Annotated in this window: 50 protein-coding genes and 1 pseudogene (2 of these 51 running past the window's edge); 21 read left to right on the top strand and 30 right to left on the bottom strand. The window is 65.9% G+C overall.

All coding sequences use genetic code 11. From position 1 onward, the window contains the following. Nucleotides 1-1,535: the 3' portion of a nitrilase-related carbon-nitrogen hydrolase gene (locus U742_RS0116525; RefSeq protein WP_029354994.1), read on the top strand. The gene continues 193 nt to the left of window position 1, outside the view; only the last 1,535 of its 1,728 coding nucleotides appear in the window; its start codon lies beyond the left edge, outside the window; it ends in the stop codon at nucleotides 1,533-1,535. Here U742_RS0116525 and U742_RS23610 read toward each other — a convergent pair. The 10 genes from U742_RS23610 to U742_RS0116480 all read right to left on the bottom strand — a co-directional run bounded on the left by U742_RS23610 (nucleotide 1,489) and on the right by U742_RS0116480 (nucleotide 11,183). Then, complete coding sequence (locus U742_RS23610; RefSeq protein WP_248310395.1) at nucleotides 1,489-1,764, bottom strand: hypothetical protein; 276 nt, start codon at nucleotides 1,762-1,764, stop codon at nucleotides 1,489-1,491. The two genes, U742_RS0116525 and U742_RS23610, sit on opposite strands and share 47 nt — an antisense overlap. 310 nt (nucleotides 1,765-2,074) lie before the next feature. Beyond that, nucleotides 2,075-3,742 (bottom strand): amidohydrolase, encoded by a 1,668-nt coding sequence (locus U742_RS0116520; protein WP_029354992.1) that lies wholly within the window; start codon nucleotides 3,740-3,742, stop codon nucleotides 2,075-2,077. A 106-nt stretch (nucleotides 3,743-3,848) separates the two neighbouring features. After that, complete coding sequence (locus tag U742_RS0116515) at nucleotides 3,849-4,676, bottom strand: ABC transporter permease (RefSeq protein ID WP_029354990.1); 828 nt, start codon at nucleotides 4,674-4,676, stop codon at nucleotides 3,849-3,851. Next, nucleotides 4,673-5,533: an ABC transporter permease gene (locus tag U742_RS0116510; protein ID WP_081853050.1), complete on the bottom strand. Its 861-nt coding sequence runs from the start codon at nucleotides 5,531-5,533 to the stop codon at nucleotides 4,673-4,675. The genes U742_RS0116515 and U742_RS0116510 overlap by 4 nt, the downstream gene beginning before the upstream one ends. After that, the gene (locus U742_RS0116505; RefSeq protein WP_038361830.1) at nucleotides 5,530-6,606 is read right to left on the bottom strand and encodes an ABC transporter ATP-binding protein; all 1,077 of its coding nucleotides are present in this window, start codon (nucleotides 6,604-6,606) and stop codon (nucleotides 5,530-5,532) included. The genes U742_RS0116510 and U742_RS0116505 overlap by 4 nt, the downstream gene beginning before the upstream one ends. A 136-nt stretch (nucleotides 6,607-6,742) precedes the next feature. Then, the gene (locus tag U742_RS0116500; protein WP_081853049.1) at nucleotides 6,743-7,873 is read right to left on the bottom strand and encodes an ABC transporter substrate-binding protein; all 1,131 of its coding nucleotides are present in this window, start codon (nucleotides 7,871-7,873) and stop codon (nucleotides 6,743-6,745) included. Between the two features lie 39 nt (nucleotides 7,874-7,912). Continuing rightward, the gene (locus U742_RS0116495; RefSeq protein WP_029354982.1) at nucleotides 7,913-8,293 is read right to left on the bottom strand and encodes a cupin domain-containing protein; all 381 of its coding nucleotides are present in this window, start codon (nucleotides 8,291-8,293) and stop codon (nucleotides 7,913-7,915) included. A gap of 55 nt (nucleotides 8,294-8,348) precedes the next feature. Beyond that, nucleotides 8,349-9,944 (bottom strand): phytoene desaturase family protein, encoded by a 1,596-nt coding sequence (locus tag U742_RS0116490; RefSeq protein ID WP_029354980.1) that lies wholly within the window; start codon nucleotides 9,942-9,944, stop codon nucleotides 8,349-8,351. A 71-nt stretch (nucleotides 9,945-10,015) separates the two neighbouring features. Further along, nucleotides 10,016-10,393, bottom strand: a complete 378-nt coding sequence (locus tag U742_RS22635) for a nuclear transport factor 2 family protein (protein ID WP_029354977.1) — start codon at nucleotides 10,391-10,393, stop codon at nucleotides 10,016-10,018. Nucleotides 10,394-10,412: 19 nt separating this feature from the next. Further along, nucleotides 10,413-11,183 carry an IclR family transcriptional regulator gene (locus U742_RS0116480; protein ID WP_081853048.1) on the bottom strand — a complete coding sequence of 257 codons (771 nt, stop codon included), beginning with the start codon at nucleotides 11,181-11,183 and terminating at the stop codon, nucleotides 10,413-10,415. 319 nt (nucleotides 11,184-11,502) lie between these two features. On the opposite strand from U742_RS0116480, the gene U742_RS23605 reads away from it, so the two are divergent. The 12 genes and pseudogenes from U742_RS23605 to U742_RS0116420 all read left to right on the top strand — a co-directional run bounded on the left by U742_RS23605 (nucleotide 11,503) and on the right by U742_RS0116420 (nucleotide 23,613). Then, a complete protein-coding gene (locus U742_RS23605; protein ID WP_029354973.1) occupies nucleotides 11,503-11,718 on the top strand; it encodes an aldehyde dehydrogenase family protein in 216 nt (71 codons plus the stop codon). Nucleotides 11,719-11,829: 111 nt separating this feature from the next. After that, the gene (locus tag U742_RS0116470) at nucleotides 11,830-12,846 is read left to right on the top strand and encodes a LacI family DNA-binding transcriptional regulator (RefSeq protein WP_029354972.1); all 1,017 of its coding nucleotides are present in this window, start codon (nucleotides 11,830-11,832) and stop codon (nucleotides 12,844-12,846) included. A gap of 196 nt (nucleotides 12,847-13,042) precedes the next feature. Continuing rightward, entirely contained in the window at nucleotides 13,043-14,056 is a 1,014-nt protein-coding gene (locus tag U742_RS0116465) for an SIS domain-containing protein (RefSeq protein ID WP_029354971.1), read from the top strand. 27 nt (nucleotides 14,057-14,083) lie between these two features. Beyond that, nucleotides 14,084-15,406, top strand: a complete 1,323-nt coding sequence (locus U742_RS0116460) for an ABC transporter substrate-binding protein (RefSeq protein ID WP_029354968.1) — start codon at nucleotides 14,084-14,086, stop codon at nucleotides 15,404-15,406. Nucleotides 15,407-15,411: 5 nt separating this feature from the next. Further along, entirely contained in the window at nucleotides 15,412-16,341 is a 930-nt protein-coding gene (locus tag U742_RS0116455; RefSeq protein ID WP_156034248.1) for a carbohydrate ABC transporter permease, read from the top strand. Beyond that, nucleotides 16,338-17,198, top strand: a complete 861-nt coding sequence (locus U742_RS0116450) for a carbohydrate ABC transporter permease (protein ID WP_029354963.1) — start codon at nucleotides 16,338-16,340, stop codon at nucleotides 17,196-17,198. The genes U742_RS0116455 and U742_RS0116450 overlap by 4 nt, the downstream gene beginning before the upstream one ends. Before the next feature lie 22 nt (nucleotides 17,199-17,220). Then, nucleotides 17,221-18,075, top strand: coding sequence for a sugar phosphate isomerase/epimerase family protein (locus tag U742_RS0116445; protein WP_029354961.1), 855 nt, complete (start codon nucleotides 17,221-17,223; stop codon nucleotides 18,073-18,075). Beyond that, complete coding sequence (locus U742_RS0116440) at nucleotides 18,072-18,950, top strand: PfkB family carbohydrate kinase (protein ID WP_248310394.1); 879 nt, start codon at nucleotides 18,072-18,074, stop codon at nucleotides 18,948-18,950. Before U742_RS0116445 ends, U742_RS0116440 begins: the two co-directional genes overlap by 4 nt. A 2-nt stretch (nucleotides 18,951-18,952) precedes the next feature. After that, nucleotides 18,953-20,371 carry an NAD(P)/FAD-dependent oxidoreductase gene (locus tag U742_RS0116435; RefSeq protein ID WP_029354958.1) on the top strand — a complete coding sequence of 473 codons (1,419 nt, stop codon included), beginning with the start codon at nucleotides 18,953-18,955 and terminating at the stop codon, nucleotides 20,369-20,371. A 40-nt stretch (nucleotides 20,372-20,411) separates the two neighbouring features. Next, nucleotides 20,412-21,509 carry an ABC transporter ATP-binding protein gene (gene ugpC, locus U742_RS0116430; protein ID WP_029354956.1) on the top strand — a complete coding sequence of 366 codons (1,098 nt, stop codon included), beginning with the start codon at nucleotides 20,412-20,414 and terminating at the stop codon, nucleotides 21,507-21,509. 245 nt (nucleotides 21,510-21,754) lie between these two features. Beyond that, nucleotides 21,755-22,375: pseudogene (locus U742_RS0116425) on the top strand (flavoprotein); the annotation flags it as partial. Between the two features lie 74 nt (nucleotides 22,376-22,449). Then, entirely contained in the window at nucleotides 22,450-23,613 is a 1,164-nt protein-coding gene (locus U742_RS0116420) for an MFS transporter (protein WP_081853047.1), read from the top strand. 79 nt (nucleotides 23,614-23,692) lie between these two features. Here U742_RS0116420 and U742_RS0116415 read toward each other — a convergent pair whose 3' ends face one another. Continuing rightward, nucleotides 23,693-24,136, bottom strand: a complete 444-nt coding sequence (locus U742_RS0116415; RefSeq protein WP_029354950.1) for a helix-turn-helix domain-containing protein — start codon at nucleotides 24,134-24,136, stop codon at nucleotides 23,693-23,695. 18 nt (nucleotides 24,137-24,154) lie between these two features. Between U742_RS0116415 and U742_RS0116410 the strand changes: the two genes are divergently transcribed. From U742_RS0116410 to U742_RS0116390, 5 genes are all read left to right on the top strand, one after another. Next, on the top strand, nucleotides 24,155-25,447 hold the full coding sequence (locus U742_RS0116410; RefSeq protein ID WP_282568332.1) for an MFS transporter: 1,293 nt from the start codon (nucleotides 24,155-24,157) through the stop codon (nucleotides 25,445-25,447). A 459-nt stretch (nucleotides 25,448-25,906) separates the two neighbouring features. Next, the gene (locus U742_RS22625) at nucleotides 25,907-27,691 is read left to right on the top strand and encodes a TPR end-of-group domain-containing protein (protein WP_051661248.1); all 1,785 of its coding nucleotides are present in this window, start codon (nucleotides 25,907-25,909) and stop codon (nucleotides 27,689-27,691) included. An 86-nt stretch (nucleotides 27,692-27,777) separates the two neighbouring features. Beyond that, nucleotides 27,778-28,830, top strand: coding sequence for an HlyD family secretion protein (locus tag U742_RS0116400; protein ID WP_029354944.1), 1,053 nt, complete (start codon nucleotides 27,778-27,780; stop codon nucleotides 28,828-28,830). Continuing rightward, nucleotides 28,830-31,160 carry an ABC transporter permease gene (locus U742_RS0116395; protein WP_038361819.1) on the top strand — a complete coding sequence of 777 codons (2,331 nt, stop codon included), beginning with the start codon at nucleotides 28,830-28,832 and terminating at the stop codon, nucleotides 31,158-31,160. The genes U742_RS0116400 and U742_RS0116395 overlap by 1 nt, the downstream gene beginning before the upstream one ends. Next, entirely contained in the window at nucleotides 31,157-32,149 is a 993-nt protein-coding gene (locus U742_RS0116390) for an HlyD family secretion protein (RefSeq protein ID WP_029354940.1), read from the top strand. Before U742_RS0116395 ends, U742_RS0116390 begins: the two co-directional genes overlap by 4 nt. A gap of 72 nt (nucleotides 32,150-32,221) precedes the next feature. On the opposite strand, the gene U742_RS0116385 is transcribed toward U742_RS0116390, so the two are convergent. The 11 genes from U742_RS0116385 to U742_RS0116335 form a co-directional block, all read right to left on the bottom strand. Further along, nucleotides 32,222-32,962: an SDR family NAD(P)-dependent oxidoreductase gene (locus U742_RS0116385; RefSeq protein WP_029354938.1), complete on the bottom strand. Its 741-nt coding sequence runs from the start codon at nucleotides 32,960-32,962 to the stop codon at nucleotides 32,222-32,224. 95 nt (nucleotides 32,963-33,057) lie between these two features. Continuing rightward, a complete protein-coding gene (locus U742_RS0116380) occupies nucleotides 33,058-34,041 on the bottom strand; it encodes a TRAP transporter substrate-binding protein (RefSeq protein WP_029354936.1) in 984 nt (327 codons plus the stop codon). Nucleotides 34,042-34,113: 72 nt separating this feature from the next. Next, nucleotides 34,114-35,379, bottom strand: coding sequence for a TRAP transporter large permease (locus tag U742_RS0116375; protein WP_156034246.1), 1,266 nt, complete (start codon nucleotides 35,377-35,379; stop codon nucleotides 34,114-34,116). Between the two features lie 57 nt (nucleotides 35,380-35,436). Beyond that, on the bottom strand, nucleotides 35,437-35,985 hold the full coding sequence (locus tag U742_RS0116370) for a TRAP transporter small permease (protein WP_051661246.1): 549 nt from the start codon (nucleotides 35,983-35,985) through the stop codon (nucleotides 35,437-35,439). 92 nt (nucleotides 35,986-36,077) lie between these two features. Beyond that, entirely contained in the window at nucleotides 36,078-36,407 is a 330-nt protein-coding gene (locus tag U742_RS0116365) for a hypothetical protein (protein ID WP_029354933.1), read from the bottom strand. Nucleotides 36,408-36,494: 87 nt separating this feature from the next. Continuing rightward, a complete protein-coding gene (locus U742_RS0116360; protein ID WP_029354931.1) occupies nucleotides 36,495-37,106 on the bottom strand; it encodes a cob(I)yrinic acid a,c-diamide adenosyltransferase in 612 nt (203 codons plus the stop codon). Next, on the bottom strand, nucleotides 37,066-38,172 hold the full coding sequence (locus U742_RS0116355; protein WP_051661245.1) for a gamma carbonic anhydrase family protein: 1,107 nt from the start codon (nucleotides 38,170-38,172) through the stop codon (nucleotides 37,066-37,068). Before U742_RS0116355 ends, U742_RS0116360 begins: the two co-directional genes overlap by 41 nt. Nucleotides 38,173-38,180: 8 nt before the next feature. Next, nucleotides 38,181-39,887: a methylmalonyl-CoA mutase family protein gene (locus U742_RS0116350; protein ID WP_197028276.1), complete on the bottom strand. Its 1,707-nt coding sequence runs from the start codon at nucleotides 39,885-39,887 to the stop codon at nucleotides 38,181-38,183. Then, the gene (gene meaB / locus U742_RS0116345; protein ID WP_029354924.1) at nucleotides 39,838-40,860 is read right to left on the bottom strand and encodes a methylmalonyl Co-A mutase-associated GTPase MeaB; all 1,023 of its coding nucleotides are present in this window, start codon (nucleotides 40,858-40,860) and stop codon (nucleotides 39,838-39,840) included. The genes U742_RS0116350 and meaB overlap by 50 nt, the downstream gene beginning before the upstream one ends. Further along, a complete protein-coding gene (locus U742_RS0116340; protein ID WP_029354921.1) occupies nucleotides 40,857-42,287 on the bottom strand; it encodes a phenylacetate--CoA ligase family protein in 1,431 nt (476 codons plus the stop codon). Before U742_RS0116340 ends, meaB begins: the two co-directional genes overlap by 4 nt. 15 nt (nucleotides 42,288-42,302) lie before the next feature. Further along, a complete protein-coding gene (locus tag U742_RS0116335) occupies nucleotides 42,303-42,710 on the bottom strand; it encodes a cobalamin B12-binding domain-containing protein (RefSeq protein WP_029354918.1) in 408 nt (135 codons plus the stop codon). Between the two features lie 97 nt (nucleotides 42,711-42,807). Between U742_RS0116335 and U742_RS0116330 the strand changes: the two genes are divergently transcribed. After that, complete coding sequence (locus U742_RS0116330; RefSeq protein ID WP_248310393.1) at nucleotides 42,808-43,521, top strand: GntR family transcriptional regulator; 714 nt, start codon at nucleotides 42,808-42,810, stop codon at nucleotides 43,519-43,521. 124 nt (nucleotides 43,522-43,645) lie between these two features. Here U742_RS0116330 and U742_RS0116325 read toward each other — a convergent pair whose 3' ends face one another. The 6 genes from U742_RS0116325 to choX all read right to left on the bottom strand — a co-directional run bounded on the left by U742_RS0116325 (nucleotide 43,646) and on the right by choX (nucleotide 49,892). Then, nucleotides 43,646-44,506: an efflux RND transporter periplasmic adaptor subunit gene (locus U742_RS0116325; RefSeq protein WP_029354914.1), complete on the bottom strand. Its 861-nt coding sequence runs from the start codon at nucleotides 44,504-44,506 to the stop codon at nucleotides 43,646-43,648. Beyond that, nucleotides 44,503-44,712: a DUF1656 domain-containing protein gene (locus U742_RS0116320; protein WP_029354913.1), complete on the bottom strand. Its 210-nt coding sequence runs from the start codon at nucleotides 44,710-44,712 to the stop codon at nucleotides 44,503-44,505. The genes U742_RS0116325 and U742_RS0116320 overlap by 4 nt, the downstream gene beginning before the upstream one ends. A 4-nt stretch (nucleotides 44,713-44,716) precedes the next feature. Then, complete coding sequence (locus U742_RS0116315) at nucleotides 44,717-46,780, bottom strand: FUSC family protein (protein WP_029354911.1); 2,064 nt, start codon at nucleotides 46,778-46,780, stop codon at nucleotides 44,717-44,719. Beyond that, nucleotides 46,777-47,238 (bottom strand): MarR family winged helix-turn-helix transcriptional regulator, encoded by a 462-nt coding sequence (locus U742_RS0116310; RefSeq protein ID WP_029354909.1) that lies wholly within the window; start codon nucleotides 47,236-47,238, stop codon nucleotides 46,777-46,779. The genes U742_RS0116315 and U742_RS0116310 overlap by 4 nt, the downstream gene beginning before the upstream one ends. Before the next feature lie 116 nt (nucleotides 47,239-47,354). Further along, nucleotides 47,355-48,875: a choline-sulfatase gene (betC, locus tag U742_RS0116305; protein ID WP_029354906.1), complete on the bottom strand. Its 1,521-nt coding sequence runs from the start codon at nucleotides 48,873-48,875 to the stop codon at nucleotides 47,355-47,357. Nucleotides 48,876-48,959: 84 nt separating this feature from the next. Beyond that, entirely contained in the window at nucleotides 48,960-49,892 is a 933-nt protein-coding gene (gene choX, locus U742_RS0116300) for a choline ABC transporter substrate-binding protein (RefSeq protein ID WP_248310397.1), read from the bottom strand. A 159-nt stretch (nucleotides 49,893-50,051) separates the two neighbouring features. Between choX and U742_RS0116295 the strand changes: the two genes are divergently transcribed. Beyond that, on the top strand, nucleotides 50,052-50,954 hold the full coding sequence (locus U742_RS0116295) for a LysR family transcriptional regulator (RefSeq protein ID WP_029354902.1): 903 nt from the start codon (nucleotides 50,052-50,054) through the stop codon (nucleotides 50,952-50,954). A 17-nt stretch (nucleotides 50,955-50,971) separates the two neighbouring features. Here U742_RS0116295 and U742_RS0116290 read toward each other — a convergent pair whose 3' ends face one another. Both U742_RS0116290 and U742_RS0116285 read right to left on the bottom strand, forming a co-directional pair. Next, nucleotides 50,972-52,465, bottom strand: a complete 1,494-nt coding sequence (locus U742_RS0116290) for a carboxypeptidase M32 (protein WP_029354899.1) — start codon at nucleotides 52,463-52,465, stop codon at nucleotides 50,972-50,974. 63 nt (nucleotides 52,466-52,528) lie between these two features. Next, on the bottom strand, nucleotides 52,529-54,343 hold the full coding sequence (locus tag U742_RS0116285) for a methanol/ethanol family PQQ-dependent dehydrogenase (RefSeq protein WP_029354897.1): 1,815 nt from the start codon (nucleotides 54,341-54,343) through the stop codon (nucleotides 52,529-52,531). 437 nt (nucleotides 54,344-54,780) lie between these two features. On the opposite strand from U742_RS0116285, the gene U742_RS0116280 reads away from it, so the two are divergent. Then, a protein-coding gene (locus U742_RS0116280; protein ID WP_248310392.1) for a TonB-dependent hemoglobin/transferrin/lactoferrin family receptor crosses the window boundary here: on the top strand, nucleotides 54,781-56,958 show its 5' portion. Its footprint extends 21 nt past the window's final position; the window shows 2,178 of its 2,199 coding nt (coding positions 1-2,178); its start codon is at nucleotides 54,781-54,783; the stop codon falls past the right edge of the window.

Below are 56,958 nucleotides of genomic sequence, written 5' to 3'. Positions count from 1 at the left end.
CCGTTCCCGGCCCGACCACGGAGCGCTTCCAGGCGCTGGCGCGCGCGCATGACTGCTACATCGTGGTCGGCCTGCCGGAAGTCGATGCGGCAAGCGGCCTCTATTACAATTCAGCAGTGCTGGTTGGCCCCGAAGGCGTGGTCGGCACCCACCGCAAGACCCACCCCTATATCTCCGAGCCGAAATGGTCGGCGCCCGGCAATCTCGGCCATCAGGTGTTCGAGACGCCGATCGGGCGCATCGCACTGCTGATCTGCATGGACATCCATTTCATCGAGACCGCGCGGCTCTGCGCGCTCGGCGGGGCGGATGTCATCTGCCACATCTCCAACTGGCTGGCCGAGCGCACCCCTGCGCCCTACTGGATCAGCCGTGCTTTCGAGAATAGCTGCTACCTGATCGAGGCCAATCGCTGGGGGCTGGAGCGCACCGTGCAGTTTTCCGGCGGCAGTTGCGTGATCGAACCGGACGGGAGCATCGCCGCCGTGATCGATCGCGGCGACGGCGTCGCCTATGCCGAGATCGATCTTGAGCGCGCCCGCGAGCGGCAGGTGCTCGGCGAGCCGGTATTCGCCCAGCGCCGGCCGGAGCTCTACATGGAGCTGCCTACCACCACCTATGCCTGGAATCCGCTCGACTTCTTCGGACTCTACGGCCACCGCCCCCTTCCTGAGGGCCGCTGCTCGAAGGTCGCGGTGGCACAGTTCGCACCGACGGGAGACATCACCGCCAATCTCGACCGCATCGAGGAACTGGCAGAGACCGCCCGGCGCGAGCAGGGCGCGGAGATGGTGGTGTTCCCCGAGCGCGCCGTCACCGGCCTCGACGAGCCGCGGGCCGAAGCGCTTTCAAGCGCGGCCATCGCGCGGCTCGCCGCCATCGCCACAAGGCTCGGGCTCTACATCGTCGCCGGCTTTGCCGAACAGGAGGGCGAGCGACGCTACAACAGCGCCGTGCTGGCCGGACCGGAGGGAATTGTCGGCAGCTACCGCAAGATTCATCTCGACAGCCGTGAGAGCAATTGGGCCACGCCCGGCGAAACCTGGAAGACATTTGACACCCGCATCGGTCGGGTGGGCCTGCTCATCGGCCATGATGCCCAGTTCCCGGAAGCGGGACGCCTTCTCTCGTTGCGCGGCTGCGATGTGATTGCCTGTCCCGCCGCGATACGCGGCCGCTTCAGCTCGCCGCATCACGGCTCGCAGATCGCACAGAACTACCCCATCCCGACGGGAGCGGACGTCCATCACTGGCACCATTTCCGTGCCCGCGCCGGCGAGAACAACGTGTTCCTTGCCTTCGCCAACATCATCGATGGGGCGGCTGGCTACTTCGGAAAAAGCGGCGTGTTCGGCCCCGACACCTTCGAATTTCCGAGGCGGGAGACGATCATCGCGGAGGGAGAGGGTGTTGCGACCTCCATCGTCGACACGACCAATCTGTCGTCGCGCTATCCGACCAATGTGGTGCGCAGGAAGGACATGATGGTCATGCGCCTGCCGCACCATTACGAGGCTCTGGTGCGGCGCGGCTGACAGCTCGATAACTCTTCATCGCGCCGGCCGGCAGGGCCGCATGGCAGGCGAGCATTTGGTGGGGAAGGGTTCCTCGCCCGTGCAGAAAACTCTCCAATTGCGCCATGGGTGTCGCGATGGCGATATCACGCTCGGAGAGCCAATCGTCATTATAGAGCGTCGAGGCATAGCGCTCGCCGGAGTCGCACAGAATGGAGACGATCGACCCGGTTTCACCGGCAGCCGCCATCTCCTCCGCCAACCTGAGTGCGGCGTAGACGCTGGTCCCCGTCGATCCGCCGCGCCAGTCCGTCGCGCGTTCGGCGAAGGTGAGCTGGTCGATATAGAAGCCACCTGTTTTGCGAGCGAGTTCAGCGGCCTCGCCGGGGCCGTACGGACTGCGCCGCCGCGACGCTCGCGGCTGGGGTCAGGAGCGGCTGCCCAGCCGCGCCACGACCGTTCCGTGCGAAGAAGCCATGGCGAGCGCCGCCGCCAGCATGAGGCGACAGCGTGCCGACGGGCTTCAAGCAAGCACGTCGGCTCGCTGCGCAACGCCGACCTTATTGCGCGTCACGCGCGAATACCCGCTCCCCGCCGATCCAGGTCTGATTGGGCATCATGTCGCGGAGCATGTCGGCGGGCACGGTGAGCGGATTGTCGTCGAACACGACGAAGTCGGCGAACTTGCCCGGCTCAAGCGAGCCGATCTCGTGCTCGCGCCCGATCGAGCGCGCGGCAAAGCGGGTGTACATCCGCAACGAGGTCATGACGTCGAGGTTCTCGCCGTCCGTGAGCGTCTCGCCATTGTTCATCTCGCGCGTGACCATAGCCCAGATGCCGAACATCGGGACATGCTGCTTCGGGTGAATGCCGATCGCATCCGAGTTGCCGGGGATCGCGAACTTCTGGTCCATCACCATCCGGCGCATCGGAAAGAGGTCGGCACCCCGCACTGGGCCGAGGTTCTTACGATAGCCGGGGGCCGTGGTGTAGATGAACGGCGGCTGCGGAACCGGCAGCACGCCTAGTTCCGCGAAGCGCTTGGCGCGCTCGTCCGTCCAGAGGCAGTTACCGGCGTGCTCGATCCGGTGGGCTGCCCCGTTTGCTGCCTTGCGCTCGGGCAGTGCAGCAAAGGCATCCAGCACGACGTCCTGCGCCAGATCGCCGATCGCATGGACGCAAATCTGATAGCCCGCTCCATGCAGCTTGGCGACGATCTCCGAGAACTCCTCCGGCTCGAAGGAAAGGTCGCCCTTCAGATCGCTGTCCCAATAGGGCTCGTACATCGCCGCCGCGCGGGAGGTGAGCCCGCCATCGATGAACATCTTCATCCCGCCAAGCTTCAGCCGGCTCGGGTCCGCCTCGGCGAAACGCTCGCCGATGCGGCCGGAGAGTGCATCTTCCAACTGGCAGACATCCGGCACCTTGGGAAAGAGCGCGACGCGGATCTTCAGATCCTTGCGCCGCTCCATTTCCAGATAGGCGTCGATGCCGCCGCGGAACAGGGTGAACTCGGTGATCGCCGTCACGCCGTTCGCAAGGAAACTGCCCTGTGCGGCGGCCAGGGCGGGGCCGACCTCCTCATAAGGCCAGTCCGGCGCGTCCAGCGCGTGCCACATGTCATTGGACACGCCGTTCGGAACGCCGTCCGCGGTGCGCTCGAGATAGCCGCCGTCGGCGTTCGGCGTGTTCTCGTCGACGCCGAGAATCTCCAGGGCCTTGGAGTTGAAGATGTTGATGTGGAAGCTGAATCGCACCACCACGGGATGCTCGGTGCTGGCACGGTCAAGATCCCAGCGGTTGGGATAGCGGCCTTCAGCCAGGTGCTGGTTCTGATAGTGCATTCCTTGGCCGAGGATCCATTTTCCTGCTGGCAACGTCGCCGCCTTCGCGGCGAGGCGCTCGACCATGTCGTCGATGGACTTTACGAGCGGCGGCTTGACGTCGACGGCGATGTTCCAGCCATAGGCAATCATTTCCATATGGGTATGCGCGTCGATCAGGCCGGGAACCACGGTCTTTCCGCCCATGTCCACGATCGTGGCTCCCTTTGCCTGCTCCTCGGAGGGGTCCACCGCGACGATCCTGCCGCCATCGATCAACAGTGACCCGGCGGTGGTTTCGGCCGCATCCATGGTCAGGATGATCGCGTTCGTGACGAGGATTTTGCCGGTCGGTACGCCGTCCACCTTCGCAGTGTCCAGGTCGGCGATATCTTGGTTGCGCATGGGTCAGTTCTCCTTGGACCAAACTCTGCCGGAGCGGCTCCGGTGCAGTGGCCTGATTTGGATTGATGAATGTGCGGGCGCCCGATGTGCCCGCGGGCAAGTTGCGTCAGCCTCTGCTGAGTACGGTCCGGATGCCGACAAACCGTTCGATCAGCATCACGAGAGCGAGCGCGGCGAGCGAGCCGAGGCTGGCCACGGCATAGAGGCCGGGCGTGTTCGAGACCTCGGCGCTGCCGAACAGATACACAGGGAAGGTGGTCATCTTCGACCCGGCGAGGAACATCGTCACCGCGACGTCCTCGAAGGACATGATGAAACTCATGAACATCCCGGCGACGATGCCGGGGCGCATCAGCGGAATGATCACCCTCGTCAGCGTCGTCAGCGATCCGGCACCAAGTCCGGCAGCGGCCTCGTCATACTGGCCGCTGAGTGCCGAAAGACGGGCGATGGTCGGAACAAGGACGAAGGGGAAAGTGTAGATCGTGTGGGCGATCAACAGCCCGATGAAGGTGCCGACCAGTGGAACGGCAAGCGCACCCTGCCAGAAGTAGAAGTACTGAAGGATGGCGACGCCAAGAATGATCGCGGGAAACTGCAGCGGGCTGCGCAGAGCCGCCTCGATGACCACCTTGCCGCGCAGGTTGCTCTTCACCATTGCGATCGCTGCCGGCACGCAAAGCAACATCGACAGGATCGCGCAGCAGATGCCGAGCGCGAGGCTTCGGAGGAACGTGTCGACCGCCACCTCGGGGATTTGCATGTAGGAGACCAGCGACCAGTCCCGCGGCGGAAAGATCACGGTCGTCGAGTTGAACGAGACGATCACAACCACGAGCAGCGGCATCACCAGAAAGGCCACGGCCAGCATGGTCAGCGCATGCATCGCACCGCAGAGCACCGTATCCACAAGACGCGAGATGACGTTCTTCATGACGAACCCCTCGCTCGCACACTGCGGCGCCATTGGGTAAGGAGAAGGATGACGACGGCGACGGCGCTGATCATCGCCACCAGCATCACGGACAGCGCCGCGGCGTAGCCGAAATCGAAAAGGACCTGGGACGCCTGCTGGATCTGGATCGCGATGACGTCCACACGCCCGCCGCCGAGCAGGACCGGTGTGGTAAAATAAGCGGCCGTCGCCATGATCGCGATCAGCCCGACGGGGACTGCGTTCATCCAGGTCATGGGCAAGTGAACGGTCAGAAAGGTCTTCCAGCGCGAGGCCCCGAGCCCCACCGCCGCACGTTCGAAATCCGGTGGCAGGGCCTCGATGACCGGAATCAGGCCAACCATCACCACCGGGACCTGGATGTGGATCATCCCGATCGCGACCGCGGTGAAATTGTTGATGAGCTGCAGCGGGTGCGAGATCAGGCCGATGGCGATCAGCGCATCATTGATCGGCCCCTCGAACCCCAGCAGCACGCGCCAGCCCAGCGCACGGGCGATGGTGCTGGTGAACAGCGAGGCAATGGCCGCCACGAAGATGACCTTGCCAACCACAGCGTTCCGCCGCACGACCTGGAAGGCCAGCAGATATCCGAGAAGCAGGGAAACGACGCCGGTAAAAACGCTCAGCAAAAGCGTGGTCGACAACGACCGGAGAACGGAGGAAGAGCGCAATGCGTCCGTGAAGTTGCGAAACGATAGGTGGGAAGCACCGCCCGCATCGGAAACCAAGCTGCCCCAGAGGAAATGCAGCACTGGGTAAGCAAAGAACACGGCAAAGAACAGGGCAAGCGGGATGATACCCAGCTTGAACAGAGAGGACGAGGTCGGGTTCATCGCCGATCCTCCGGCGGATCCGCCGGCAGCAGGCGCGCATCTTGCGGCTGAAAGCTGACGAAGAGTTCGGCGCCTTCCTCAAACACCGCGTGTCGGTGCTGGACCGCGAGCAAGGAACCAAGTTCCGGGGTTTCCAGCCGTAAATGGGTGTTCACGCCGTAAAACATGCGCTTCATCACCTTCGCGGGCAGCGCGCCCGGTTCGGAGCGGGATGTGCAGGTGATGTCTTCCGGACGCAGCGACACATAGCCGGCATTCGCACCCGACAGGCTGCCCTCGACCTCGAACTCGTGGCCGGTCTGCGTCATCCGCACCCGCGCCCTGTTGCCGTCGCGCGTCAGCACCTCGACCGACAACAGGTTGGTGGTGCCGAGAAACTCGGCGGTAAAGGCCGTCTTCGGTGCGTGGTAGAGCCGCCAGGGATCGCCGGCATCGATGATTGATCCGCTGCGCATGACGATGATCCGGTCGGACATCGCCATGGCCTCCCGCTGATCATGAGTGACGAGAACCGTGGTGAGCTGCAATTCCTGCTGCAGCGCCCGGATCTCTTCCTGCGCCCGTTCGCGCAGCTTGGTGTCGAGCGCGCCCATCGGCTCGTCGAGCAGCAGCAGCGTCGGACGGATGACGATCGCGCGCGCCAGTGCCACACGCTGCTGTTGACCGCCGCTCAGCTCAAACGGGTAGCGATCGAGATAGGTGTCCATCTGCACCATCGCGAGCGCCTCGATGGCGCGCCGGCGGCGCTCGGCCTTGGCGACGCCTCGGGTTCGCAGCCCGAACTCGACGTTCTCGACGGTGCTTAGATGCGGGAAAAGCACGAAGTTCTGGAACACCATGCCGATGTCCCGGAACTGCGGAGGAATGGCGGTGATATCCTTGCCGTCGATCCGCATCGACCCGCCTGCCGGCTTCAGATAACCGCCGATGGCGCGCAGCAGCGACGTTTTCCCGGACCCCGAAGGCCCGAGCAGGGATACCAATTCACCCTTCTCGATCGTCAGGTTGAGATCGTCGATCGCAACCCAACCGCCATAGGCGATCTTCAGGGACTCGATCTCAAGTCTGCTCATTGCCACGCCCTCGTCAGATGCGCTTATTGCCAGGGCCGCCAAAACGTTCGGGTGGCGTGCATTCACAGGTCTTCATGATCGGAGCCGGCAACGGACGGCGTCGTCGAAGGGCCGTCCGTTGCCGCTCACGGCGTCGTCAGCGAAGGATGCTCGCCCATTGCGTGGTCCATTCACGCAGGTTCGCGAGGAAGGCCGGGTAGTCGGGCAGGAAAAGCTGGGAGGGATCCTTGATGATCCATTCGGCGGCCGACGGGTCGGCGGCCATCACGACGTCGATCGCGGCAGAAGTCGGCGGCGTGCCGGCAATGAACATGAAGAGCGGAACCGAGGCCTTGGCGGCTTCATCCGACAGGAACTCGTTCATCATCAGCTCGACAAGCTCCTTCTTCGGCGAGTTGGCCACAAGAACCAGGTTGTCCGGGTTGATGAGATCGGAATAGTCCTTGCCGTTCGCACTGATGCGCCAGGTGGCATAGTTGACCGGGATGCCCTGCTTCTTCAGCGCGAGGCACCGGCCCTGGTTATTGCCGACCGTCAGCCACACGTCGCCCGCTGACATCGCAGCGTCCATGTCACCGGACGAGTTGAAGAATCCGTAGGCCTTCACCTTCGACGACAATTTGTCGATCGTGGCGGACACGTCGGCGTCGTCGCCGCCGGCCGACTTCGCTATGGCCGGGGCTGTGATCAGCCATTGTGCCGCCGTGGTCGAGGGGAACATCACACGCCCCGCCAGACCTGGATTGGACCAGACGTCGATGCCGCTGGGCGTGCCCAGTTTGAGCTCTTCGAACTTGTCGGTCCGGTAACAGTTGCCATAGCGGTACGCCATGCTGGGAATGCCCGATTTGATTTTCAGGCTCTCGGGCACCTTCTTCATGTTGGGAATCTTGGCCGGATCGACCGTGCCGACGACGCCCTCCTGCATGCCGCGCGCGAGGTTCGCGGAATCCATCAGCATCACGTCGATATCCGGGGTGCCCCCGGAGGCCCGAATGCGGGTGATGTTCTTGGACGGGCTGGACGGAATCCAGTTGATGGTTATACCGGTACGCTCGGTGAAGAACTTCCCGAAGGTCGCGGCCCATTTGTCGTTGAATGCGCTTGAGTATCCGGCAAAGGAGATGCTCTCGCCCGCGAAGCGGCGGATGTCGCCTGCATCCTGCGCCGGCGCACCATGGGTTGCGCCGAGCACCAGTGCCACCGAAAGCCCGCAAAGACGGAGCCTCGTCATTGAAAGATAAGAAGAAGGTTTCTTGTCGTTCATCGGTCTATTCCGTTCCCTTGCTGGTGCTTTCGCACGGTTTTACTTGGTGCTGTACTCCTCGTCGGTCACGGCGCTCTGCCAATCGACGTTGCCGAAATGCAGAGCGATCTGGGTGACGAGGCCGGTTTCGCTGGCGCCGTGCCAATGCTCGACACCCGGTTCGGTCCAAACGACATCGCCGGGATTGAGGATGACGCGTTCACCACCGCGTTCCTGGATCCAGCCCTCGCCGGAAATCGTGTAGATGAACTGCCCGCCTTCATGGGTATGCCAGTGCGTGCGCGCTCCGGGGGGGAACATGATGTTGATCACCCGCGCGTTGCCGGCATTGAGCAGGATGTCGGACCAGACATCGCCGGTATTGGTCGCCGACCGAAGACCGGACGGCTCGCCGTTCCGAATGGCTTTTCCGTGGTACATGTTTGATTCCTCTGACTATTTCGTCGCGCGCAATCGAGCCCTGCGTGACGGCCGATTAGTGTGCCGGGCGAAATTCGCCGAGCATCTGCCGGCTGGCGTTGTAGCCGGTCAGCCCACTCATGAAGTTGCCGGGCCAGTTGCCGACGCCGCACATGAAGAGCCCCTCGATTGGGGTCGTGTAGTTGGAACATCCCGGCATCGGCCGTGCGTCGAAGATCTTCCCCGGCACGATGTCGCCATGGGCGCCATTGCCCTCGGCCATGCCGTAGTTCCGCTCGAGGTCGACGGGCGTATAGACGCTGATGCCTTCGATGATATCCTTGATGTTGCCGATGTTCCGGCTGAGCGTCTCGACGACGGCATTGCCAAGCGCCTCGCGCTGATCGTCCCAGGTCCCCTGCGCCAAATGGTAGGGAGTGCCGCGAACGCTCAGGCTCATGAAATGGCAGCCGGGCGGGGTCATGTCCGGATCCGCGGCCGAAGACACCACGCCCGAGATCGTCACGTGCGGCGACCAGCGGCCCATGGTGGCTTCGTTGTAGCTTTCCTGAAGCACGTCGATGCTGGGCACCACGCGGAAATTCGTGCCGAGAAACTGGGTGTTCTCCTCGTCGGTCTCGGCGCGGTTGAAGCGCGGCGTGCCCTTGAGGGCCAGATGCACCTTGGAGGACGAGCCATGCATCGTCAGCTTCCTGGCCCGCTCTTCGACATCGCGTGGTAGCTGGTTCGCCGGCACCAGTTTTGTCAGCACTGTCTTGGGGTTGATGTTCGCCAGTACTCGCGGTGCCTCGATTTCCTCGCCGCTTTCGAGCACGACGCCCTTCACCTTGCCGTTGTCGCAGAGAAGCTCGCGCACCGGGGATTCGAGGCGGATCTCGACGCCCAGGCTCTCATTGGCCCGGGCCATGGCTTGCGTGACGGCTCCCACGCCACCGATCGGCGACGCGTTCTTCATCATCAGCTCGTTGCTCTCGAAGATAACTCCGCTACGGCGCATCGACTCTTCCTGCAGCGGTCGCTGCAGCAGTATGTAGCCGCTGCCCGGCGTGCGGGGGCCGACAAGATTGGTCGCCATCGCGGTGCCGGCCAAGAAGGACTTCAGCCAGGGCGACTTCAGGTGACGGTCCAGCACGTCGCTGACGCTGCCGAACATGACGAGGTTGAAGGCTTCCTTATCGGCGGGCTCGACGAAACGGGCGGCGACCTCTTCCAGCGAGGGCGCGGGGTCGTAGAACGACACGCCCATCTTCCGCGCCACGTCCTGGTAGAACTGCATGACGTCGGCGAAGCCCTGCATGTCGCCGGGCTCGGCAAGCCGCTCCATCTCGGCGCGGCGACGCTCGCGCTCCGGCCACATGACCAGCGCATCACCGTTGGAGAACAGGGTCAGCGAGTTGAGCGTGGGATGGGTCAGCCTCAATCCGTGCTTTTCCAGCTCCATATCGCCAGCAATGCGCGGATCGAGGCTGTGGCAGGAATTGGCAATGCTGCTGCCACGGTAGCCGGGGAATACTTCTTCGGTGATACAGGTGCCGCCGACCTGATAGCTGCGCTCCAGCATCAGCACCTTCAACCCCGCCCGCGCGAGATAGAAACCCGCGACCAGCCCGCTATGGCCGGCGCCAACGATAATCACGTCATGTTTCGACATTTCCGTCTGTCTCAATCTCAGCGAGTGCGACTCGGCGCGGCGACAACGCGAAGGGTCAAAAAAGCGACCGACTACAACGGCTTGATGGTACGGGATACGATCCGCCAGCCCGTGGGGGTCTTCCTCAGAATGTCGGTGTATTCAGCGGCGGCGATCGACTTGTCCGCCCGTTGGGACAGGGCCTTGCACAGAGCCTTGACGGTTCCGTCCTCGCTGCCGGACAGCAGAAGATTGGTGATGTGGTGGCTGAGGGACGGAGCTGGAAAATTCCTGAACGCCGTCTTCAGCTCTTCCAGCCCGTTCGCGGTGAGGCGCCCGGGATTGCTGAACCGGACGTCCTCGGCAAAAACCTCGCCCATCCGATCGTATTCTTTGGAATCGAGGATGTAGGCGACCTTGTTCAGAGTGTCCGTGATATCGATCCGGTCGATATCGGCAATGCGAGACATGTCATTACTTCCGTAATTTCTAGGATGTTTCGGAAAATTCGGCGGCGATGCGCTTTGTCGCCTCGATCGCGGCGGTCAGGGCGTCCTGGTCGAAACGGTGATCGGGAATGACGGCGGCAAGGGCGCCGACCAGCCTGCCCCGGATGAAGACAGGAGCCGCGACCGACCAGGAACCACCGGTGGATTCGTGATGGCTGAAGCCGTAGCCCTGCGTTCGGGTCTGCGCCAATTCCGCCTTCAGCTCCTCCACCGTCCGATCTCGTTGGCCGGGAATTTCGAAGCTCTGCAGATCGCCGAGAATGTCGTCGACGGCCTCGTCCGTGCTGAAGGCCAGCAGCGCCTTGCCCGCGGCACCGCGATAGATCTTGCCCTTTTCGCCAGTCAGACGGACGCGCCGGACCAACTGGCTCGACTCGGCTGAATCGATGCAAAGGCGCTCATCGCCGAACTGCACGAAGAAGGCGGAGGTCTCATCCAGCGCGGCACACAGGGCGCTGGTCGATTCTGCCGCCAGTACCCTGAGCGGTGCCCAGCGATCCGTCTCGTGGAGCAGCGTCGTCAGGGCCAGCCCCGGGACATACCGGTTGTTGCTTCCCTGAGCGGCGAAGCCATGGGCCACCAGCGTTCCGAGCAGGCGCGACGCTGTGCTCACACTGATGTTCGCCGCCGCAGCCATCTCGGAAAGATTTCTCCCTTTTCGGTCCAGTGCCGAGAGCAGGGCGAGCGCCCGGGCAACCGAGCGCACACTTCCTGACTTGTCGTCGCTGCTCGGCTTGTCTTCATTTTCCATTTAGCGAAAACCCGTTTTCATTTTCTAGGCTAAGAGTCGTCACTCTGCTCTGTCAATCGATTTCCTTCCTGCGGAAAGATGATTTCGTAGAGTGGAAACTTTCGGATCGAAATCAGCCCGTTTTGGGCGGAGCCGAGTGCAGCCAGCCATACCGGACTATCCAGATGCGAGCCTCCCTGGCCCGGCTCCTTCACAGGGAAGACGATCGACGTCGTGCACTCCGCGGCTGCAGCCGTACCGGTCAGGCGGCTCATGGGAGGCGAGCGCGCGGGGCCTCGCCATCTGGTTAGCGACCTCTGCCTTCGATCGGCCGAAGCTGATGCGCAAGGCAGCCGACCTGTTGCACGGGCGCGCCAATCGGATCGCCGTGTTCATAATCGGAGAGCAGGGCAGGCCACCGGCCCAATCGAAAGCCGAGACCTTGGGCGCTGGCGACACGATCGAGGGGTTCGCCGAGGAGGCGCGGCGCACCACCGACCAGGTTATCCCGCCTGAGACGCAGGAATCACACAAGCTCGCACGGACGCGACCGTGATGAAGACGTCGGCCTCCCCGGTTGCGTGCTTCTCCGCCGGCCGTGCTATGCGATAGCCGTGTGGAGATGTGGGCTCCGCGTGAGTCATGGCAGCGTGGAGGAGCGCTCTGCGTGAAGCAGAAAGGTATCACCCTCAAGGACGTCGCCGCCGCCGCGAATGTCTCGCGGGCCACGGCCGCAAGGGCGCTGAGCAGCTATGGCTATGTCGGCGATGAGACCGCTCTGCGCGTGCAGGAGGCCGCCGATCGGCTCGGATACCGCGCCAACCGGGTGGCGCAGGCGCTTCGCAGCGGACAATTGCCCATTGTCGGCTTCGTGCCAGGCGATATCCAGAATCCCTTCTTCGCCCGCATTGCCCACGATCTCGAGGTGGAACTCAGGAAGCAAGGCCACAACCTGCTCATCGCCAGCAGCGAGGAAAGCGTGAAGCAGGAGAAGGAACTGCTGGAGAGCCTGCGCTCCCTCGGCCTGCGCGGTTTCGTGCTGGCGCCTGCCTCCGCCACCGACAACCGTCATATCGCCAAGCTGGCACGGGACGGTGTGCCCTGCGTGCTGATCGATCGCGTGGTGAAGGACGTGCGCTGCGACAGCGTCGCGGTCGACAATGAAGGCGGGACCCGCGAGGCCATCGACTATCTCGTCGCCAACGGGCATCGCCGCATCGGCTTCCTGCGCGACGATTCCCGGATCTTCACCGCGCAGGAGCGCCTCGGCGGGTATCAGGGCGCGCTGGCGGGACACGGCATCTCCGTCGACGAAACGCTCATCGCCGTCTCCCGCTCGGCGGTCGAGCACGCCATCGACGCCACCATCCGCCTGTTCAGTCGCCGTGACCGGCCGAGCGCACTGTTCACCGTTGACAGCCTGATGACCCAGGGTGCGCTGCTCGGTCTGCGCTCCATGGGCCTGCATATTCCGCACGACGTCTCGCTCATTGGTTTCGACGATTTCAACCTCGCCACCTTCACCGATCCACAGATCACCGTGGTGGCGCAGCCGATTTCCGAGATTGGCCCGCTGGCGGCGCGGCTGCTGTTGGAGCGCCTTCAGGGAAGCGCCGCCCCCCCGCAACAGATCCGGTTCCCGACGCGGCTGATCGTCCGCGGTTCGGTCTCCCGTCCGCGCTGAGCTCTCCCATCGCCGCTCGAAGATTTTCCGACGCATGGCGCTTGCCACGCGTGGCGTTCTGTGCGCTAATCCGTATGTGAGATCGATCTCATATCAATATACGCAAGTTTGACGAGTCGGCTCAAAGGTATCCGAACGCGCCTTCATGTGAAGGCAGCGAATGAATTTGCCTGTTCGACGTACAATGGATGAAATGATGCTGAACTTCGACAAGGACCGGTTTGTTCGTATTCAGAGCGGCGCCGTCTCCATAGCGGACGATGTGCGATCTCTCATGCGCACGCTACTTGCCGATGGCATTGAACGATTGTTCTTCATGGGAACGGGCGGCGTGCAGTTGCTGACCTTCCCGGCGATCGAGCTCGCGCAGCGCCTCTCCACCTTCCCGGTCAGCGCGCAACTGCCAGCGCAGGTGGTGCTTGATCCTCCGGCTGGGCTGGATGCCAAGGCGCTCGTCGTCCTGCCGTCGCTCTCCGGCACCACCAAGGAAAGCGTCGAGCTGCTTGCCTTCCTCAAGGCGCGCGGGGTGCGCACCCTGTCGCTCACCGGCCATAAGGACACGCCGCTGGCGCGCGAGGCCGACTACAACTTCACCAATTTTGCCGAGGACGACACCTCCTCGGAGTCCTTCTATCTCCAGACCCTGCTGATCGTCCTCGCGCTCCTCGCCGAGCGCGGCGAATTCGAGGGTTTCGACGAGGCCGTCGCCGAGCTGAAGCTGCTGCCGGAGGCGCTCGTCGCGGTGAAGGAGGCCTTCGAGGGCGCCGCCGCGAGTCTTGCCGCGACGATCAAGGACGAGACCTACCACATCTTCACCGGCGCCGGCTCGGTGTGGCCCGAGGCGCATTATTACGGCATGTGCATCCTCGAGGAGATGCAGTGGATCCGCACCCGGCCGGTCCATGCCGCCGACTTCTTCCACGGCACTCTGGAGCTGGTGGAGCCCGGCATCAGCGTCTTCGTCTTCAAGGGCGAAGACAAGTTCCGGCCGCTCTCCGAGCGCGTCGAGAACTTCGCGCGGCGCTACACGGACCGCGTCCGCGTACTCGACGCCGCCACGGCGGAACTGCCCGGGGTTTCGCCGCGCGTGCGCGTCATGATCTCGCCGATCGTGCTGGCGACGCAGCTCGAACGGCTGAGCGCCCATCTCGAAGTGCTGCGCAACCACCCGCTGACGACGCGCCGTTACTACAAGCGCGTCGAATACTGATCATTCTCACACCGGAAGGAGCTGCTCGTGAAACGTTCATCGCACGTCGTGGCGGTCGCCGCCGCATCCGCGCTCGCCCTGTCGGCCGGTCCGGGCTCCGCCCGCGAGGCGGTCGTGGCGGATCCGAACGCCAAGGTCGAATACAGCGGCACACTGTCGATCCTGACCAAGTTCGGTCTGCAGCAGCTCTCTCCCTATTTCGTCAATGTCGCGAAGGAGTACGAGAAGCTCCATCCCGGCGTGAAGATCGAGCTCATCCAGGAGAGCGACGACAGCGTCAAGGGCAAGACCAAGACGCTCGTCGCCTCCAACTCCTTGCCGGACATCTATTTTTCCTGGACCGGGAGCTGGGGCGAGAACTTCGTGCGCGGCAACCGCGCGGTCGACCTGACCAAGGTCGTCGGCCCCGACACGCCCTGGGGCAAGACGCTGAGCCCGGCGGCGGTGAAGGCGTTCGAGTATAATGGCAAGCTTTACGGCATACCGCTTTATCTCGACGCCAAGTTCATGGGCTACAACAAGCCGGCCTTCGAAAAGGCCGGGGTCGGCGTGCCCGCGACGTTCGAGAAGCTGCTGGAAGCCTGCGACGCCCTGCGCAAGGGCGGCACCACGCCGATCTCGCTCGGCAACAAGGAGGCGTGGCCGGCGGTCCACTATGCCGGACAGTTGCTCGCCTACAATGTGCCGACCGCGACGCTGGAGCGCGACTTCGATCCCGCCAGGGCCAAGTTCGACGATCCGGGCTATGTCGCCTCGCTGGCGCAGTTCAAGGCGCTGGTCGACCGCTGTACTGACGGCGCGGCGGTGAACGGCACCTCCTATGCCTCGTCCCTGCAGGCCTTCAGCAACGCCGACTCGGCGATGTACTATCAGGAGATCATCGAGTTCGATCAGGCCGCCTCGGCTGACACCAAGCTGAAGGGCGCCGATTTCGGCTTCTTCCGCCTGCCGCCGCCTGCCGCCGCGAAGGGGGACGTCAAGGCGATCGAGGGTGCGCCGGAGGGCTACATGATCAACACGGCGTCGAAGAAGATTCCGCTCGCCATCGACTTCATGAAGTTCGTCACCGCTCCGGAGAACGCCCGGGTGCTTTCGGCGCCGCCCTATGGCCAGCCGAGCGCCGCGATTGACGGTGCCTCTGAGGCCACGATGAATCCGGCGGTGGTCGCTGGCTTGAAGGACATCGCCTCGGCCAGCTACCTGATGCCCTGGCTCGACACCGCCAATACCCCGCGCGTGGCCGCCGCTTGGCTGTCCAGCCTGCAGGCGCTGGTGGGCGGCACCATGACTCCCGAGGCCGTCATGGCCGAGGTGAAGAAGGCGTCGGCGGCCGACGCCAAGCGCAAATGACGGGCATGGATCACCCGGTCTCCGCCGTCGCCGGCTCCGGCGCACCACGGCGCGGCGGGCTGGGCACCCTCCCGTCGTTCCGGTGGGTGGCGATCGCGGTGATCCTCGTCGGCTGGTTCGTCTACTATCCGATCGTGGACAACTTCGTCGTCAGCACTACGAACCAGGACATCTACACCGGCGAGATCGAATATGTCGGTCTCGACAACTATGCGCGGCTGCTCGACGACCCGGTGGTCTGGATCTCGCTGCGCAACAACCTGCTTTATGCGGCGATCTCCGTGGTGTTCCAGGTGTTCGCCGCCTTCCTTCTGGCCGCGGTCATCGAGGGGCTGGAGAGCGAGCGCTCGCGGCGCTTCTGGCGGGCGGTCTACTTCGTGCCCTCGGCGATCTCGATTACCGTCACCGGGCTGCTGTTCTATTTCATCTACCAGCCGCGCATCGGCCTGCTCGACGCCGGCCTGTCCGCGCTCGGCCTCGGCGCCCTCTCCCGGCCGTGGCTCGGCAGCGAGGACACCGCGATCTACGCCATCATCGCGATGAGCCAGTGGCAGGGCTTCGGCTATTCGACCCTGCTCTTCGGTCTCGCCATCCAGAAGATTCCGCGCGAGCTCTACGATGCCGCCATTATGGATGGGGCGGGCCCGCTGCGCCGGCTGTGGAACGTCACCTTTCCGATGACCCGCGAGATGACCGGCCTGATGATCATCGTGACGATCACCGGCGCCTTCCAGGTGTTCAACGAGGTCATGGTCATGACCGCCGGCGGGCCGAACAATTCGAGCCAGGTGCTCGGTACCTGGCTCTACCAGCAGGGTTTCATCCAGAACGAGTTCGGCTATGGCGCGGCGATCGCGGCGGTGATCTTCCTCGTCACCCTCGTCACCGGCATGGCCCAGCTCTGGTACACCCGGCATCGAAGGGTGCAGCTATGAGCGCCCCGTCGGCCTCGCACCCCGCCGGGCAGGTCAATGTTTGGGCCGTCGTCGCCCGGACGTTCCTGCTCGCGCTGCTGGTCTGCCTCGGTATCGTCGTGCTCTATCCGCTGATCTGGATGGCGCTGAACGGGTTCAAGGACAATTCGCAGATCTTCGGCGATCCGTTCGCCCTGCCTGCGGGCTGGAGCTGGGCCAATTATGTGCAGGCCTGGAACCAGGGCGTGCGCAACTATGTGACGGTGAGCCTCATCGTCACCGTCGCCTCCGGCATCTGCACGGTGCTGATCAGCGCCTGGACGGCCTTCGGGCTCACCCGCTCGCGGATGCCGATGAAGCCGATCGTGGTCGGCTTCGTGCTCGGCGGGCTGATGCTCAGCCCGACCGTAGCGCTGATACCGCTGGTGAAGATGCTGCAGTCCATGGGGCTCTACAACACCTACTGGGCCCTCATCATCCTCTACACCGCCTTCCGGGTGCCGTTCACCACCTTCCTCATCCGCGCCTACATGCTCGACCTGCCGCGCGATCTCGACGAGGCCGCGACGATGGACGGCGCCAGCGAGGGGCAGGTCTTCTGGCGGATCATCCTGCCGCTGTGCCGCCCGATCATCATCTCCTGCGTGATCCTGCACGTGCTGTTCGCGTGGAACGAGTATCTCTTCGCGATGATCTTCACGAGCGGCGCCGACCTGCAGACGCTGCCGGTCGGCCTGACCTCGATCATGGCCCGGCACGGCACCAACTATGCCGTCGTCTTCGCGGCGATGACCATCTCGGCCCTGCCGATCGTCGTCATTTTCTTCGCCGCGCAGCGCTACTTCATCCGCGGACTCGCGGAAGGCATCGGGAAGTAGCATGCCCGTCACAGGAGCCGTCATGCCGCAGCTCGCGTTCCGTCAGCTGATCGGAGCCAGTTTCAGCTTCCAGCACTTTCCCTTCGCCTTCGCGGCCGAGACCATGCGCGGCTTCGGAGTGACCGAGATCGAGCTGTGGGGCATCGCCCAGCATCTCGATCTGTTCCATGCCAGCGACGCGCGGGTGGAACAGGTGCGGCGGGTGCTGGCCGATAACGGGCTGTCGCTCCGGTGCTTCACGCCCGAGCAGGTGATCTACCCGATCAACATCGCCTCCGGCGACACCGGGCTGCGTCGCGGCAGCATCGACCGCTTCCGCCGCGGCGCCTACATCTGCGCCGCGCTCGGCGGGCGTTACCTGTTCCTTACCCCCGGCCGAGGCTTCGAGAACGAGGCGCCGGCCGCCGCCTGGGCGCGATCGGTCGAGTCCCTCGCCGAGATCGCCGGCCATGCGCGCACGCTCGGTCTGCGCTGCCTGCTGGAGCCGCTGCAGCGGGTGGAATCCAACATCGTCACCTGCGCCTCCGATCTGCATCGTCTCTTCACCGAGCTCGACGCCGACAATGTCGACATCGTGCTGGACACGGTGGCGATGGCGACGGCCGGCGATACGGTGGCCGGCTACATGCGGCTGTTCGGTGACCGGATCGCGCACGTGCATGTCGTCGACGGCACGCCGTCCGGGCATCTCGTCTGGGGAGACGGTGCGCTGCCACTCGGCCGCTATATCGAGGATCTCGCTGCGGCCGGCTATGCCGGGACCCTTACCTTCGAGCCGTTCGGCAATGGCTCCTATGCACTCGATCCGGTGACCGCCTGGCGGCGCAACCTCGACGCCATTGCCCCCTATCTCGACCGCGGCACGGTGACGGCATGAACGAGATGGCGCGGCCGATGGTCCCGCCGAGGCTGGTCGCGGTCGGCGACAATTGCCTCGACGCCTTTCTCTCCCGCGATCTGCTGACCGTCGGGGGCAATGCCCTCAACGTCGCCGTCCAGTGGCGGCGCGCGGGCTGCCAGGCCCGCTATTTCGGCGCTGTCGGCCCCGACCCCGAGGGCGATGTCGTACTGGCCGAGATCGCCGCCGCCGGGCTGGACCCGGACGATGTCGAACGCCTGCCCGGCGACACCGCGGTGACGCTGCTCCGCGACGACGCCGGCGACCGCCGCTTCCTGCTCGAAGCCTTCGGCGTCGGCGAGAACTACATGCCCTCGCCGGACCGCTACGCGGTCGCCGCGGCGGCGGACTGGGTGCATCTCGGCACCAACGCCAATCCCGAGCTGGTGCGCCGGCTGGTCGCCGATGCGGTGCCGTTCAGCGTCGACGTCTCGACCGCGCATTTCGCCCTGCCGCTCCAGGGCGTGCCGCTGGTCTTCGCCTCCGGGCAGGATCCGTCCGTCGAGCCGGCAGGGCCGACGCTTGCGGCGTTGCGCGCCGCCGGTGCGCGTCAGGTGGTGCTCACCTGCGGGCGTGCCGGCGCCTATTTCGACGACGGCGCCAGCGTCCTCCACGTCGACGCCGCCCCGGTGGAGGTGGTGGACACCTGCGGCGCCGGCGACAGCTTCATCGCCGTTTTCCTCACCGGCTTCCGCTTCGCGCATGCCGACGCCGGTGCGGCGCTTGCCCACGCGGCGCGCGCGGCGGCTCTCACCTGCACCCATCTCGGCGGCTTCCCGCAGCGGCCGCGGCCGATCCCGGACTGGCTGCCGGTGAAATACGCCGCCGCCATCAACGACGGACATGGAGGCTGACCATGGCGCTTCTCCGCTTGCGGCAGCCGGCCGTCGCCGCGCCCGCCGACCGCTCGTTCTGGCTGCAGGACATCGCCGCCGCGCCCGCCACTACGCCACTGGCCGGCCGCATACGCGCGGATGTCGCCATCGTCGGCGGCGGCTATACCGGCCTCTGGACGGCGCTGCGCATACGCGAACTCGCGCCCGACAAGCGCGTGGTGGTGCTGGAGGCCGATCTGTGCGGTTCCGGTGCGTCGGGGCGCAATGGCGGTCAGGTCCATAGTTGGTACGCCGAGCTTGACCGCCTTAGTGCCGTGGTCGGTCTGGAGGAGGGGCGGCAGCTCTGCGCCGATACGGTGGACGCCATCGCCGAGCTCGAGGCGCTGCAGCGCTCCGGCACCGTCGACATGGATCTGCGCCTCAATGGCTGGATGTGGACGGCGAGTTCCGTGGCGCAGGAAGGCGCCTGGGACCGCGCCGCGCGGATGACCCGCGAGGCCGGCGCCGACCGCTTCCGCACACTTTCCGCCGAGGAGATCGCCCGCCGCACCGGCTCCGGCGCCTCCTATGCCGGCATCGTCGAGGACCGGGCCGGCACGGTGCATCCCGCCAAGCTCGCCCGCGGCCTGCGCGATCTCGCCATCGCGCGCGGCGTCATCATCCACGAGCGCAGCCCGGTGCTCGATATCCGCCCCGGCCCGGTCGTCACCCTGCGGACGGCATCCGGCGAGCTGCAGGCGGAGAAGGTGGTGCTCGCCGCCAATGCCTGGCTGTCGGCGCTGCCTGAGCTGCGACGGCACCTCTATGTCGTCGACAGTCAGGTCGTCGCCACGGCGCCGGTGCCCGACCGGCTCGACCAGCTCGGTTGGGAGGAGGGCATCTCGATCTGCGATTCGCAGCAGCAGGTGCTCTACTATCAGCGCACCCTCTCCGGCCGGGTGGTGTTCGGCCGCGGCAGCGGCAATGTCGCCTTCCGCGGCGATTTCGGCCCGGATTTCAATCGCAGCCCTGAGCACGGGCGGAACAATGTCCGCGAGCTGCACCGCGTCTATCCGGCGCTGAGCGATGCCCCCATCGAATATGACTGGTCGGGACCGATCGACTGCGTCCCCGAGCACGTACCGGTCTTCGACCGTCTCGCGGGCCATCCGAACATCGTTTTCGGCATGGGCTTCAACGGCACCGGCATCGCCCAGACGCCGGTTGCCGGACGCATCCTCGCCAGCCTCGCGCTGGAAAGGCAAGATCGCTGGAGCGGCAGCGGCCTCGTTGGCCTCGCCCGCCGCGCGAGCCTGCCGCCCGAGCCGTTCCGCTTTGTCGGCGCGAAGCTGGTCCGCAGCGCCGTCCGCCGGAAGAACGACGCCGAGATCCGCAACGAGACCGCACCGGCGTGGACGCGCCTCGCCCTGCGTCTCATGCCCGGCAGCAGCGAGCATTGACCATGTGCGCCGAGCCCCTTTCCCGTTTCGGAGCCGCATCATGGCCGACCTGACCCTCAGAGATGTCCGCAAGTCCTATGGCGGCATGGAGATCCTCCACGGGATCGACCTCGACATCGCCTCCGGGGAGTTCGTGGTCTTCGTGGGACCCTCGGGTTGCGGCAAGTCCACGCTGCTGCGCTGCATCGCCGGCCTCGAGGACATCACCTCCGGCGAGATGCACATAGCCAGCGAACGGATGAACGAGGTGTCGCCGTCGCGGCGCGGCATCGCCATGGTGTTCCAGTCCTACGCGCTCTATCCGCACATGAGTGTCTACGACAACATGGCGTTCAGCCTGAAGATCGCCGGGGAGAAGAAGGTCGAGATCGACCGTCGGGTAAGGCAGGCGGCCGAGCGGCTGCAGCTCACCGCCTATCTCGACCGGGTGCCGAAGGCGCTCTCCGGCGGCCAGCGCCAGCGGGTCGCCATCGGCCGGGCCATCGTGCGCAATCCCAAGGTGTTCCTGTTCGACGAGCCGCTGTCCAATCTGGACGCGGCGCTGCGCGTAGCGACCCGCATCGAGATCGCCAAGCTCAAGGAATCGATGCCGGGCACCACCATGATCTACGTGACCCACGACCAGGTGGAGGCGATGACGCTCGCCGACCGCATCGTCGTGCTGAAGGACGGGAAGGTGGAGCAGATCGGCACGCCGATCGAGCTCTATCGCCGCCCGGCCAATCTCTTCGTCGCCCAGTTCATCGGTTCCCCGGCAATGAACATCCTGCCGGCAACCTGCGAAGCGAACGGAGAGGGGATGCTGGTGCGGCACGCGGCCGGCGGTGCTGTGCACATGGCCATGACGCCGCCGACCGGACCCGCCGGCGGCGAGATCTGCCTCGGAGTGCGCCCGGAGGACCTCTTCGTGGCGGCCGGCACGGACGGGCTGTTCGAGGGAAGGGTCGACCTCGTCGAGCAACTCGGCGAGGTTCAACTGGTCTATCTCGACATCGGGCGCGGCGCACCTCTCATCGCCAAGCTTCCCGGCAATCAGGAGGTCGCGCGCGGCAGCCACCTGCGGTTGGACGTGCGGCCGGGACATCTGCATCTGTTCAGCAAGGAAGGGCACTCCATCGCTCGTCGGGAAACGTCCTGACTTCGAGGTCAGCGACCCGGAGGCCCTCCGGCGGACGCCTCGGACTGCTCCAGAAACGCCGCATGGCCAGCCTGGAAGAGCTGAGCGGAATGGTGCGGCGCCTGGACCGCCGCCTTCAGCGCAGACGTGATGACGCCGTTTCTACACGGCAGCCCAACGTGTCAGATCATCAGCCGTCATCTTGCGTTCCATCATTATGTCGATTAGTCCCGACATATGAAATCAGGGCAAGCCATCCTGGCTGCGAGCTGGGGGCGCAGACGCGGGAACTGGTCGAGAGCGGCCGGGCTGTCCTTGTGGCTGGACTTTCCATTCTCGCCGTCCGCGAAAAGGATGGTCGGATCATGGTCGACGGCGAGACGGCCGAGGGACCGCGCTCGATCGGGCCTGTGGATCGGATCGTCGTGGCGACGGGGCAGCGTCCCGACCTGTCGCTGACCCGCGAATTACGGCTCGACCTCGATCCGTGGCTTGAAAGCGCCAGGGCGCTCGGCCCGCTGATCGACCCGAACCAACATTCCTGCGGTTCGGTTCCTCCGCATGGACACCGCGAACTCGCCCATAGCGAGCCGGGCTTCTACACGGTCGGCATCAAGAGCTACGGTCGCGCGCCCACCTTCCTGCTTCTGACGGGCTATGAACAGGTGCGCTCCGTCGCTGCAGCGCTCGCCGGCGACATGGCGGCGGCCGACGATGTTCATCTCGTGCTTCCCGAGACCGGCGTTTGCACGACCAGCTTTTCGGGCGAGGGCGCGAGCGGCGGCTGCTGCGGCCCGGCACTGAACACCGCTGATGCCTGCCGCGTCGCCGACGCCGTGGCGAAAGACGAGGGCGAGAAGCGCTGCGGCTGCGGAGTTGCCGCGTGACCGTAGCCGCTGACAGTGGGTACGCCGGGGTCGAGGGGGCGCCGCCTCTTCGGTCGATCATCCCCGTTCTCGGCGTGACGCAGATCCTCGCCTGGGGCTCGTCCTATTATCTGCTCGCGGTGCTTGCCGCGCCGATCGCAGGCGATACCGGCTGGTCACTAGCATGGATCGTCGGCGGACTGTCGCTCGGCCTGCTGGTCGCCGGCCTCGTCTCGCCGCGCGTGGGCGATGCCATTCAGCGGTTGGGCGGGCGCGTCGTACTCACCGCGAGCGCAATCCTTCTCGCCCTTGGCCTGACCGGGCTGGCCCTCTCACCCAATCTGCCGGTCTATATCCTCTCCTGGCTCATCCTCGGCACCGGCATGGGGGCCGGCCTCTATGACGCGGCCTTCGCCACGCTCGGCCGGCTCTATGGCCTGGGCGCCCGCACGGCCATCACGGCGCTCACCCTGTTCGGCGGCTTCGCCAGCACGGTGTGCTGGCCGCTTTCGGCGCTGCTGGTTTCCGAGTTCGGGTGGCGCGCGACCTGCCTGATCTATGCCGGCATCCATCTCTTCGTCCTGCTGCCGCTCTATGTCTTCGCACTGCCGAAGCAGCCGAAGCGGGAGGGGGCTGGCGCCGCGAAGGTCGCGGCCGGTGATGCCGACGGCAATGATGGCCCGTTGGTTCCGCCCGGGTCGAAGCCGCTGTTCGTTCTGGTCGCGCTCGTGATCGCGATCAGTTCGATGATCTCGGCGACGCTCTCGGTCCATCTGCTGACGATTCTTCAGGCCCGCGACATTGCGCTCGGCGCAGTCGTCGCGCTCGGAGCGCTCGTCGGGCCGTCGCAGGTCGGAGCGCGAGCCATCGAGATGGCGATCAGCCGGTTCCATCACCCAATCTGGACGAAGCTCGCCTCGACGGCCTTCGTCGCTATCGGCGTCGGCCTTCTCTGGGCCGGCTTCCCGATCGTTGCGGCGGCGTTGATCTTCTACGGCGCGGGTATCGGGATCGAGTCGATCGCGCGTGGCACGCTGCCGCTCGCCATCTTCGGCGCTGATCGCTATCCGGCGATCATGGGCCGGATAGCGATGCCGAGCCTCATCGGACAGGCAGCCTCTCCGTCGCTCGGCGCCATGGTGATCGGCAGCTTCGGCGCGCATGGGGCGCTTGGTGTGCTCTTTGCTGTCGCCCTGGGCAATGTGGTGCTGGTGGTGACCTTGTCGATCCTGCTGCGCAGACGGGAATCACAGGCGTGACCGCCGACCGCCACGTTTCCGCTCAAGAGCCCGATGTCTGGAGGCAGGCACGAGAGCCATTGCGCTGGCGGGCCGATCGTCATCCGGGGCCGGGCCTCATTTTCGGTTTTTTCGCGTCCCGGTGCTTTCTGCCGCGTTTGCCCGCCACGTCCACCAGCCGCCGGAACGTCGGGCACTCCATATGCGAGGGCGCGGGGCAATCGGCGACATGGCGGAGCGTGTCGCGCAACGCAGTCAGTTCGCGGATCTGGCGGTCGATCTCATCGGCCTTCTCGTGAAGCACGTCGCGCGGCAGGTCCGGCATCCCGTTTCGGCCGAACATGCAGGCAATCTCGTCGAGCGAGAACCCGGCCGACTTGCCCATCGCAATCAGCTTGAGCTGCAATAGCACCTCAGGCGGAAACTGCCGGCGCAGCCCGTGCCGGGAAACCGCTGAAATCAGCCCGGCCTCTTCATAGTAGCGCAGCGCCGACGGCTTAATTCCGCTCTTCGCCGCAACCTCTCCGATATCCAGAAGTTTCACGCTTGACCTCAAGCTGACTTGAAGTGGCAGCCTGCTCTCCAACGGGCGTCGGAGCAAGAGAGACGGGCGATGGAACAGGCTGAATCATGCGTATCGGAGCAAACGCAGACCCAAATCACGATCACGCTGTCCCTGGCGATGCTGCTGGCCTCGCTCGGCACCAGCATCGCCAATATCGCGCTGCCGGCGCTGGCAGAGGCATTTTCGGCGCCGTTCGCGCAGGTGCGGTGGGTCGTCGTCGCCTATCTCGCCGCCCTGACGGTCTGCGTCGTCATCGCGGGGCGGCTCGGCGACAGCCGCGGATTGAAGCCGATGCTTGTCGCGGGCCTGGGATTGTTCGCCGTCGCGTCGCTGCTGTGCGCCCTCGCGCCGAATCTGTGGTTCCTGATAGGCGCACGAGCGATTCAGGGCATCGGCGCCGCGTTCCTGATGACGCTCTCCATGGCGCTGATGCGCCAGACCGCGAGCGAGGCGCGCGTGGGGCGCGCCATGGGTTTGCTCGGCACGGTATCGGCGCTGGGGACGGCGCTCGGCCCGTCGCTTGGAGGGCTGTTGATCCCGGTAACGGGATGGCGCGGCATTTTCTGGGCGCAACTCCCGCTGGCGGCCGTCGCTTTGATCTCGGCTTTCGCCATGCTGCCGGACGGCCCCAGCAAGGGAAAGCCGTCGTCCGCGAGCCTGCGGGCGGTGCTGACCCGGAGCCTCGCGCCCAATCTCCTCGTCAACCTCCTGGTCGCCGCCGTGATGATGACGACGTTGGTAGTCGGGCCTTTCTATCTCGGCCTCGGTCTCGGCCTGAAGGAGACGCTGGTGGGATTCGTCATGGCGATCGGCCCCGCGATTTCCATTATCGGCGGCGTTCCTTCCGGGCGGCTGGTCGATTCCTGGGGAAGCGGCCGCGTGCTCGCCATCGGGCTCGCGCTCCTGGCCGCGGGGGCATTCCTTCTGGCGATCCTGCCGAACATGATCGGCGTCACAGGCTATGTGCTTTCCATCATCGTTCTGACGCCGGGCTACCAGCTCTTCCAGGCCGCCAACAATACGGCCGCGCTGGCGGACACCCCCAAGGACCGGCGCGGCACGGTATCGGGGCTGCTCAACCTGTCGCGCAATATCGGTCTGATCGCGGGCGCGTCCGCCATGGGCGCCGTGTTCGCCATCGGCGTCGGGACTGAGGATCTCGTCAGCGCCGCCCCCGCAGCTATCGCGGCGGGGATGCGGTTGACCTTCCTGCTGGCCGGCGGAGCGATGATCGTCGCGATTGGCGTTGCGCTGGGGCATTGCATCTCGAGATCAGGCGGCCGCCCGTAACGACGTTTCCCATCGCGATTCGCCTTGTGGTTCAGTGTCCGGAATGGACAGCATGACGCTCTCGTGAATGCTTTCGATGACTGCGGGGGTGGGAGGCTCCTATGTTGCGGAGCCGAGCCGCTAAGTGCGGGAGGGATGCGGTGTTCGCAGACGCCTGGACGAGACGGTGGCTGCCTCGACCCCCGAAAATGAGCTGTCCCCCGGTGGCCATGGTCGCGACGCACTCGAAACTAGCTTTGTCGATAGCGCCCACTGAAATGATGCCTCTGCTTGCTGATCGATTTTCCGGCATCCTAGTCTGAGCCGCTGGCCTGTTCCTTCGCCCCGGTCGCCAAAAGCTGCCCCTGTCGCTTGCACGCCTGTACTGACGATCAGGCTATAAATTCGCGATGGTCGGTAATATGGCTCCTCCGGTTTTCGCCGCCCCTCGGGCGGCTCAACCTTGGTAACCCACGTGCCATGAACAGATCACCGGCCGCATCCGCCAAGACGATTCCCTCGCGCGATCTCGTCCGTGCCGAGCTGAAGCGGGTGCAGGCCAGCAATGCGCTTGCCGGTTCCGAGCGGCTCCAGGCGCTGCTCGGCTTTCTCGTGGAGGAGACGCTTGCCGGGCGGGGCGCCGCGCTCAGGGAAACGGTGATCGGCAACGAGCTCTATGGTCGCGAGCCGGCCTATGACCCGCGGATCGATTCGGCGGTGCGCGTGGAAGTGCGGCGGCTGCGCCGCAAGCTCGAAGAGTATTATACCGGCGAAGGTGCCGCCAACGAGATGCGGATCGACCTGAAGACAGGCACATATGCCGCCACCTTCAGCCGGCAGACTTCGAGGAGCGAACCCGAGCATCAGGGCACGTCAGCAGGCCGTCCGCTCTTCGAGGAGGGGCGGGGCGCCGCGATCGCCGTCCTGCCGTTTCAGGCGCTGTCCGGCGACCCCGTGGACGACAGCTTCGCCCAGGGGCTCACCGACGAACTCATCTTTGCGCTCGGCGCGGCGGAGGGGCTTCACGTCGCGTCGCGCGGCGTCACGTTTTGGGGAATCGGCAACCGCCGGGCCATGGCGGATATCGCCGCCGAGCTCGATCTTGATGCGTTGATCCAGGGCACGGTGCGGCGCGGCGCCGGGCGCATGCGCGTTACCGTCGAGGTTTCGAATGCGCGCGGCTTCGTGGTCTGGTCGGACCGTTTCGAGGCGGCCGAGGACGATCTCGTGGACTTCGAGGAGAAGATCGCTGCGACCATGCTGAACCGGTTGCGGCTGGATAGCTCCCGGATGCGGGCCAACGAGATCCGTCCGGGACCCGAGGCGCTCGACGCATTCGCCCAGATCGCCCGGGCGCGGCAATGGCTCGACCGGCAGACGCCCGACAGCCTGCGCAAGGCGATGTCCATATTCGAGGAGGTCGCGCGGACTGCGCCGGACTATGCCCGCAGCCATTCCGGCATCGCCGATTGCGCATGCGACATGTTTCGCCTGGGCCTCATGGGCCATGCCGAGGCGCGCAGCCTCGCGGAACGCGCCGCCGCGCAGGCGATCCTTCTCGATCCCTCTTCGGCCGAGGCGCACGCCGCCCGCGCCACCATCGCGGCCTGGCTCGATTTCAACAGGGAGGATGCCGAGGCCTCCTTCTCGATCTCCACGCGGCTGGGCGGAACCGCCCGCGCTCGCCGTGTGTTCGGTGCCTTTCTGACCATCCTGGAGCGGCACGAGGAAGCCGAGGCGATGTTCCGGAGCGCGCGCGAACTCGAGCCGTTCTCGATCCAGCAGGATATCGCGGAAGCGGTCTGCCACTATCAGTCGCGCCGGTTTGGCGTGCTGCTCGCGCGGTTCGGGCCGCGGCGCAGGGAGCTTGCCGCCGAGGCGCGCTTTCATCTCGCCCTTGCCGACATATTCGGCGGCGAAGGCAAGCTCGCGACGGAAATCGCCGAGCAGTGGGATGAGCCGAATGCAACGGCTTCCTGCCTTGCCTTCGCTCGCGCCGAGCTCGAGGCCTGGCTCGGGAACGCGGACCGCGCCCGTCGCCTCCTCGCAGCGCACACGCCTGCTTCCGAGTTTGCGGTAGCGACGCTTGCCGCTGCGGTCGGTGACGGCGGCCATGCGCTAACGGCGCTAACGCGATCGATAGCGGCGAGGCAGATGGACCGGGCGTGGATCCGTACCGACGCCCGCTTCGATCGCCTGCGCAACACCAAGGATTTCGATGCCCTGATGGCATCCTACGCTGAAAGCACGGCCGCTAACCGTTAGCCGGCGACGGCTCACTACCGCCAGGCCGGCACGCCCGAATAGCCTCGCATCGTTTTGTCCGCGTGCGGGTCCTGGGGAAGCGTGCCATGAGCGAGCCGAACGACACCGGTTCTCAGGCGCCGGACGCTCCCAATGCGGGTCCTCGGGACGAGCGCGGCTCCGCGCTGCCGGCAACGCTCATCGTCTTCGCCGCCGTCACCGGCATCGTTGCTCTCACGCTCTGGTATGCCGTCCTGCCGCAGCCTTTGCTCATTCAGGGCGAGGCGGATGCGAGGCGGCTCGACATTGCCGCCCGTGTCGACGGGCGGGTCGGTGCGCGGCCGATCGAGCGAGGCGGGAATGTTGCGGCCGGGCAGGTGCTGCTGTCGATCGACAATCCCGAGCTGCTGACGAAGCTCAAGCAGGCGCAGGCGTCCCGCGCGGTTGCCGCGGCCGATCTCGCCCGCATCATGACCGGCACGCGCAAGGAGGTGATAGATGAGCGACGGGCCGCGGTCGCCTCCTCCGGGGCCAATCTGAAGCTGCAGCAGCAGACCTATGATCGGACGCGGCAGCTCACCGAGAAGGACTTTGCCTCGGTGCAGAAGCTCGACGAGGCTACCGCCGCGTTCGAGGTCGCCCAGCGATCCCACGAGCAGGCGAAGTCGGCGCTCGACGAGGCCGTGGCCGGCTACACGCCCGAGGAGCGGGGCGTCGCGCAAGCGAAGGTCGCTGATGCGGATGCCGCCATCGCGACCCTGAAGGCGCAGGTCGACGAACTCATCGTGACGGCCCCGGCCGCCGCCCAGATCTATCAGCTCGGTGTCGAGCAGGGCGAATACGTGTCGCCGGGCGTTCCCCTTCTGTCGCTGGTCGACCTTTCCGATGTGTGGCTGCGCTTCGACCTGCGCGAGGACCTGGTGAAGCGGCTCAAGGTAGGAGACAAGGTCGCGGTGCGCATTCCGGCGCTCGGCGACCGGGAGGTGACCGTCGAGGTCCGCACCATCGCCACCCGCGGCGAATATGCCGGCTGGCGCGCGACACGGGCGACCGGCGATTTCGATCTGCGTACCTTCGAGGTGCGCGCCTATCCGGTGGAGAAGCTGCCCGAGCTGCGTCCCGGCATGAGCGCCTATGTCGACCTGCGCGGGAGAGGATGATGCCGCGCACCGGCATCACGGCGGTTGCCGCCCGCGAGGTCGACTGGATCCGCACGGATATCGTCGCGCTGCTGCTGGTGCTGGCGATGCCGCTGCTCGCCTTCACCCTGCTTGCGGGAACCTTCAGCAACGCCGTGATCCGGGGGCTGCGCATCGACGTCGTCGATGCCGACCGCTCGGCCACCTCCGCAGAGTTCATCCAGGCGATCAGCGCGGCTCCGGGTGTCGATGTCGCGATGCGCTCGTCGGACCTCAATGGCGCCATGTACGCGATCCGTTCAGGGGCGGCGATCGCAGCGGTCTATATCCCGGAGAATTTCGAACGTGATCTCCTCGCCGGCCGGCGGCCGCAACTGGTCGGGCTCTATAACCGGCAGTTCTTCACGCCCGGCAACATCGCCGCGAGCGGTATCCAGGCGGCCGTCGCGAGCGCCGCGGCGGCACTGCCGCGACCGGCGTCCTCCACACGTTCCTTCACGCCCGGTTCGCTCGTGATCGAGCAGTACGTGCTGAGCAATCCGGCGCTGAATTACGTGCAGTTCCTGCTCCGCGCCGTCATGCCCACCGTTCTTCATGTCATGGTTGCCATTTCGGGTGCCTTTTCCGTCGGCTCCGAGTTCGGGCGACGCCGGGATGTGCGCGAGTGGATGAGCGTGTCGGGCGGTCGGCCGCTGGCGGCGATGATCGGCAAGCTTGCGCCCTACCTCGGCATCTTCGCGCTGATGATGGCGGGCGGGTTCGGTGTTCTTCACGGCATTTTCGGTATTCCCTTCAGGGGTGATCCGATCCTCGTCGCCGCTTCCGCGCTGCTGCTCGTCACCGCCTATCTGTCGCTCGGCGCACTGTTCGTCCTCCTCGTCCGCAATCTTGCCGTGGGGCTCACGCTGACCGGCATCGTCTGCTCCCCCGCCTTCGGCTTTGCCGGCGTGGGCTTTCCCATTCTGGGCATGGGAACCTTCGGACGGGCGTGGGGCGCGATGCTGCCGCTTCGCTGGTACGTCCAGATCCTGTTCGACCAGGCGGCGCGCGGGGTGCCTGCGCGCTACTCGCTTGAACCCTTCCTGATGCTGGCCGGCCTCGCGGGAGCGCTGTTCTGCCTTGCATGGCTGCGGGCGCGAAGCGTTCTGCGCGATCCGCCACCAAGGCCAGCACCTCAGCCCGCCATTCCCATCTCCGGCCGCCCGACCGTGGCGCGCGCGTTTTCGGCCGAATATGGCCGGGTGCTGCGGGATTCCGGGGCATTCGGGCTTATCGTCATAGGGCCGCTTCTCTATGCGGCGCTCTATCCGCAGCCCTATGTCGGGCAGCTCATCCGCGACATTCCGGTCGCTGTCGTCGATGACGACAATTCGGAAATGAGCCGCGCCATCGTCGAGGCGCTCGATGCTCATGAGGCGACCGCGGTCGCGGCGCGGCCCCTCAACCTCGTCGGGGCGCAGGAGGCGATCGCACGTCGCGAAGTGTTCGGCGTCGTGAGCATTCCGGCGGGCACCGAGCGCGACGTTCTGAAGGGCCAGCCGGCGCGCCTCCCGGCATTCGTCGATTCCGCCTATTTCCTGCTCTACAACCGTGCGACGCAGGGCGTGCTGGAAGCGACCGCCGCGGTCTCGGCCGAACTGCAGGTGCGCACCGCGCGGCCGGACGGCAGCCTCTACCATGCAGCGCTCGCGCGCACGTCCCCGGTCGAGTATCTGAGCGAGCCGCTGTTCAATCCGACGGGAAGCTATGCGTCCTATGTCGTGCCCGCCGCCTTCATCCTGATCCTGCAGCAGTCGCTCCTGATGGGCGTCGCGACGCTCGGGGGCGTCACCCATGCGCAGGGCGGCGCCGAGGCACGCCGCCGCAGAGGGCGCCCCGCCGCCCTCGTCGGCCAGACGCTCGCCCATCTCGCCCTGGCACTGCCCGCCTACGCGCTCTATCTCGTCGTGCTGCCACGCATCTATGGCTATGCCGCGAGCCGGCACGTCCTCGACCTGCTCGTGCTCGCCGTGCCTTTCATCCTTTCGGTGAGCCTGCTCGGGCAGTTCGTCGGCATGCTGGCGAGGCGGCGCGAGACGGCTGTCATCATGCTGATCAGTCTCGGCATGCCGCTGTTCTTCCTTGTCGGTGTCGCCTGGCCGCCGGAGGCGATACCGCCGATCCTGCGCGCGGCGAGCGCGGCAATTCCGTCGACCTTCGGCATCGATGCGCTGGTCCGGGTCAATCAGATGGGCGCCACGATCGCGGATGTCTGGCGCGACTGGATGAGCCTCTGGGTTCTCGTCGGCGTCTATGGCCTGCTCGCTTGCCTCGTCTCCGCGTCCTGGACGAGGGGGGAGGGCACCCGATGAGCGGGCGCATCGGGATAATAGCCGTCGCGATCGCGGGCGCGGGGCTCGCCGCTGTCCTTGCCTTCAGCTTGAAGCTTGCGGCACCGGCGCCGGCTCCGATCGCCGGCACGGTGCGGCAGACCGAGATCCGCATCGCCCCTGAAATCAACGGCCGGCTCGCGCAGATTGCGGTCGCGCCCGGTCAGTGGGTCGCCAAAGGCGATCTCCTGGCGACGATCGACAATCCGGACCTCGTCGCCGCTGTCGGCGAGGCGGAGGCGGAGCTGGCGAGCGCTCGCGCGGAGCGGGAGCACGTCTATGCCGGCGTCAGGGCCGAGGAGCTGGACATCGCCGCCGAGGCCGTTCGTACGGCGGACGCCAATCTGACCCTAGCACGGCAGCAGAATGCCCGCGTCGCCGCGCTTGCGGGCCGCGGCTTCAGCAGCCGGGCGCAGCTCGACGAGAGCGATGCCTCTCTCGCCAAGGCGCTCGCCAATCTCGATCTGAAGCAGGCGCAGCTCACCGCCGCCCGGAACGGCCCGACGACCGAGGAGAGGGCGCTTGCCGATTCCAGGGTCGCCCTTGCCGAGGCCGGTGTCGAAGATGCCAGGACCCGGCTCGAAAAGACGCGGCTGACAGCGCCCGTCGCCGGCACCGTTGGAATGAGGGTGGCGGAGCCCGGCGAGGTTCTCGTTCCCGGCAAGCCTGTGCTGACCTTCGTTCCGGACGACGGCCGTCTCTGGATCGCCCTAACCCTCCGCGAGGACGAGTTGCGCGAGCTGACGATCGGCGGCCGGACGCACCTGCGTGTCGCGGGAACGCCCATCGACGCCATCGTTACCGAGCTTCGGCCCCTGGGCGAATTCGCAACCTGGCGGGCTGCCAGAGCGGTCGGCGAGCACGACCTCAACTCCTTTCGGCTCAGGCTGGAGCCGCTCGGTCCGACGCCGGAGATGCAGCCCGGCATGACGGCATTCCTCGACAGGAGCGGCGGCCGAGAGTCCCCCTGAAGGAAGGCCTGCTCTCGGCAACCGGATCACGACGTGATCTTCGCCTTGCGCCGATCGTGGATATGATGGCCGTCAGCACAGGCCGCCATTCACATGAATGACCTGCCCGGTGATGTAGGATGCGGCCTCGGATGCGAGAAAGGCGATCATCGCGCCGACTTCGTCGGGCTCGCCGATCCGGCCCATCGGAATCACGCGCGGAAACTCCGCCCATTCCTTGGGACTGAGGAACGGCTCGCCATGTTCCTTACGGATCAGGCCGGGTGCCACCACGTTGACCGTGATGCCCTGTGGCGCGAGCTGAATCGCGAGAGCCCGCGCAAACACCTCCAGCGCCGCCTTGACCGCTCCGGACACCGGATAGACCGGATAATCGTTCCGAAAAACATGGGCGTTGTGGGTGCTCACCGCGACGATGCGGCCCGATCGCGACTTCTGCAGATAAGGCATGCCGGTCGATGTGAGCTCGAACAGGCTGAGCGTGATGGCGCCGAAGGCTCCATCAAAATCCTCGCGAACCGCCGCACCGACCTGAGCGCGAACCGGAAAGCCGGCCGCGTGGATGATGGTGTCGAGCCCGCCGAAGGTTTCCACCGCCTGCTCGATGAGCGCTTTCCCGGCTCCTGGCAGGGCGAGGTCCACAAGCGCGGTGGTGGCCTCCGCGTCCCGCTCCTGCATCTCGCGGGCAACGGCCTCGACGCCGGCCTTGTTATCCTTGGCATGGACAAGCACCCTGTCACCCGCTTTCACCAGTCGCCGGAGCGAGGCTGCGCCGATACCGCTTCCGGAGCCTGTCGCAACTATGATGGCCATTCGATCGATCCTCTGCGCATACGGATGAGCACGGCCAGCCGTGCGGACGGAGCGGTCACGGCCCGGTCTGGCCGTGACCCATTCTCGGGAACCGTCTACTTCGTCGCGGCCTTGATCTTCTCGAACCACGGCTTGGCCTGCGGGAAGTCGGCGAGCAGCTTCTCGTGGACCGACGCGCCCGTGGCGTGGAACGAGGCGAGGTCCGGCTCGATGATCTGGATGTTCTTGGACTGCATTGCCGCGAGGCTGTCCGCATAGTCCTTCTTGTAGTGGGCTATAGCGAAGGTCACGGCTTCCGCGGCGGCTTCGCGAAGGATCGCCTGATGCTCGGGCGAAAGGGAATCGAACTTCGCCTTGGACATGATGATGAGCGCCGGCATGTACATGATCTTCGCCATCGAATAGGTCTTCGAGACCTCGACGAAGCGATCCTGCAGGAACACGTCGGGCGAGTTCTCGGCCGCATCGACGGCGCCGTTCTGCAACGCGGTGTAAAGCTCGGTGTAGGCCATGGGCGTGGGCTGCGAGCCCAGAGCCTCATACGCCTTCACATAGCCCGGCCCCTGGATCACGCGGATCTTCAGGCCCTTCATGTCGGCCGCGCTCTTGATCACCTTGCCGTTGGTGAAGATGTTGCGCTCCAGCGCCGAGATGAAGCCGAGGCCGACCAGATTGTACTTCGGCAGCAGATCGAGCATCTCCTTGCCGATGGGCCCCTGCAGCACCGAGTTCGCCTGATCCAGGTTGCTGAACAGATAGGGGAACGAGAAGACGGTGTAATCCTTTACAACGTTTTCCACCGGCGCTTCACCGGTGACGACGATGTCCTGGGTGCCGGTGCGGGCCGACTGGATCATCTTGACCTCGCCGCCGAGCTGAGAGCCAGGGAAGATGTTGATCTTGATCTGGCCGTTGGACTTGGCGGCAACGAGCTCGGCCATCTTGGCGGCCGCGGCGTGATAATGGCTCGACGTCGTCAGCGTATGGCCCGCCGAGAGTTCGATCGTCTGCGCTCCGGCCGCGTGGGGCAGCGCGAGCAGACATGACACCGCGAGGGAACAGGCGAGCTTGAATTTCATGTCGTTCGTCCTCTTCTGTTGATTGCTTCCCGGGAAGGCCGGGGCCGGTGGAATCCTGAGCGCGCTGGCTGTTCAGAGCAGCGCGAGCGAGATCGCTGGAACGAAGCTGATGATCAGCACGTCGATCGTCAGAACGGCGAGGAAGACCAGGAGCGGCCTGGTCATGGCGTCCATCGAGACGCCGGAGATCTGACTTGCGATCGTCAGGTTCACGGCGACCGGCGGCGTCACCATGCCGGTCGCCACATTGACGATCATGATGATGCCGAAATGCACCGGATCGATGCCGTAGCCGGCCGCGATGGGCGCCAGGATCGGGCCGAGAATCAGGATGGTGGCCAGCGCCTCCATGAAGGTGCCGACCACGAACAGCAGCACGTTCACCAGCAGCATGAACATGATCGGGCCGCTCGCCACCTCGGCGATGAGCTGGCCGAAATATTGCGGGATGCGATCGACCGTCAGCGCGTAGCCGAACAAGGCGGCGAAGGCGACGATCAGCATCACCATGCCGGTCATGATCGCCGAATCGTTGAGGATCTGGATCAGGTCGCGCCAGCCGATCTCCCGATAGACGAAGGCGCCTACGACGAAGCCGTAGACGACCGCTACCACCGAGGCCTCCGTGGCCGTGAACGCGCCGGAATAGATGCCGCCGAGGATGATGACGGGCATGAGCAGCGCGAGGCTGGCATCCAGGGCGACGGGGATCACGTTGCGCAGCCATTCGCGCGGCGACACGCGCTTGATCTCGTCGAAGCCCTGGATCTTGGCCATGACGCAGACCGTCGCGATCAGCGACAGGCCGATGAAGATGCCTGGCAGGATACCGGCGATGAACAGGGCGCCGATCGAGGCATTCGCCACGAGACCGTAGATGACCATCGGCAGCGAAGGCGGGATGATGGCGCCGAGCTCGCCGCCGACCGCGACGAGCGCGGCCGCGAAGGGCTTCGGATAGCCCTTGGTCTCCATTGCGGGAATCATGGTTCCGCCAACCGCCGCGGTGGTCGCCGAGGACGAGCCGGACATGGTCGAGAAGAACATGCAGGTCAGTACGGAGGCGGCGCCGACGCCGCCTCTGATCCAGCCGACCAGAGCGATGGCCAGAGCGATCAGGCGCCTCGAGATGCCCCCGGTCTTCATCAGATTGCCGGCGAGCACGTAGAACGGCACCGCCATGAGCGCAAAGGAATCCAGTGCCTCGAAAACGTTCTGGGGCACGCTTATCAGGTCGATGCCCCGGCTTCGCAGCATGACGACCGCGCAAAGGCCCATGACGACGAAGATCGGAACGCTCAGCGCGAGCGTCACCGCCATGGTCGCTGACATCAGCATGCCCGCAATCCCTTCGGCATTGGAGTTCGTATCCGGTTCGAGCGAGGCCGAAGGGCGCTAGACGAGTGCGTCGCCTTCCGTGACGGATGGCGCGTGACGCATCAGTGCGCGCCGGCGCGCGGCATCGAAGTTGAGATCGAGGAAGCGGGCGACGAGGTTGACGATGGCGAAGCCGGAGCCGATCGGCAGCGCCGCATACACCCAGGACATCGGCAGGTTCATCACGGTCGAGGTCTCGCCCGCGCCGAACTCGACCCAGCGCAGACCGAGCCAGATGAGGGCCACGAGGAAGCCGACGGTCGTGATCAGCGCCGCATTCCGGACGACAAGGCTCCAGCGCGCGGGCAGTGCGTCGGGGAGCGTTTCCACGGCGATCAGATCGCCCGCCCGGGCCGCGACGGCCGCCCCGATGAAGATGCACCAGATCATCAGATAGCGCGCCAGTTCTTCCGACCAGGGCGCCGAGGCGTTGATTCCGAGCGGTGGCAACACGAAGCGCACCACGATCTGGGTCGCGACGACGACAACCATGACCCCGAGCATGGCGCCGACCAGATGGCGCAGCACCCGATTGAGGTGATCAACCGCCCGCATGAACAACTGCATCGTTTTCGCTCTCCACCTCACGCGTGAAAAGCTTTACATATGCCCAAAATCACGTCAAACGGGCGGGAATGCAATGCCCGCCTGTTTTTCGATCAGTTCCTGGCGATATACAGGGCGGCGGCGAGCCTGGAGTGCAGTTTGCATTCAAGCCGCGATTCGAAGAGTAATCCGGTAAGGCTTCGCCAGGATCCCGAACGGAGACCAGCGGTGCCGGAGCGGAACAGGCGCTTGGCCGATCGCGGCAAACGGTTCACCAGTCGGGCGGGATTTGCGAATACGAGCAGCGCGCCGACGAGAAGGTTGCCTGCCAATACGATCACCCCGGCATTGGTGCTTCCGGTCAGATCTTTGATCCAGCCGAGCAGATAGGGGCTGATGAAGCCTGCGACGCTGCCGACGGAGTTCGCCACCGCCAGACCCATCGCCGCTGCCGCGTTGCTCAGGATCGCCGGCGGTAGCGTGTAGAACTGGGGGACACAGGTGCACCCCTGGGCGAATAGCTCGAGCGTTCAGGCCGTGACCCCGCTGCCGAGGCTCTTGCCTCGTTCCCACAGGACGTCGGGCCGGCCGTCCGCGCGATTCTCGATCCGCGACGCGACGAACAGGAGATCGGAAAGCCGGTTGAGATAGGCGAGGCCGAAGTCCTCGTCCGGGGGCTCCCCGCCGACGGGAGGCGCCAATCCGTCGGCGCCGTCTTCGAGCTGGGTGAGGCTGAACAGGCGCCGCTCGGCCCGCCGGCACACGGTGCGGGCGACATGTGCGAAGGCGGAGGACGGTGCGCCGCCGGGCAGGATGAATTCCTTCAGCGTGCCGAGCTCGGCATTCATCCGCTCGAAGCTCGCCTCGATGCGCGACAGGTGGGCGCGCGACAGGAGCGGGGTTCCGGGCACGCTGATCTGCGCGCCAAGATCGAAGAGATCGTGCTGCACCAGCGTGAAGACCTCCCGCGTGTCCTCCGAGCTCGACAGCGCGACCAGAAGGCCGATCCAACTGTTCAGCTCGTCGATGGCGCCGAGCGTCTCGATCGGAGGGCTGTCCTTGTCGACCCTCAGGCCGGAGCCGAGGCCGGTCTGACCCCGATCACCGGTGCGGGTGACGATCCGCGATAGGCGATGTCCCATTCGATCCTCCCTGTCCTGCCGGGCGATCCTGCGCGGCGCGGTACGCCGCCCCGTAGGCGCGGTAGTGACGGATGATGTCCCGCATGGCGGCGCGACGGTTCTCGTCGAGCCGCGCGATCGGCCGCGCGGGACGCCCGCCCCAGAGCCAGCCGCCTTCGAGATGCTGTCGCGGGGTGGTGACGGAGCCGGCGGCGAGCAGCACGTCGTCGTCGACGATGGTGCCGGCTCCGAGATCGGCGCCGATGCCGATCAGCGCATGTGCCCCGATGCGGCCCGCCCGTATATGCACGTTGTGACCGATCGTGGTGTCCGGACCGATTATGACGGCACCTTCGGAGGCATCGATGCGGGTATTGTCCTGGACGTTGGAGTTCTCGCCGATGGTGATCGGGGCGAGGGCGGCATCCAGCCGGCATCCGAAGAACACGCTGGCGCACGCGCCCAGTTCGATCGCTCCGACGAGGCGGGCGGTCGTCGCGACGAAGGCGTCGGCAGGGAATCTGCCGGTGTCGGGCGCCGCGTCGGCGGTGGTCGCGAACAGGGATGCGGCCACGGCTTCATGGAGGAGTTGCGCCCGCTGCTCCAGCTCGCCCGGCGCCAGTTCCCGGATCGGCTTGGCCGGGCTTCCGGAATAGGCGAAGCCGCTCTTCAGTGTCGAGCGCGGAAAGACGGTGGAGCGGGCCTCGATCAGGACGCCATCCTCCACCACTGATCCGTCGAGGATGACCACCCCGTCCTCGATCACGCAGTCATTGCCAACCGTGCAGGCATGGACGACGGCGTCGCGCCCCACCGCTACCCTGTCGCCGACGATCGCGGGATAGACGTCGTGGGCGATATGAACGGTCGACATCTCGCCGAGATGAAAATCGTCCCCGATCCGGACGAAATGCCCGTCGCCGCGAATGACCGTTCCGGCGCCGAGCGAGGCTCGCGCACCGAGCCGCACCTTGCCGAGAACGCTCGCGTCGGCGCCGCAAAGCCGAGGCTCGGTGAGGAATTGCGGCCAGGTTCCGTCGAAGGGCAGGACGAACGGGACGACCTGAGGCAGAACTTCGCTCGCCATGGGGCCGCTCAGAACACCGGTGTTTCGCGGTAGGTGCCCCACACGCCCTTCAGCGTCTCGATGATGTCCCCCATCGTCGCGCCGGCGCGGACCAGCTCGATCGTGACCGGCATGATGTTCTGCGAGGGGTCCTTGGCCGTCTCGACGAGCTGCTGCAGAAGCAGGTCGAACTTCACCGGGTCGCGCTCGCGGCGCACGCGCTGGGTCCGGGCGATCTGGCGGGCGGCCGTCGTCTGGTCATAGGGGTGCGTGTGGATGATCGGGTCGGGCGCGTCGTCGACGAAGCAGTTGACGCCGATGACCGGCTTCTCGCCGGACTGCTTGCGCAGGGCGGTCTCATAGGCGAAATCGGCGATGTGCCGCTGGAACCAGCCCTCCTGGATGAGCTTCAGCGTGCCGCCGCGCTCCTCGATCTCGGCCAGGATGTCGAAGATGCGCTTCTCATATTCGGTGGTCAGGGTCTCGACGTAATAGGAACCGCCGAGCGGGTCGGTGACCTGGGTGACGTTGGTCTCCTCGGCGATGACCTGCTGGGTGCGCAGCGCCATGCGCATGGCATCCTCGGTGGGGATGGCGAAGGCCTCGTCATAGCCATTGGTGTGCAGCGACTGCGTGCCGCCGAGCACCGCCGCGAGCGCCTGCATGGCCGTGCGCACGACATTCACCATGTATTGCGGCTTGGTCAGCGAGGCCGCCGCGGTCTGGCAATGGAAGCGCAGGCGCATGGATTCCGGGTTCTTCGCCCCGAAGCGCTCCTTCATGATCTTGGCGTAGCAGCGCCGCAAGGCACGGAACTTGGCGATCTCCTCGAAGAAGTCCGCCTGACAGACGAAGAAGAAGGCGAGCCGCGGGGCGAACTCGTCGACCTGCATCCCGGTCTTGAGGACCTCCTCGACATAGACGATCAGGTTGGCGAGGGTGAAGGCGGCCTCGTGCAGCGGCGAAGAGCCGGCCTCGGAGATATGGTAGCCCGAGATGTTGATCGGGTTATACCGCTTCATGTTCCGGGCACAGTAGGTGATGCAGTCCCGGACGATGCGCACCGAAGGCTCGATCGGGAAGACGTATTCCTTCTGCGCCATGTATTCCTTGAGGATGTCGGCCTGGATCGTCCCCGAGAGCTTGTTGAGGTCGTAGCCACGCTTCTCGGCGAGCACGATGTACATCGCGAGCAGGATCCAGGCCGATGGATTGATGGTCATGGAGACGGATATCTTCTCCAGATCGATGCCGTCGAACAGCGCCTCCATGTCGGCCAGCGTGTCGATCGCCACGCCTTCGCGTCCGACCTCGCCTTCGCTCATGGGGTGGTCGGAATCGTAGCCCATCAGGGTCGGCATATCGAAGTCGGTCGAGATGCCGGTCTGGCCTTGCGCGATCAGATATTTGAAGCGCTTGTTGGTGTCCTCGCCGGTCCCGAACCCGGCGATCTGGCGCATGGTCCAGGTCCGCGAGCGGTACATGGTGGGGTAGGGGCCGCGGGTGAACGGGTAGCGGCCGGGCAGGCCGATATCCTCGACGGGCGTGTCGGCAAGGTCGGCGGCGGTGTAGGCGCGCTTGACCGGAATGTCGCCGAGCGTGAAGAAGTCGCTTCTGCGCTCCGCCTGCTTGCGAAGGAACTGCGCGACCTCGTTCGTCTCCCAGTCCCGTTCCTCGGCGCGAAGCTCACCAATGGTCTTCTGCGAAATGGGGCGGGCGATGATGGTCTCGTTCATGGGCCGATCCTTGTTCGAGCGACGCGGCAAGCAGTTCGTTGGCCAGCGTGTAAGGGTCTCCATCGCGGCGCTGGAGGCGTTCCGCCAGCGCCGGTGAGCGCGTCGCGGCAGCTTTGACGAAGCGTTCGACGAGCAGGTTCTCGGCGGTCTTCTCGAGCCGGAAATTTGCGATCGATAGCTGCCGCCGGCTGCCGCTCGCCGTGCCGAACGCCACGTTCCGATGCCGTTCGAGCGCGTGGACGAGCGCCTCGAAACCCTCGCCGGTGTAGGAACTGACGCCGATGACCGGCGTCTGCCATTCCGACCTGTTCGACATCGCCGCGCCCAGCGTCAGCATCTGCTTGATGTCGACCAGCGTGCGGTTGGCGTCGCTGCGGTCGCATTTCGACACGACGTGAATGTCGGCGATCTCGAGCATGCCGGCCTTGATGGCCTGGATCTCGTCGCCGAGCCCCGGCGCCGAGACGACGATGGTGGTGTGCGAGGCCTTGGCGATCTCGACCTCGTCCTGACCGACCCCGACGGTCTCGATGATGATGGTCTCAAACCCGCCGAGATCGAGGATGTCCACCGCGTCGAGCGTGGCCCGCGCCAGCCCGCCCATCGCGCCGCGCGTCGCCATACTGCGGATGTAGACGCCGGGATCGTTCACGAGATCCGACATGCGGATCCGGTCGCCGAGGATGGCACCGCCGGAATAGGGGCTCGACGGGTCGACCGCGACGATCCCGACCTTCATGCTCAGCGCGCGCAGGCGCGCCGTGAGCGCGGCGACGAGGGTCGACTTGCCGCTGCCCGGAACGCCGGTCAGGCCGATCACATGGGCCCGGCCGGCGCGCCGATAGATCGCCGCGAGGGCCGACCGTGCCTCCGGCCTGCCGGCTTCGGCGCGCGATATCAGACGGCCGATGGCCGGCACCTCGCCGCGCGCGGCGCGCTCAACCAGTTCGCTCGACGGGACATAACGGCTCATGCGCCGCTCTCCGCGTCGATCTGGGCATACATCTCCCGAAAGACGGAGCGGTCGTCGGTGACGCGGCGTGCTTTGAAGTCAGTGCGCGGCAGGGTTCCCTTGGCGACGATCTCGGCCTTGGTGCGCAGCCCGAGCAGCTTCTGGATGCGGTGGCTGACATCCGCGCGGAAACGCTCCAGCTCGCCATTGGCGAAGGTGCCGTCATCCGCCTCGACTCGCAGCAGCAGCTCGTCCATCGCTGCTTCGCGGGTGATGACGATCTGATGCTCGCCGCCATAGCCAGGCGTCTGGTTGAGCGCGGCGTCGATCTCGCTCGGATAGACGTTCTCGCCGCGGATGGTGAACATGTCGTCGATCCGGCCGAATATTCCCTGCGGCAGCCGCGGATAGGTGCGCCCGCAAGGGTTCGGGCCGTCCTGCCAGAGCGTCAGGTCGCCGGAAGCGAGCCGGATCATCGGCTGCGAGGTGCGCTCGAGGTGGGTGTAGACGGGCGTTCCGCGCTGGCCGTAGGGGACGCGCCGCATCGTCGCCGGATCGCAGACCTCAGTGTAGACGATGTCCTGCCAGCAGAGCATGCCCTCGGTCTCGGCGGAGCCCGCGACGTTCATCCACGGGGTCATCTCGGCCATCGAGCCGGAATCGAACACCTTCGCGCCGAAGAGATCGGCGATGCGGTCGCGCACGCCGGGAATCGATGCTCCGGGCTCGCCCGAGAAGAACATGTATTTGAGGCCGAACTCCCGCGGGTTGAGGCCTTCGTCCTTGGCGGCCTGGGCGAGATGAAGCGCGTAGGTGGGCGTGCCGTAGAAGCCCGCCGGCTTCATGGTGTCGAGCCATTGCGCGCAGCGTATCGTCATGCCGGGAGCGCCGGCGCCGAACGGGAACGCCTTGGCGCCGAGGCGTTCGGCGCCCGACAGGGCGCCCCAGCTTCCCATATAGAGGCTGAGGATCGCCGCGACGCAGACCATGTCGCCGGGCCGCATGCCCATCGCCCACATGATGCGGGCATGGGCATTGGCGATGGCGGTCCAGTCGTTGCGGCCGATGGCGAAGGCGGTGGGGCGCCCGGTCGTGCCGCTGGTTCCGTGGATGTGGAAGATTTCGCCGTCGGGGACGCACAGATAGTCGCCGAAGGGCGGCGACGTCGCCTGCGAGTCCCTCAGTTCCTTCTTGGTGATGACGGGGACCCTGTCCTCGAAATCCTCCAGCGAGCGCAACTGGTCGGGATGGAAACCAGCCTCGTTCCAGCGGCGGCGGTAGAAGGGCGAATGGTCGTAGGCATAGCGGCAGACGACGCGCAGCCGCTCCAGTATCGCCTTTTCGCGATCTCCCGGCGGCATGGTCTCGCGCTGCGGGAACCAGTAGCGGCTATCGGCCGGCGGAAAGTAGGTGGCGTCGTATGAGGGCGGGAAGGACCAGGATTCCATGGCTCGCCCTCCCTCTCAGCGTTCGCCGCGTTCGGTGACGAGGCGCGTGAGCGTCTCGACGATCACGTCCGGCGGCGTGTCCTGAAGTAGGACTTCCCGCACCCCCATCCGCTTGATCTCGACGACGTCCTCGTCCGGCATCACCCCGCCGGCGACGACGATCATGTCCTCCGCTCCCTTGCTGGCCAGAAGCTGGAAGATCTTCGGAAAGACGGTGAGCTGGACGCCGGAAAGCAGGCTTACGCCGAGCACGTCCACGTCTTCCTGGATCGCGGCGTTCACGACCTCCTCGGGCGTGCGGTGCAGGCCCGAATAGATGACGTCCATTCCGGCGTCGCGCAGGGTTCGGGCCACCACCTTCACGCCGCGATCATGGCCGTCGAGGCCAACCTTCGCGAGAAGCACACGGATGGGCTGCGTCACCTCAAGCCTCCCTTGTCGAGTTTCTTATTGAACTCTGAATTCAGAACTCGGAATGCAGAGTGCAGGCGGCTTGTGACCCTGTCAAGCGCCCGCCATAGTGCTGCGCAGCACGACGATTCTTGCGGAGGATGCGGGCTTGGAGTCTCTGGAAGCGCCAAAAAGCCTGGTGGATCAGGCTTATGAGGTGATCCTCGACGCCCTCTGCGACGGGACGTTCAAGCCCGGCGAGCGGCTGACGCAGGAGGACATCGCGGCGCGGCTGAAGGTCTCCCGGCAGCCGGTCACACACGCTCTGGTAGTGCTGAAGGCACAGGGGTTCCTCGCCCAGTCCGGCCGGCGCGGCCTGGTCGTGACCCCGGTCGACGCCGCCTTCTTCGAGGCGATCTACCAGTTTCGCTCGGCCGTCGAGCCTCTTGCCGTGAGGTTGGCGACGCCGCGCATGACCAAGCAGGCCATCCTGCGCGGCCGCTCACTCATCGAACACGGCCGCAACATGGTCGTCGCCGGTGATGCCCGGGCCGGCCTTCAGGCCGATATGGACTTCCATTCCTTCATCTACGACCTGTCCGGCAACCCCATCGTCGGGGAGACGATGCGCCTGCACTGGCGCCATCTCCGCCGGGCGATGGGGCAGGTGCTGCGCTATCCTGGAATGTCGATCAGCGTCTGGCAGGAGCACGGGCGGATATTGGAGGGGATGATCCGCGGTGATGCCGAAGGCGCGGCCGAGCTCATGCGCCGGCATCTGGTCGAGGCCTATGAGCGGGTCGGCAGGTCCGAAGAGGAGCCGGCTGTCGAAGACGGTCGGTAGCCAACGACTATTGGCAGTGCGTCGATCGAAAAGCGGCTGCGTCCATGGTCTACGGAGGTGAGGCTTTAAAGTCCGGTCTATGCCCGGCTGGTTTCCGCCACCGCCGGACTGGCGAAGGGCGGTCTTACTCGACCGACACGGTGGCCGTCAGACCGGCGACCAGCCGAACGTCGTCCGGAATCTGATCGAGGACGATGCGGACCGGCACGCGCTGCGCCAGACGGACCCAACTGAATGTGGGGTTGATGTTGGCGAGAAGCCCGTTGCCGACCGTGCGCTCGCGATCCTCGATGCCGGCGGCAATGCTCTCGACATGACCGGCAAGGCGCGCTGACTGCCCCATGAGCTGGATCGCCACCGGCGCTCCGACGCGGATGCGGGCAAGCTTGGTTTCTTCGAAATACCCCTCGATGCGCAGCGAGTCCGCGTCGACCAATGCGAGTTCCGCCGTGCCGGCTGTCACATAGTCGCCGGGCCGCAGGCTCAGATTGGAGATGGTGCCGTTGACGGGCGCCTTCACTTCGGAACGGTCGAGGTTGAGCTTGGCGAGATCGCGGTCGGCCAATGCCTGGCGATAGGCCGCGGCCGCCTCGACCTCCGCCATGCGCATCTGCTCCGTCTTCTGCTGCGAGACGACGTCCTTGAGCTGCTCGTAGCGTTCGCGGTCGCGCGTCGCCTGATCGAGGGTGGCCTTGCGGCCGTCGACGGCGGCTTCGGCCTGCTCCAGCGCGATGGCGAAGCGGGCGCGGTCGATGCGGAACAGGACGTCACCCTTCTTCACGGTCTCGTTGTCATGCACCAGCACTTCGCTGACGAAGCCAGAGACGTCCGGCGCAAGACCGACGATATCCGCGCGAACCTTGGCATCGCGCGTCCACGGTTCGTCCATATAGTGACCCCAGAGCTCGCGTCCGGCGCCGAGCGCGGCGAGGAAGACCAGAAGCGTGACGACGACGCGGATGGCGCCGCGAAGCGAGACATTCATGACAGCCACCATTGGGACAGCAGGGACATGCCCTGCAACAGGACGACATAGAGCGCGACGTCGAACAGCCCGCGATGCCAGATGAAGGCGTAGGCGCCGAAGAAGGCGAGCGCCCGCCGCACGACGAGGCTGACCAGCAGCGTCGCCACCATCAGCGCCAGCAGGTTGGGAATGTAGACGCCGTAGATATCGATTTCGCCGGACATCGGACTACTCCGCCGCCATCAGCATCGGCTGGCCGCGGTGCTCCGGCAGGAAGCCGCCGGCGGGGCCCGGCGTTTCGGGGAAGAACACGCGCCTCAGCCCGACCAGCGCGTCGAGCGTGCGCCGCGCTTCGCCGTGTTCCTGATGCGCGGCGAGACGGAGCGCATCGTCGAGCGCGACGCAGAGCTCATCGGGTGGGGGCACGAGCGTGCGACTTGCGACGCGCGTGCGATAAAGAGTGACGACGCCTGCCAGCACCGCATCGATCGCCGCGCGGGCCTCGGCGGCGACCGCACGCCGCGTCTTCTGCAGCTCGACGATGTTGAAGCCGATGCGCACCTCGGCGAAGCCGTCCACCTTTGCCAGCTCGCGATCCTCGATCGCGGCGAGCCGCGGCACCAACTGGCCGAGCCGATCGAGCATGCGGCCGGCGAGCCGTTCGGAATCGCCGCGATTGCGGCCGGAGGCCGTCTGCGCAAGATCCGCCCAGCCCGCGCGGACCAGCCGCCGGGCGGCGATCTCGACGCCGAAGGGGCGAGTCGCGACGGTCCAGACGAAGGCGAAGGTCAGGCCCGCCATCGCGGCGAACCCCTCATTGGCGAAGGTGCCGAAATCGACGCTGTAGCGGTTCTGCATCGCCACGAAGGACGCGGTGTTCACCGCTAGAAGCATCGCCAGCATGGTGAATTGCGGCCGCGGGATCATCAGTCCGAGCAGGAGGAAGGGTGGCGCGAACACCAGAACGAGCATCTCGAAATCGTGCACGTGAGGCAGGATGCCGAACAGATACACGCCCGAAACGACGAGGCTGACGCCGCACCAGACCGCCATGAAGCGGATGAAAGGAGCCGGGCGGTCCATCGCAGCGAAGAAAGAGCAGGCGACGGCCGTCATCATCACGGCGCTGGCGCCGTTCGACCAGCCGCTGGCGATCCAGAACAGGCTGGCGACCAGCGTCGCCAAAACGGTGGAACCAGCGGAAAACAGCATCAGGCCGAAATCGTAGTGCCGCGCCGGTCCGACGACGCGGCGGTGGCGAAAGCGGGGGCGCCAGGGGCCGGCATGCTGGCCGCGTTCGATGTCCGCCGTGAGGGTCAGGCAGTCGCTCCACAGCGCGACGATCTCGCCGAGCCGGTCGAGCGCGCTCGCGCGCATCAGGGCATCCCAGTCCGCTGCTTCCTCGGGACGTAGCGCCTTCATCGCGGCGATCAGCGCGTCCGCCTCGGCGGGATCGGGGTGGCGGCCACGCGCCAGCCAGTCGGCGACGCGTTGCAGCAGCGTCGCGAATTCCGGAGATAGCGCTCCCTCCTGCGCCTTCAGCGCGTGAAGCCGGTCGGCCAGCGAGGAGAGCAGCGGCAGCAGCATGAGCAGCCGGCCCCGCAGCTCACGCGCATGGGGCACCACGTCGCGCGTCGCTGCGTCGTAGGAGAGCTGGCTGATGATGAGGTCGAGGCCGGAAATGTCGGCCGCGAGCTTCTGTCGGCGCAACGGCGTGACCGGCAGCGCGCCCTCGCCGCGCAGGATCTCTTCCGCCCAGCCGGCGGCATCGTCGAGCCAGCCGGTGATGCGCGTGGACAGCGCCGTGCCGATGCTGGTCGGGAAAACCACGGCGCCGACGACGGTGGCGCAGGTGATGCCGATGATGATCTCCTCGCTGCGCGCCAGCGCCACGTCGAAAATCTGTTCCGGCGCGCCCACTTCGGGCAGTGCGATCAGTGGCAGGCTGTAGCCGGCGAGCATGAAGACGTAGCTGCGCGGCGTGCGGTCGAGCATCGAGACGTAGAGAAGGCAGCCTGTCCACAGCGCGACGACGAGGCTGAGGAGCTCCGGCGCATTGACGAACAGCGGGACGAAGAACACTGCTGCGCTGGCGCCGATCAGCGTGCCGAACGCGCGGTAAAGCCCCTTGGAGCTGGTCGCGCCGGCCAGCGGATTGGCGACGACATAGACGGCCGCCATCGCCCAGTAGGGGCGCGGAAGATCGAAGGCGAGCGCGATGTAGAGCGCCAGCATGGATGCGAGGAAGGCCTTCGCCGAGAACAGCCAATCCCGCCATGAGGGCAGGATCATGCTGCGGCCTCCTCGCTGGCGCCGCGTGTCGAAGCCTGTTCGAAGGCATTGAGCACGCGCAGCGTCGCCTCCAGATCTTGCACCGACACATCGGCCAGCACCTGGGCACGCAGCTCAACCAGCCGTTCCTCGATGATCGCTGCCAGCCGCTCGCCGGTCCGGGTAAGCCAGATCGTCTTGGCGCGCCGATCGGTGGGATCGTCGCGGCGCACCACGAGTTCGGCGGCGACGAGCTGATCGAGCAGGCGGACGAGGGAGGGGCCCTCGATGCCGACATAAGCCGCCAGCGTCACCTGCCGCACGCCGCCACCGAGGCGGCTGGTCCAGAGGAGCGGTGCCGCGCACGCCTCCGAGATTCCCAGCTTTTCGAGCTCCTTCTCGGCAATGCGCCGCCAGTGGCGGCCGGCCTGAAGAAGCTGTGCGGTCAGGGACCGGCGCAATATGTCGAGATCGTTCATGAACGAATAGATCGCATCCTAATAATTTCTATGCAATCTAGTCGCGCGCCGATCAGGGATGCGCTTTTTGCAATCGTCCCCTGTTTGCCGGAGTCTCGGTGCCGAGAGCCGGCCGGCTAGTCGTCGCCTCCGCGCGGATAACGCTGCGCATCCTCAAGCACGTTCAGGTCCATGTGGTTGCGCATATAGCGCTCGGACGCCTTCTGCAGCGGCTGGAAGTCCCAGGGGTAATAGGCGCCGTTACGTAGCGCCTCGTAGACGACATGGCGACGGGCCTGGCTGGCGCGCACCTCGGCGTCGAACCGGGCGAGGTCCCAGCGGGCGCGCATCGCCACCGTCATCGCCGCGAGAATGTCCGCGCAGTCCGGATCGTCGGCGCGGTTGCGCAGCTCATGCGGATCCTCGTCGAGATTGGTGAGCAGCGGCGGATCGAGTTCGCACAGCACCAGCTTCCACGGGCCGTCCCGCAGCGCGACGAGCGGCGCGTAGGAGCCTTCGGCCGCATATTCAATCGGCACCGGCGCGCGCAGCCGTTCTCCGCGCGCTGCCGCGACGAGGCTCTCGCCGTCGGTCCAGGGCATGACACCGGACAGATCGAGCCCGACCAGTTCGGCGAGCGTCGGCAGCACGTCGAGCGTCGAGGCCGCACGATCGATGCGGCGCGCGGGAAGCTGAGGCGCCGCGATCATCAAGGGCACGCGCGCCGAGCCTTCGAAGAAGCTCATCTTGAACCACAGGCCGCGCTCGCCGAGCATGTCACCATGGTCCGACACGAAGACGACGATGGTGTCGTCCGCCATCCGGCAGCGCTCGAGAATGTCGATGAGCTCGCCGATCTTCTCGTCGATATAGGAGACGTTGGCGAAATAGGCCCGGCGCGAGCGGCGCACATCCTGCGGCGTGACGTGGCTCGCCGCATGGTCGCTCGCCAGCATCAGGCGCCGCGCATGCGGGTCCTGCGCCTCGAACGGGATCGGCGCGACGGCGGGATCAAGCGCCGGGCAGTCCTCGTAGAGATCCCAGAACCGCTTGCGGGCGACATAGGGGTCGTGCGGGTGGGTGAAGCTCACCGTGAGGCACCAGGGCCGTGCGTCGTGCCGCCGGGCGAGGTCGTAGAGCTTGCGGCCGGCGTGATAGGCGACCTCGTCGTCATATTCGAGCTGGTTGGTGATCTCGGCGTCGCCGGCGCCGGTGACTGAGCCGAGATTGTGGTACCACCAGTCGATCCGCTCGCCGGGCTTGGAGTAGTCCGGCGTCCAGCCGAAATCGGCCGGGTAGATGTCGGTGGTCAGCCGCTCCTCGAAGCCGTGGAGCTGGTCCGGCCCGACGAAGTGCATCTTGCCGGACAGTGCCGTGTGATAGCCGGCGCGCCGCAGGTGATGCGCGAAGGTCGGCACGTCCGAGGTGAATTCGGCGGCGTTGTCATAGACCCGCGTGCGGCTCGGCAACTGCCCGGACATGAAGGACGCCCGCGCCGGTGCGCAGAGCGGGCTCGCCGTATAGGTGTTGGCGAAGCGCGCCGAACGGGCGGCGAGCGCCTTCAGGTTCGGCGCATGCAGGAAGTCCGCAGGCCCGTCCGGAAACAGCGTTCCGTTGAGCTGGTCGACCATCAGGATGAGGATGTTGGGGTGGCTCATCGGAACAATGGCAATAGGTTGGCAAAGCACTTGGTGGAGGCACGGGCGGGCGCCCGACGGACATGACCGGCGCCCGCGAGGCGCTCAGAGGCCGAGGGCGGCTTTCACGGCGGGAAGGCCGGGCTTGCCGTCGAAGGTGGTGACGCCTTCCAGCCACGGGCCGAGCGCCGCCGGATTGGCCTTCAGCCAGGCCTTGGCGGCGGCTGGCGCTTCCATGCCGTCGTCGAGGATTTTGCCCATCATGGCGTTCTCGATGGCAAGGTCGAACTTCAGGTTCTTGAAGAAGGTCGCGGCGTTCGGGCACTCCGCCGACCATCCGGTGCGGGCGAGGGTGCGCACATCCGCGCCGCCGTAATTCGCGCCGAAATAGGCGTCGCCGCCAGACAGATAGGTGATGGCGAACTTCTCGTTCATCGGATGCGGCGCCCAGGCGAGAAACACGATCCAGCCCTTACCGTTCTCCGAACGCTTCACCTGCGCCAGCATGGCCTGCTCGCCCGATTCCACCACCTTCCAGCCCTTGAGGCCGAAATCATTGGCGTCGACCATCTTCTGGATGTTGGCGTTGGCCGGCGCGCCCGGCTCGATGCCGTAGATCTGCTTGTCGAACTTATCGGCGTTGGTCGCGAGGTCCTTGAAGTCCTTCACGCCGGCATCGGCCACGTAGTTCGGCACCGCGAGCGTGAATTTCGCGCCCGACAGGTTGGTGGCCAGAACCTCCACCGCCTTGGCCTCGTTCAGGGAATCCATGAACTTCTGCTGTGCCGGCATCCAGTTGCCGAGGAACACGTCGACATTCCTGTTCTTCATCGATTCGTAGCCGATCGGCACCGAAAGCGTCTTCACGTCCTGCTTGTAGCCGAGGGCGGAAAGCAGCACGCCGGCGATGGCGTTGGTCGAGGTGATGTCGGTCCAGCCGGGATCCGACATGCGGATGGTCTTGCAGGACGGAGCATCCGCCGCGGCAGCCGGACCGGCCGCCAGGAGGAGGGAAAGGGCCGAAGCGGCCAGCAGCATGCGTGTCATGTTCGTCTCCGAAAGGTGCGAGGCCGGAATTCGCGATGGCGGCTGCCCTTGTTCGGGTCTGTGGCGCGCCTTACCCTGTCGGATATCAGGCTGTTAGATGGGGATGGCTGTGAAGCCCTTTCTTTTCGATTGCTGCCCTAAATAAATCTGATGTCACGACGCGCCCTCGACCTCGGCTGGATCCGCGTGTTCGACGCGGTGGGGCGGCTCGGCAGCCTCACCGCCGCCGCGCAGGAACTCGGCCTGTCGCAGCCGGCGGTCAGCTACACGATCCGCACGCTGGAAGAGCAGATCGGCGCGCCGCTGCTGGAGCGCGGCCACCGCGGAAGCGCGCTGTCGCCGGCCGGGCGCCTGTTGCATCAGGGCGTGCAGGCGGCAATCGGCGAGATCGACGGCGCCGCCCGCGCGATCAAGCGGCTGGACCAGCGCCCGGTTGTCCGGCTCTTCACCGATTATGGCTTCGCCTCGTTCTGGATGATGCCGCGCGTCGCGCGGTTCAGGACGATCCGGCCGGATACCGACGTTCATATCGTTGCCTCGGCCTCGACCGAGCCGGGGGGCGGCGACACGGAGGACGTCGCGGTGCTGTTCGGCACGCGGGGCGATTTCGGGCCGGATGCGGTCCAGCTTTTCGAGGAGTGCATCTACCCCGTCTGCAGCCCGGCCTTTGCCAGCCGTCACGGCCTGCTGGAGACACCGGAGGCGATCGGCCGGCTTCCGCTGCTGCATCTGGAAAGCACGCCCCGGCCGCGCTGGTTCTCCTGGGCCGACTGGTTCGCTGCCCGAGGGATCGCCCGGCTTCCGAGTTCAGGAGATCTCGGCCTCAACACCTATGGGCTCGTGGTGCAGGCGGCGATCGCCGATCAGGGCATCGCCCTCGGCTGGGCCGGGCTGATCGACGCCGCGATCGACGACGGCACGCTGGTACAGGTGGGGCCGGCGCTCAACCGCCTCCACAGCGGCTACTGGCTGCGGCGCGGCCCCGCCATGTCATCGGCGGCCACCCAGTTCGTCGAATGGATACTGCAGGAGACCGGTTCGCGCCCGGAGTAGTTGCGCTCCCGGCCGGTCTATTGCGCGCCGAGATAGCGCCGGGCGAGATGGGCCTTGAACACGCCGGCATCGAGCGGGCGGCCGGTGGCCCGGGTGAGCAGATCGTCGGTGGCGTAGCGCGAGGCCTGCGCATGGATGTTGGTGCGCAGCCAGCCGACCAGCGGCGCGAAATCGCCGCGCGCGATGCCGGGCAGGGTGTCGGGCTCTGCCCGGCAGGCGGCGTCGAAGAGCTGGGCCGCCGTCATGGCGCCGAGTGTATAGGTCGGGAAATAGCCCCAGCCCCCCGACGGCCAGTGGATGTCCTGCAGGCAGCCGAGCCGGTCGTTCGGCGGGGTGATGCCGAGCAGCTCCCGCATGCCGGCGTTCCACGCCGCGGGGAGCTCGGAGAGCGGCATGGCGTCGGCGATCAGCGCCTTCTCCAGCCGGTAGCGCAGGATGACGTGGGCCGGATAGGTCACCTCGTCGGCATCGACCCGGATGAAGCCGCGTTCGACTTTCGTGTAGCGACGCCACATCGCCTCGGATTCCCAGCCGGGACCGGACGCGCCGAAGGCCTCGCGCATCAGCGGCGTGGCGAAGGCGAGGAATTCGGGGCTGCGGCAGGCCTGCATCTCCATGATGAGCGACTGGCTTTCATGCATGCTCATGCCGCGCGCATGCCCCACCGGCTGGCTCATGAAAATGGCAGGGCGGCCCTGCTCATAGAGCGCGTGGCCGGTCTCGTGGATCACCCCCATCAGCGCCTTGCTGAAATCGGCGTCGTCATAGCGGGTGGTGATGCGCACGTCGTTGTCGGCGCCGCCGCAGAAAGGGTGCGTCGAGACGTCGAGCCGGCCGCGCTCAAAATCATAGCCGAGCGCCGCCATGATCCTGAGTCCCAGCCGGCGCTGCGCTTCGATCGGGAACGGGCCTTCCAGCGGCGCGGGCTCCGGCCGGCGGGCCTGCTTGGCGAGCGCCTCCTCGGTGAAGGCGGGCAGGAAGGACGCGAGATCGTCGAACAGCGCGTCGATCTTTTCCGAGCGCCCGCCCGGCTCGTAGTCGTTGAGCAAGGCGTCGTAGGGCGAGAGCCCGAGCTTCTCGCCCTTGGCGACGCCCGCCTCGCGCTGGAGCTTCAGCACCTCGGCGAGATAGGGCAGCAGCGTCGCGAAGTCGGAATCGGCGCGCGCCTGCCGCCATTTCATCTCGCTGGCCGAGATCGCCTTGCTGGAGGCTTCGACCAGATCGGCCGGCAACGCGGTCTCGACGGTCCAGACGCGCCGGATCTCGGCGAGATTGGCCGTTTCCCAATCGGTCAGATTGCCGTCCTCTCCGGCCTCGGCCAGCCAGTCACCGATGCGCGGATCGACCGCCATCTCGTGCGCCAGCACGCGCAGCAGGGCCATGCTCTCGGCCCGCGCCTCCGCCGCGCCTTTCGGCATCATCACGTCGCTGTCCCATTGCAGGATCCCGAGAGCGTTCGACATGGCGGAGATGCGGCCGAAGTGACCGGAGAGCGAAGCATAGGCCGACATGGGAAGGGACTCCGGATGGATAAAGCTGGGCTGCCCTGCGCGCCGAGCGCCGCGGTCGCGATACTACGGCCCGTCGGGAAGCGCGAAGACGGTGAGCTGGCCGCCGAGCGCGGTATAGCTCGACAGCGCGGCATACGCATCCCCGGCGCCCGATCCGGCATTCGGGTCGGTGAGGCCGGCGGCGAGGCCGATGCCGGCCCAGCCACCGACACCGGACAGCACGGCGACATATTGCCGGCCGCGATGCTCATAGGTCATGACGTTGCCGACGATGCCGGAGGGCGTCTTGAAGCGGTAGAGCTCCTTGCCGGTCTCCGCGTCGACCGCCTTCAGCCAGCCTTCCAGCGTGCCGTAGAACACCACGCCTCCGGCGGTGGCGAGCGCGCCGGACCATACGGAGAACCGCTCGGGGACGCTCCAGACGACGCGGCCCTTCACATTGTCCCACGCGATGACGCTGCCGGTCTGTCCCTCACTGCCGGGAGCCGGGTACATGGTGAGCGTCGCCCCGACATAGGGCTGCCCGGCCATGTAGTCGACGTGGAACGGCTCATAGTCCATGCACAGCCGGCTCGCCGGCACGTAGAACAGTCCGGTCTGCGGTGAGAAGGCTGCTGGCTGCTGGTTCTTGGCGCCGATCGCCGCCGGGCAGATGCCGGAATAGGTGACGTCCTCGCCCTCGGCTTCGGTGCCGAATCTGGGATCGAGGATCGGGCGGCCATAGGCCGGGCTGGCCTTGTCCATGTCGATGCCGGTCGCCCAGTTCACGCTGGGATCGAACTTCGCGGCGACCAGAAGCTCGCCGGTCTCGCGATCGAGCGTGTAGGCGAAGCCGTTGCGGTCGAAATGGGTGAGCAGCGGGCGCGTCCGGCCGTCCACCGGCTGATCGGTGAGGATCATCTCGTTGACGCCGTCATAGTCCCACTGGTCGTGCGGGGTCATCTGGTAGAGCCAGCGGGCGACGCCGGTGTCTGCGTCGCGGGCGAAGATCGTCATCGCCCATTTGTTGTCGCCGGGCCGCTGCGAGGGGTTCCAGGTGCCCGGATTGGCGCTGCCGTAATAGACGAGGTTCAGCTTCGGATCATAGGCGAACCAGCCCCATGGCGCGCCGCCGCCGATCTTCCACTGCTCGCCCTGCCAGCTTTTCAACGAGGAATCCCTGCCGACCGGCCTGCCGAGCTCGGTGGTCCTTTCCGGGTCGAGCAGCATCTCGCTGTCCGGACCGGTCGAGTAGGCGCGCCAGGCGAGTGTTCCGTCCTTGATGTTGTAGGCGCTGATATGGCCGCGTGCGCCGAACTCGGCGCCGGCGATGCCGACGATGAGCTTATCCTTCACCGGCATCACCGTCGCGGTGTTCGATTCGCCCTTCTTCGGATCGCCGTTCCGGACCTTCCAGCGAACGGTGCCGGTCCTGGCATCGAGCGCCACCACGGTAGTGTCGGCCTGGGCCAGGAACACCATGCCCTCGGCATAGGCGAGGCCGCGATAGACGAGATCGCAGCACATGATGCCGGCGACGTCGCGCTCCTGGGTCGGTTCGTATTTCCACAGGATGCGACCGTCATGGTCGAGGTCGAGCGCATAGACCACGTTGGGGAAGGGCGTGTGGACATACATCACCCCGTCGACCACCAGCGGGCTGCCCTCATGTCCGCGCAGCACGCCGGTGGAGAAGGTCCAGGCGACCTTGAGCCCCCCGACATTGCCGGCATTGATCTGATCGAGCCGGGAGAAGCGCGTGTTGGCGTAGTCCAGCGTCTGGATCACCTGCCCGGCCGGGTCCGCGATCCGCTTGAGAACGTCGTCATTCGCGCGCGCCTGAAGCGGTGCGGCGACGAGCGCGGCGACAGCCGCAAGGACGAGAGGTTTTGCTGTCACGATCACGCTGTCCAAACCGCTGGTCACCCGGCACCAGGCAATATCAAGCGTCCGCGCCGTCTTCCAGCGCCCGCAGGTCGCGTTTGCGTGTTTCGGGACCGTGCCTGAAGCCGCGGCGCGGGGAGAGGGGCGGCCTCCTCCGCCCCGACGATGCGCAGGCTGGATGTCTTTCCATGATTTGAATTGGAATGTTTATAGCTTTATATCGTGAGTCATTCTAAGAAATGCCTCCGATTATAATTCCTATAAATTCAATATATACGTGATTTGACTCAATTATTTACTTGAAATAACCATCCGCATGGGGCTTGGCGGGCATGTCGCCCGTATCGATCGGTCGTGGCGCCGTGCGGCGTTCCGGGAAGCCGGACGCCGTCGGGGACCGGGCTTGGGGATGGATGATGATGCGAATGATTCGGCGCCGGCAGGAGCCGTCCTTGTCGAGGATCGCTCCGGCTCTCGGCTGGGGTGTGTCGTGGCTCGCCCTTCTGGCGGCCGCACCGGCGATGGCACAGCAGGCGGCGTCGACGGTACCGGCCCCGGCGAGCACGGCGCAGGTGATCGCAACCGATGAATTCGTCGAGCTCGATCCGATAACGGTGGTCGCAACCCGTACGGAGGAGAGCTGGATCGACACCCTCGCCGGCGTCAGCGTGCTGCGTTCGGACCAGATCGACAGGCTGATGCCGACGACCACCGCGGATCTTTTCCGCGGCATGCCCGGCGTCACGGCGATCCAGAACGGCAACTCGACGCAGACCGCGATCAACATTCGCGGCCTTCAGGATTTCGGCCGCGTCGCGGTGATCGTCGACGGCGCGCGCCAGAACTTCACGCAGCTCGGCCATGGCAACGGCGCCGGCACGTTCTTCGTGGAGCCCGGCCTGATCGCCGATGTCGACGTCGTGCGCGGCCCGGTCTCCAACATCTATGGCTCGGGCGCCATAGGCGGCGTGGTGACGATGCGCACCAAGGATGCCGAGGACATCATCGCCAAGGGCAATAGCTGGGGCGTCGAAGCGGACGGCGAGGTCGGCAGCAACGGCCCGATGGGCTACGGCTCGCTGCTTGGCGCGGCCAAGGTCGGCGAGAACGTCGATCTCTTCGTCGGCGGCACCTACCGCAAGCAGGACGACTACAAGGACGGCAACGGCGACACCGTCGCCGACACCGCCAACGAGGTGTGGACCGGCATCGCCAAGGCGACGTTCCGCCCGGCCGACTTCCACGAGGTGAAGATCACCGGCCTCAATTACGAGAGCAGCTACGACACGTCGAGCAGCGCCTCCTCGACGGCGACCGTCTACGATACCACCGTGCAGAACAGCACCGTCACGGCGAGCTGGAACTACTCGAACCCCGACGACAACCTGTTCGACTGGCGCTCCAGCGTCTACTGGAACCGGGTGGACCAGGATCAGGTAAAGGTCGCCGGCACCACCAGCGCCATTACCGGCGCCATCGGCGATCCGCGCGGCTTCGTCATCGACACGGTCGGCTTCGATGCCAACAACACCTCGCGCTTCGAATGGGGCGACTGGAAGAACGCCATCACCTATGGCGGCGACTATTTCCACGACGACGTCGACAACACCGACAATTACGGCTTCGGCGACGGCTACAATCCCTCGGGCGAGCGCGGCGTGGGCGGCGCCTTCGTGCAGTGGAAGGCGAACTATTCGAGCTGGCTGGAGGCGATCGCGGCGCTGCGCTACGACGCCTATTCGCTGAGCTCAGGCGACACCGGCACCTCCGGCGACCGCCTGTCGCCGAAATTCACCCTCGGCGTCACGCCATGGAGCTGGCTGACCGTCTACGGCACCTATGCCGAGGGCTATCGCGCCCCATCCGTCACCGAGGCGCTGGTCTCCGGTGCGCATCCGGCGTTCTTCACCGGCGGGCTGGCACCCTTCACCTTCGTGGCGAATCCCGGGCTCAGGCCGGAAGTCGGCAAGAACAAGGAGATCGGCGTCAACATCAAGAAGGATGATCTCTTCGTCCAGGGCGATGCGCTGCGGATCAAGGCGAACTACTATCAGAACGACGTCGAGGACTATATCGAGCTGGTGACCTACGGCTCGCCGGCCTGCATCATGCAGGTGCGCGGGCGCTGCGTCGCCTATAATGCCTATTCGCTGGCGCAGTACCAGAACGTGGAAGAGGCGCGGCTGCGTGGCTTCGAGTTCGAGGGCACCTATGACGCCCGCCGCTGGTTCGTCGGACTGTCGGGACAGGTCACCGAGGGCGAGGTGACAGCAGGCGAAGATATCGGCCAGCCGCTCTCGACCATCCCGCCGGACCAGATCACGACGACGCTCGGCTTCCGCTTCCTCGACGAGAAGCTGACCGTCGCGGTGCGGTGGACCGCGGTGGCGGCGGTGACCGAGTCCGATCTGCCGGACAATGCGGTCTATGAGCCGACCGACAGCTTCAACCTCGTGAGCGTCTATGCGGGCTATCGGCCGAACGAGAACACGCTGTGGCGCCTGTCGGTCGAGAACCTGCTCGACGAGCAGTACACGCAATACCAGAACTTCCTGCCGAGCGCCGGCCTCACCGTGAAGGGGGGCCTGACCGTCCGTTTCGGCGGCGGACAGGTGGCCTCCGCCGCCAAG

Origin of the sequence: Allobosea sp. 117, assembly GCF_000702305.1 — a bacterium.
Taxonomy (GTDB): domain Bacteria; phylum Pseudomonadota; class Alphaproteobacteria; order Rhizobiales; family Xanthobacteraceae; genus Ancylobacter.
This window is presented reverse-complemented; position numbering and strand designations above follow the sequence as displayed.

Excerpts from the sequence above, each read along its gene's own strand:
- U742_RS22625 (WP_051661248.1), top strand. The coding sequence starts at position 25,907 with ATGAACAGATCACCGGCCGCATCCGCCAAGACGATTCCCTCGCGCGAT.
- U742_RS0116395 (WP_038361819.1), top strand. The coding sequence starts at position 28,830 with ATGCCGCGCACCGGCATCACGGCGGTTGCCGCCCGCGAGGTCGACTGG.
- U742_RS22635 (WP_029354977.1), bottom strand. The coding sequence starts at position 10,393 with ATGTCTCGCATTGCCGATATCGACCGGATCGATATCACGGACACTCTG.
- U742_RS0116480 (WP_081853048.1), bottom strand. The coding sequence starts at position 11,183 with ATGGAAAATGAAGACAAGCCGAGCAGCGACGACAAGTCAGGAAGTGTG.
- U742_RS0116505 (WP_038361830.1), bottom strand. The coding sequence starts at position 6,606 with ATGAGCAGACTTGAGATCGAGTCCCTGAAGATCGCCTATGGCGGTTGG.
- U742_RS0116500 (WP_081853049.1), bottom strand. The coding sequence starts at position 7,873 with ATGAACGACAAGAAACCTTCTTCTTATCTTTCAATGACGAGGCTCCGT.
- U742_RS0116290 (WP_029354899.1), bottom strand. The coding sequence starts at position 52,465 with ATGTCGGCCTATGCTTCGCTCTCCGGTCACTTCGGCCGCATCTCCGCC.
- U742_RS0116400 (WP_029354944.1), top strand. The coding sequence starts at position 27,778 with ATGAGCGAGCCGAACGACACCGGTTCTCAGGCGCCGGACGCTCCCAAT.
- U742_RS0116435 (WP_029354958.1), top strand. The coding sequence starts at position 18,953 with ATGGCGCTTCTCCGCTTGCGGCAGCCGGCCGTCGCCGCGCCCGCCGAC.
- U742_RS0116455 (WP_156034248.1), top strand. The coding sequence starts at position 15,412 with ATGGATCACCCGGTCTCCGCCGTCGCCGGCTCCGGCGCACCACGGCGC.
- U742_RS0116320 (WP_029354913.1), bottom strand. The coding sequence starts at position 44,712 with ATGTCCGGCGAAATCGATATCTACGGCGTCTACATTCCCAACCTGCTG.
- U742_RS23610 (WP_248310395.1), bottom strand. The coding sequence starts at position 1,764 with ATGGCGGCTGCCGGTGAAACCGGGTCGATCGTCTCCATTCTGTGCGAC.
- ugpC (WP_029354956.1), top strand. The coding sequence starts at position 20,412 with ATGGCCGACCTGACCCTCAGAGATGTCCGCAAGTCCTATGGCGGCATG.
- betC (WP_029354906.1), bottom strand. The coding sequence starts at position 48,875 with ATGAGCCACCCCAACATCCTCATCCTGATGGTCGACCAGCTCAACGGA.
- U742_RS0116490 (WP_029354980.1), bottom strand. The coding sequence starts at position 9,944 with ATGTCGAAACATGACGTGATTATCGTTGGCGCCGGCCATAGCGGGCTG.
- U742_RS0116495 (WP_029354982.1), bottom strand. The coding sequence starts at position 8,293 with ATGTACCACGGAAAAGCCATTCGGAACGGCGAGCCGTCCGGTCTTCGG.
- U742_RS0116375 (WP_156034246.1), bottom strand. The coding sequence starts at position 35,379 with ATGCTGATGTCAGCGACCATGGCGGTGACGCTCGCGCTGAGCGTTCCG.
- U742_RS0116510 (WP_081853050.1), bottom strand. The coding sequence starts at position 5,533 with ATGAACCCGACCTCGTCCTCTCTGTTCAAGCTGGGTATCATCCCGCTT.
- U742_RS0116315 (WP_029354911.1), bottom strand. The coding sequence starts at position 46,780 with ATGATCCTGCCCTCATGGCGGGATTGGCTGTTCTCGGCGAAGGCCTTC.
- U742_RS0116450 (WP_029354963.1), top strand. The coding sequence starts at position 16,338 with ATGAGCGCCCCGTCGGCCTCGCACCCCGCCGGGCAGGTCAATGTTTGG.
- U742_RS0116445 (WP_029354961.1), top strand. The coding sequence starts at position 17,221 with ATGCCGCAGCTCGCGTTCCGTCAGCTGATCGGAGCCAGTTTCAGCTTC.
- U742_RS0116390 (WP_029354940.1), top strand. The coding sequence starts at position 31,157 with ATGAGCGGGCGCATCGGGATAATAGCCGTCGCGATCGCGGGCGCGGGG.
- meaB (WP_029354924.1), bottom strand. The coding sequence starts at position 40,860 with ATGAGCCGTTATGTCCCGTCGAGCGAACTGGTTGAGCGCGCCGCGCGC.
- U742_RS0116370 (WP_051661246.1), bottom strand. The coding sequence starts at position 35,985 with ATGCAGTTGTTCATGCGGGCGGTTGATCACCTCAATCGGGTGCTGCGC.
- U742_RS0116520 (WP_029354992.1), bottom strand. The coding sequence starts at position 3,742 with ATGCGCAACCAAGATATCGCCGACCTGGACACTGCGAAGGTGGACGGC.
- U742_RS0116355 (WP_051661245.1), bottom strand. The coding sequence starts at position 38,172 with ATGGCGAGCGAAGTTCTGCCTCAGGTCGTCCCGTTCGTCCTGCCCTTC.
- U742_RS0116365 (WP_029354933.1), bottom strand. The coding sequence starts at position 36,407 with ATGGGTCTGGCGGTGGCGAACTCCGTCGGCAGCGTCGCAGGCTTCATC.
- U742_RS0116360 (WP_029354931.1), bottom strand. The coding sequence starts at position 37,106 with ATGGGACATCGCCTATCGCGGATCGTCACCCGCACCGGTGATCGGGGT.
- U742_RS0116380 (WP_029354936.1), bottom strand. The coding sequence starts at position 34,041 with ATGAAATTCAAGCTCGCCTGTTCCCTCGCGGTGTCATGTCTGCTCGCG.
- U742_RS0116440 (WP_248310394.1), top strand. The coding sequence starts at position 18,072 with ATGAACGAGATGGCGCGGCCGATGGTCCCGCCGAGGCTGGTCGCGGTC.
- U742_RS0116340 (WP_029354921.1), bottom strand. The coding sequence starts at position 42,287 with ATGGAATCCTGGTCCTTCCCGCCCTCATACGACGCCACCTACTTTCCG.
- U742_RS23605 (WP_029354973.1), top strand. The coding sequence starts at position 11,503 with ATGCGCAAGGCAGCCGACCTGTTGCACGGGCGCGCCAATCGGATCGCC.
- U742_RS0116295 (WP_029354902.1), top strand. The coding sequence starts at position 50,052 with ATGTCACGACGCGCCCTCGACCTCGGCTGGATCCGCGTGTTCGACGCG.
- U742_RS0116310 (WP_029354909.1), bottom strand. The coding sequence starts at position 47,238 with ATGAACGATCTCGACATATTGCGCCGGTCCCTGACCGCACAGCTTCTT.
- U742_RS0116515 (WP_029354990.1), bottom strand. The coding sequence starts at position 4,676 with ATGAAGAACGTCATCTCGCGTCTTGTGGATACGGTGCTCTGCGGTGCG.
- U742_RS0116385 (WP_029354938.1), bottom strand. The coding sequence starts at position 32,962 with ATGGCCATCATAGTTGCGACAGGCTCCGGAAGCGGTATCGGCGCAGCC.
- U742_RS0116465 (WP_029354971.1), top strand. The coding sequence starts at position 13,043 with ATGCTGAACTTCGACAAGGACCGGTTTGTTCGTATTCAGAGCGGCGCC.
- choX (WP_248310397.1), bottom strand. The coding sequence starts at position 49,892 with ATGCTGCTGGCCGCTTCGGCCCTTTCCCTCCTCCTGGCGGCCGGTCCG.
- U742_RS0116350 (WP_197028276.1), bottom strand. The coding sequence starts at position 39,887 with ATGAACGAGACCATCATCGCCCGCCCCATTTCGCAGAAGACCATTGGT.
- U742_RS0116325 (WP_029354914.1), bottom strand. The coding sequence starts at position 44,506 with ATGAATGTCTCGCTTCGCGGCGCCATCCGCGTCGTCGTCACGCTTCTG.